The sequence below is a fragment of the Streptomyces sp. NPDC087215 genome (assembly GCF_044744885.1).
Classification (GTDB): Bacteria; Actinomycetota; Actinomycetes; order Streptomycetales; family Streptomycetaceae; genus Streptomyces.
The window spans coordinates 173,014-229,677 of sequence record NZ_JBIUZD010000006.1 but is presented as its reverse complement, the minus strand read 5'-3'; the positions used below and the strand labels follow the sequence as shown (position 1 = coordinate 229,677).

The following is a 56,664-nucleotide window of genomic DNA, read 5'->3' as shown; positions in this document are numbered from 1 at the left end:
GGCGTCCTCCGGGACCGGTTCAGCGGTAGTAGACGGCGGTCCGCCTGCCCTCGACCTCGTGGATCTGAACCGGGGTGTCGAAGACCTCGCTGAGGATCTCGGCCCGCATCATGCCGTCGACGGTGTCGGACGCCGCGATCTTCCCGTCGCGCAGGGCGATGATCTGGTCCGAGTAGGTGGCGGCGAAGTTGATGTCGTGCACGATCAGGACGACGGTCTTGCCCAGTTCGTCGGCGGCCCTGCGGAGCTGGCTCATCATCCGGACGGAGTGCTTCATGTCCAGGTTGTTGAGCGGCTCGTCGAGCAGGACGTAGCGGGTGTCCTGGGCGAGCACCATCGCGACGTAGGCGCGCTGGCGCTGGCCGCCGGAGAGCTGGTCGAGATAGCGGTGCTGGAGGTCGCCGAGGTGCAGGAAGTCGAGGGCTTCCTCCACCTTGACGATGTCGTCCTTGGTGAGTCGGCCCCGGCTGTGCGGGAAGCGGCCGAAGGAGACCAGCTCCCGGACGGTGACGCGGGCGGTGAAGTGGTTCTCCTGACGGAGGATGGACAGGATCTGGGCCACGTCGCGGGACTTGGCCCGGTGGACGTCGACGCCGTCGACGGTGACGGTGCCCGAGGTCGGTTCGTCGAGCCTGCCGATGATGGTCAGCAGGGTGGACTTCCCGGCGCCGTTCGGGCCGACGAGGGACGTCACGCCGCCCGCCGGGATCGTCCCGGAGACCGGTCCGAGCACGGTGTGGTCGCCGTACGACTTGCTGATGCCGGTGAACTCGATCACAGGGTGCCCTTCCGCAGGAGATGGAGGAGGAAGACCGCCCCGCCGAGGAACTCGATGACGACGGTGAGCATGCCGGAGGCGTAGAAGACGTGTTCCATCACGAACTGGCCGCCGGCCAGGGTGAGTATGCCGATGAGGAACGCCAGGGGGAGGACGACGGCGTGCCGGTGGGTGCCCGCCATCTGGTGGGCCAGGATCGCGGTGACGAAGCCGAAGAAGGTCATCGGGCCGGCGAGCGCCGTGGCCATCGCGATCAGCAGGGAGACCATCAGCAGCATCACCGTCAGCTCGCGCCTGTGGGAGATGCCCAGGTTGGTGGCGGTGTCCCGGCCGAGGAGCAGGGCGTCGAGCCGGTAGCAGCGCCGGAGGACGACGATGCCGACGGCCACGCAGACCACGGTCGCCACCGGCAGATACCCCGGCTCGGCGCTGGTGAGCCGGCCGAAGAGCCGGGCCGACAGCACATCGAACTCGGCGGGCGACAGCAGCCGCTGGAGGAAGTCCGACAGGCCGCGGAAGGCGAGGCCGAGGACCACACCCACCAGCAGCAGCACATGGAGGCTGCCGTTGCGGCCGGAGAAGAGCCAGCGGAAGAGCAGCATGGTGAAGCCGACCATCAGCAGGGTCTGGGTGACCAGCTTCGGCATACCGTCGGTGACGGCGAGCACACCACCGCCGAAGAAGGCCACCATCAAGGTCTGCATCAGGATGTAGACCGCGTCGAATCCCATGATCGACGGGGTCAGGATCCGGTTGTGGGTGATGGTCTGGAAGACCACGGTGCCCACGGCGTGGCAGAACGCCACCACGGCCATGGTCCAGAAGATCGTGAGCCGTCGTTCGAAGGCGAAGTCGAACGAGCCCTCGATGAAGAGGAAGAGATAGCCGAGCGCGGCGACGGCGGCGAGGACGGTCGCGAGGGCGATCCGCGCGACCGGCGGAAGCTTCCGGCGGCCCGGGGCAGCGGGATCCGCCACGCGCGCCGGGGCGGCGGCGGACGCTGAAGTCTCAGACATGGGCCTTCTCCCGCTGACGCAGAATCATCGCGACGAACACGAGCGCACCGACGGCGCCGAGCACCACCGTCGCCGGGATCTCCAGCGGGAAGACGACGGTCCGCCCGACGAGATCGCAGGCGATCATCAGCGCCACACTGGACAGCACCACCCACGGCAGATTGGCGCGGACGTCGTCGCCGCGCGCCATCGAGACCAGGTTGGGGACGATCAGCCCGAGGAACGGGATGAAGCCGATCACGACGGTGGTCACACCGGTGGCCAGGGCGACCATCACCAGGCCGGTGAAGAGGATCCGGCGGTACGGCAGCCCCAGACTGGTGGCCGTGTCCCTGCCGAGACCGGCGATGGTGAACCGGTCGGCGAGGAAGTACAGCCCGACGACGATGGCGCCGACCACCCACAGGGGTTCGTAGTTGCCGCGGACGATGGAGCTGAATCCGCCGGAGCGCCAGGTGGCGAGCATCTGGAGCAGATTCTGCGACGAGGCGATGTAAAGGGTCACCGAGCCGACCAGCGCGCCCAGCATGATGCCGACGATCGGCACGATGACCCGGGACGTGAGTGCGATCCGGCCCAGCACGATCAGGAAGACGAGGGCTCCGGCGAAGGCGAAGGCGCTGGCGGTGGCCATCTTCACCAGGGGCGAGGCAGCCGGGGTGAACAGGGTGAGGAGCAGGATGCCGAGGGCGGCCCACTCGCTGGTGCCGGTGGTCGTCGGCTCCACGAAGCGGTTCTGGACCAGCATCTGCATGATCACACCGGAGACGGCCATCGCGGCCGCCGCCAGGACCAGGGCGATGGTTCGCGGCACCCGGGAGATGAAGAACATCTCCCGCTCGTCGGCGTCGGTGAACAGACCGCGCAGGTCGATGTCGTAGCCGCCGACGAAGAGGGACGCGGTGACCAGGGCGAGGACACCGAGCGTGGCCAGCAACAGGGGTATTCGGCGCATCGGGCTTCCGGGACGGGGGGAGGTGTACGGCCGTCCCGGCCCCGTGTCGGGGGCCGGAACGGCCGGCGTGGAAGGAATCAGGCGGCGTCGAAGGCGGTCGCCACCTGGCCGAAGGCGTCGGTGTACGCCTGGATGCCCTCGGTCAGGTAGAAGTCGTTGTCCAGGTAGATGACCTGGCCCTTGGTGCGGAAGGTGGTCTTGTCCCAGGCGTCCATGCCCTCGATGACCTTCTTCGCGGCGACGGCCTCGGTGCCCTCCTCGGCGCCCACGGCGGCGTCACGGTCGAGGACGATCATCCAGTCGGGGTTGAGCTTGGCGATCGTCTCGGGGGCGAGGCCGGAGTCGTTGTGCACGGAGGTGCTGTCCTCGCCCTCGGCGCCGAGGACGTTCTTCAGGTTCAGCGGCTGCGAGAGACGGCCGATCCGGCTGGCGCCGTTGTCGACCTTCCCGGCGCTGGCGACGGCGAGGAAGACCGTCTCGCCCTTGGTGGACGTGACCGCGTCCTGCTCGGCCTTGGTGAGGGCGCCGACGATCTCCTTGGCCTTGGCGTCCTGCCCGAAGACCTTGCCGAGGGTCTCGGTCTGGACCTTGAGGGCGTTGACGTAGCCGCCCTTGGCCTCGTCGGACGGAGCCACGTCGATCGTCTTTGCGATCTTGGCCAGCTTGGCGTGGTGGTCGGTGAAGCGGTAGCCACCGACGATCAGGTCCGGCTCGCTCGCGTTCAGGGCTTCGAACTTGGGCTCGCGGTGGGTGCCGACGTCCTTGATGGAGGAGTCGTTCTTCCAGTCCTCGAACCCCTCGTTGGGCAGCAGCCCCTTCGGCACGGCGACCGGCTTGATCCCGAACGCCTTCAGCGTGAGGAAGGAGGTGTTGTCGAGTGCGGCGACCCGGACGGGCTTCAGCGGGACCTTCATCTCGCCCTTGGCGGTCGTGATGGTGACCTCGCCCTGGGGCTTGGCCGAATCCGACTTCTCATCGGACGTGCCACAGGCGCTGAGCAGCAGACCCGCGCACAGGACCGTACTGGTCACAACGACGCTCTTGTGAAAACGGACGGTACGCACGACGGACGACTCCTCAGTCAGACAGGTGCCCCGGCGCCGGAAGGCGAGGGGACCACGAAGATCTTGCTTTGGTGAGCCTAACCTAAGTTTTAAGATCTCTTGACTATGGGTTCACGTATCGAATCGGCACATGTCGAACTCGGGCGGTCGCGTCCGGGCGGCGGGAGACCCGGGCGGCCCCTCTCCGGCCCGGCATCACCGGTGCGCGCCGGTGGTGGGTCGTGACCGCGCCCTCGGCTGCTGGGAAGACCTTGTGCGCTGACGCGTCCTCCGCGGCCTCAGGACCGGCTGCCTCCAGGTCGGCCGGGCCGGTGATCTGCTGGAACTTGACCCACTCGGCTGAGGTGCCGCCCTCGCGGGGCCGCGCCGAGCCCACTCCTGCCGTACGGCGGACTTCGGTGAGCGCCAGGTCCTGCTGCCGGGGCCGGACGGTGACCGGCGTGCGCCGAGGGCGTGCCGGTACCGCCCGAAGGGGTGTCCTGCCGCATCTTCACCGGCTCGGCGGCGCGGAGCCGTGCGGACGACGGGCGCGGGACGGGCGTGGCCCGACGGCCCTTCTCCGGTGTGGTGTCGGTGTTCCGCTGACGCGAGTGGCGTGTCGGCGGAATTCAGCGGAATGCCGACACGCATGGCGATCGACGGCGTGGAGCACTCCGAGCGGAAGTGGCGGGCGGAGGCTGCTCTGCAGGAACGGTACGGGAGTTCTGGCGGTCCGATGGGTCACAGGCCGGAGAGGGTCGACGAGGCGGCGGTGGCACTCGACGGCTTCGGGGGCTGCTGCCGCCCTGCGAGGTCCCGGCCCGGGATGTCCTTGCCGCGCTGACTCGGGTGGCCGAGGCCCGCGAGCGGTTGGACCGCGAGGAGTTGGAGCTGATCCGTGCCGCCCGTGAGCGTGGGGCGTCCTGGCGGAAGGTTGCCGACGCTCTGGGTCCGGGGGTGCGGCGGTCCGCCGAGGGGCGGGCACTTCGGCTCGGACATGCGATCGATGGCGCGGCAGGGGCCGTGACGTTGCCGGGTAGTGCGTGGAGAGGGCGAGCCAGGGGGCCGCCGACGCGTGGTGCGCGGCTCACGGGGACCGGATCCGGGACAACGCCGAGAGCCTCTTCGGCAGTGCAGCCGCCTGGCACCACGAACTGGACGCTCCGGCCCTCGCAACCGAGCTGAGCAGGCTGTGCCGCGCCTTCGACGGCCCTGTCACCGAGCCGCCGACCGCAGCGCGGCGCAGGGCGCGTGGGCAGGGGTGCCGTGTAGTCACTGGCTGGTGACCAGGATCCCGGCCGGGGTCCTGATCTGCGGTTCGCGGACGGGTCACCGGAACCCGTGTGCGGAGGCAGTGGAGCGTCGTGAGGGTGCGGCGGCCGTCCCGACCGGAACCGGCCGGGACGTCAGGAGAAGTGGCGTACGAAGACGTCCGACTTGCCGTTGGTGTCGCCGGGCACGATGCCATCGGCGGTGGAATGGAAGACGACGTCGTGGCCGCCGGAGCTGACCGCGTCGACGCCGGCCGAGGCGGGCTGGTCCGAGACGCTCTCGTCGGCGCCTGTCCGCAGGTCGCGCAGGGTGAGGGACGAGGGGCCGGTGGTGCCGGTCGGGGCGTACAGCAGGTAGCGGCCGGTGGGGTCGATGGCCACACCGCGTACGTTCGGCACCAGTTGGGCGGCGCCCGACGCCACGTCATGGACGTACGTGTCGACACCCACGCGGTAGACGATCTTGCTGGCGTCGTCGCTGAGCTGGACGAACGACGCGTTCACGGCCGGGCCCTCGATCGGGCCGGCGATGGTCTCGGCGACCCGGTCCCGCAGGTAGACGTCATGTGTTTCGGCGTCCTGGTAGGCGACGTAGCGGCCGTCACCGCTGATGGAGGGCAGGGACGGGAAGGTGTGGGGGAGGTTGAAGATCGTCTGCTTGCCGCCGCCCACCAGGTCCTGGACCTCGATGCGCTGGCGGTCGGAGAATCCCGGCCTCTTGATGAGGACGACGAGGACGACGTAGCGGCCGTCCGCGCTCAGTGACACCTGGTTGCAGCTGTCGGCCTGGCAGTCGGCGCTGATGTTGCTTCCGGTGGCCACCTGCTCCAGTCGGATCCGGACGTTCCTCATCCACTGCAACGGATAGGCGGCGTACTGACCGTCACCGCTGACCGTCGGGGGCTGTAGCGGTGTCTGGGAGCTGACCCGCTTGGTCAGCCCCGTCTGCTGGTCGCGGAGGTAGGGCGCGTCCCCCGCTGACGGGGTGTCGGAGGTGAGGTTCGTCGCCCCCGACTGGAAGACGATGTGGCGGCCATCGGGTGTGATCGAGGCGCCGGTGGAGTCGCCGTTGGCCGGGACGCTGCCGGGCGCGGCAGTGATCAGCCCGACCGTGGTGGCGCGGTCGGTCGCGACGTCCGCCCCCGCCCTGGTCTCGGCCGAGGCCGCTCCCGGCAGCACCGCCGTGACCGCGCACACCACAACCGCCGTGCTCAGGGCGACGCGCACGCGTCTGGTGGTGTTCCTGTTCGTCCTTCTCCTCATTTTCCCCCCACTCAGGGCATGATTCCTCCTCCATTTCACTGCTGGAGGACCACGGGTATGCAAGCGCGATGGCGCTGTGCGGTCAATGAGTCGTAGGGCCGGGCGACGGGGTTTCAGCCATGGGAGAGCGGTCCCGCTCCACCACCGCGCGGCGGTGCCCGCGGCCGGCCGGTGGCCCGCCCGGAAATGCCATCGCGGCCGATGGGTCATCGTGGTGCGCCGTGGGCATGTCGCCGCCCGGTGCGCGGTGCGGACCCTCCGGACGGCCGGACGGGATGTGCGGGACATGGCCGGGAACCGGGCCGGGCGCGGGTGGCTTCCGGGGTGCCGTGGCCGACGGCGTCGGGACCGCCCGGCAGTCCCTCCCGGGCGATCCGCAAGAGCCGGGTGACGCCGACGGTCAGGTCTACGCGCCCTGGTCTCCGGCGGCGAGGTGGGGGCCGAAGTGCTCGGCGAAGCCGAAGGCGTGCCCGGTGACGAACCGCTCGGTGCCGACGAGGAACCGGGGGGCAGACGGACCCGCCCCCGGGCGCGGGCATCTTAGCGATTTCTCGCCCATGTGAGAGGAAGGGGTGCGACGTCGGAAGGTTCTCGGCGCACAGAGGTCGGTCACTGCGGCGATGGGATGGTCAGTCGCTCTTCCTGCACGTCGGATGGGTCGACACGACTACGGGGGTGTCGGTGTTCGAGATCGAGATCCTTTTGAGTCAAGCCGTCCCGGCGGTCAGCGCGGCTGTGAGCGCCTACCGCGCCACGGTGCTGACCCGAGCCGAGGACGAGGCCGTCGACGCCACCGTGCGTCTCGGGCGGCGCCTGCTGGAATCGGCTGCGCCGGAACGACCCTGATCGCCCGGCGCGGGATGCGGCGGTGACGGATCTGGCGGAGACGGACGGCGACCGGGACGCAGTGGCCGCCCTGTGCCTGCGGATCCGGCAGGCGCTGCGACACTCCTCCCGAACCGCGCGGAGCCAGCGGCTCTGCTGCCCGTGCCGAGGGCGGAGACGAGCGGTGAGCGCACGATGGCCGTGGGCGGGGACATGACGGGGATCGTCTCCACCGGGGACGGCGTGACGAACATCGTGCGCCGATGAGTACCGCCGGGACCCCGCCACAGGGCCGGACCCGGAGGCCTGCTCCGGCGGACGTGGCCGCCTCCGTCCCGGGTGCCCGCGAAGCTGTGGCCGACGTCAACCATGGCATCGTCAGCCAGGATGACAACGCCGTCGATCTGGTGTCCCAGGAGGACGGCTAGGCCCAGGTTCCCCCGCGTCAGCCCGAGGTGCTGGCCGCGCCCGCCGACGTCAAGCTGTTCGGCCGTAGGGCACTTGCGGACACCGTCGTCTCCCAACCGACCGAAGGCACGAGCGTCCGACCGTACGGGGACGAAGGCGTCGGCAAGAGCGCGGTCGCGGACGCCGTGCACCAGCGCCCGCGCGCCCGCGGGGCCATGCGCTTCGCCCCCGAACCGGGGAGCCCCGGAACCTTGGCGAGCCCGTACGAGCGCCTGGCTACGGTCTTCTTCGGCCACCGCATTCTGCGCGAGGCCGACGAGACCGAACTCCGCCGGGCCGTCGCCGCCATGGACGGCGTGCGCATCACCGCCGCCGCGAAGGCGGACGACCCGGCCGGGCAGTCCGTGTTCAGGCAACGGGCCGTCACCTTCAACGAGAAAGCCGGCACCAAGGAGGCGGAGACCTTTCAGGCCGACACGCATCCCGATGTGGTGGCTGCCCCGGAGAACGGCAAGAAGCCGCGGGACGGGATCCAGAACCCGCGGGCCCTCGGTTCGGTCTGCCCCACCACCGCCTGGTCCTCTACGGCCTCGCACCTTCACCAGGGGACCTGGAGCGCGCCGACTTCGTCGCGGCTCACGCGGCCACGGCGCGGAGCGCCCTCGCGGTGCCGACCGACAGATGTCCGTCGGCACCCCGGCCTCGCTGGCGAGTCGTGGTCGGCTTCGATCACATGCTGGAGGCGGCGCGGGCAGCGAGGCCGATGCCGACCAGGAGGACGAGGGCCGAGGTGGCGGCGGGGCCGATGCGTCCGAAGGCTTTCAGCAGGGCGGAGGCCTTCCCCGCTGTTCGGGAGCTGATCCGGTCGCGCAGTCGTACCAGGAGGAGTCCGGCGAGGGTGAGGGTGACCGCCATTCCGAGGCCGTAGCCGATCACGAGAAGGACCCCGAAGGCCGTTCGGCCGAGTGCGACGGCTCCGAGGAGGACGACCAGAGCCGAAGGGCTGGGGATGAGACCGCCTGCGATGCCGATCCCGACCAAGGGCCAACGCCGTCGTGGGGCGTGGCCGTGGTGGTGGGCTTCGCCGTGGTGGGTGTGGTGGTGGTCGTGCTCAGGCGCTGTGCTGGTCCTGGTCAGTACGGCGGTGGCTCCGGCGGCCGGCACGGTGTCGGGGGCGTGCCGTGAGGACGGGAGCGTGGGCTGCGGGGCGTGACCGTGCCCGTGGCGGGTGCCGTGGGTGTGACCGCCATGGGTGTGGCCGTGTCCGGCACGGTGGTGATGGCTGTGGCGGTGGTGTCCGTGCTGGTGTTCCCGTCCTCGGAGGGCGGAGTGCAGAAGCTGGATGCCGATGGCGGTGACGAGGAGACCGCTTGCCAGGCCGAGCCAGGTCAGGACGGTTTCCCCGGCGAGGTGGGTGGCCAGTGGGAGGGCGAGGCCGAGGGCGAGGACGCCGGTGGTGTGGGTGAGGGTGACGGTGGCGCCGACGGTGAGGGCGTCTCGGGGTGTGCCGCGGCGGCCGGCGAGGTAGGCGGCCATGATGGTCTTGCCGTGACCGGGCATCGCGGCGTGGGATGCGCCGAGGACGATGGCGAGGAGCAGCGCGAGCAGGCCGACGGGGACTGTCAGTTCGCGGCTTCCGACGAGGTCGCCGAAGACCGCGGAGACCTGGTTCAGCATCGCGGTGACGGGACCTGCGCCAGGCAGTCCCGGCGGCACGATCCGGGCCGCGGGCCCTTGCCCGGGTGTGGTCCGCAGCTCGGCGGTGCGCTGGTCGAGCGGGGCGGAGAGAGGGTCCTGCGGGTAGTGGCGCAGTCGGTCGGTGGCGGAGAGCGCCGGGACGGTGGAGCGGGTGAGGGTGATGCCTTCGCCGCGGGCGGTGATCTCGTGCCAGCCGATGCGCTGGGTGTCGTAGTGCGTGGTGACACGGACACGGGACGGCGAGGTGAGGTGGGCTCCGGCGGTGAGTCGGCACGTGAGACGGCTGGTCTCGAGCCCGGCCTCGCCCGGGTGGAAGGTGAGCCTGTCGGTACCCCGGTTCCACCGGAGGCCCGCACCGTCCACATCGGCAGCCACCTGCCCGGACAGCGTGCCGCACGCCCGGTCCGCGTAGACGTCCTGTTCGTCGGCGGTGATGTTCCCGTCGTGGTCGCGGTCGATGAACAGGCGCTCCTGTGCCGTGGCGATCTCGGCGCGGTCGACCACGATCTCGGTCTCGACCGCGTCGGGACGCAGAGTCAGGCTGGTCGCGTAGTTGACGGTGAAGTTGCCCAGCGGATGCGCGGCCGCGGGCACGGTCGCGGCGAGCAGGGCGAGCGGCGTGAGCAGGGTGGCCGCGAGCGGGGCGGCGGCTGCGCGCCACCGGGTGCGGAGGTTCATGGGGTCTCGTCGATTCGCCGGATCGCTTCGCGCGCCGCGGGGGCGTGCAACGGGTGGAAGGTGGGTTCCAGGGCCAGAGCCCGCTCAAGGTCGCGGCGGGCGGCCGTGGTGTCGCCGAGCGCCCGGTGGATGGCGCCGCGGTGGTAGAGGAAGAGCGCGCTGGGCGTACCGAGCGCGAGGGCCTTGTCGGATTCGGCCAGCGCCTCTTGGTCGCGGCCCGCGCGGTGCATGGCCCAGGCACAGGCGTCGTGGACTGCGACGAACGGCCTCTCACGGACCGCTGACTCGGCCATGGTGACGGCCTGCCGGGGGTTGCCGTGGTCGGCTTCGAAGAGGATCGCGTCGACGTCGGCGGGCGTGCCCGCGGCCTGGCGGAGCGTTTCCTGGGCACGGAGGACCGCGTACTGGGCCTGGGCCAGATCCTGGTGTCCGAGGGACTGCTGGAGATCGCCGAGTCCCAGGAGGTACTGAGGCAGCGGGGCCGCCGAGACCGCCGCGGTGTAGTCGGCGACCGCCTGCTCCCGGTTGCCCGTGGCAGCGTGGGCTCTGGCTCGGGCTTCCAGGAGGCCCGCGTCACGCGGCGCGACGGCCAGCCCGGCCTGTGCCTGCCGAAGGGCGGTCGCCGCATCGCCGCTCTCCAGGGCGAGGGAGGACAGGTGGGTACGGGCGAAGGCACGTTCGTCCGGGGTACCTGCCGCCCGCAGCGCGCGCTCCATCAGGGTCGTGGCGCGGCGAGTGTCGCCGCGGAGCTCGGCCGCGTAGGAGGCACGGGCCAGGGATGAGCTGTCGGGGCGCAGGTCGGCCATCTTCTGGATGGCTTCCTCGGCTTCCTCGTACTGGCCGAGCTGGGTGTGGGCATCGGCGAGGACCCCGTACGGGGCGGGGGTGAGGGGGCTGGTCGCGACAGCTTTGCGGGCCCAGGTCAGTGCGTCGCGGAACTGGTGGCGGGCTGCGCAGAGGGCGCCCATGGCGAACTCGGCGTGCAGGTTCTCGGTCGGCCGCAGGGCCAGGGAGCGGCGCAATGCCGTCTCCGCCTGGGCGTAGGCGGCCTGGTCGGCGGTGGTGCGGGCCTGCCGGACCATGGCCATGCCGAGGTCCGCCCAGCTGACCGGATCCCTCGGCAGCCGCTTGACGCGCTCGCGCAGCGCCTCGATGCCGCGCCCCTGGCCCGTCGAGGACGGGGCAGACGAGGGAATGTCCGGTGTGCTGGAGCTTGACGGGGACAGGCCGACGGCGCCGACGGTGAACATGACCACGCCCAGGGCGATGGTGATCGCGGCGCTGCGCACGTGTCTGCGGTGCCGGATCGTGGGGGCGGGTTTGTCTGCGGGCCGGTGCACGGGATCCTCCCTGGTGGAATCGTCGAAGGGCTCCGGGCGGGCACCGGAGGACCGGCCTCGGCCCCGCCCGGAAGGGCTGGGTCAGCCGGTCTTGCGGTTGCGGCGCAGGCGGTATCCGCCGATTCCCAGGAGAATGGCGCCCAGCGCGCCGATGGAACCGGCCTGCACGTCTCCGGAGCGCTCCGTGCCGCCGGGTCCGCTGTTGACGGACTTGGTGTGCGGCAGCGCCAGGTACGGGAACGACGTCCCGAACGGCACCTCGTTGGCGTCGACCTTGTCGCCGTCGGCCAGGGCCGGGACGAGTCGGCCGGTCTGGGCCGCGCCTTCGACGGCCTGGAGGGAGATGTCGATGACGTCGTCGGTCGGACGGCGGCCGTTGGGGAAGCCCGCGAGGTCACCGGCGAGGACGCCGTAGCGGTTCGGGCTGGCCGTGGGCGCAACCGCCATGTTCAGGCGCAGTTCCTCAGCAGGCACGATGTTCTTGCTCTTCGCGTCCTTGTTGAGGCTGTGGGCGTTGAGGTCGGCCTTGATCGGTCCGCACGCCTTGCAGATCCCCGTGAGGTAGATCTCGAACAGGTCCCGCCGCGGGGTCGCCGGAGCCGGAACGTCGTAGACCTGCTGGATCAGCTTGGGCAGGATGGGGTCGAGGACCTTGTCCACGACGGGCTGGACGGTGCGGTCCTGGTCCGGGTTGAGGGTGTTGAAGGCGTCCTTGTACTTCAGCGGCACGACGACCTCGTTGACGAGGGGGTTGCCCAGGCGGGAGACCTGCTTCCATTTTTCGCCGCGGCGCGTGTCACGGGAGTCGGAGACCTGCACCCCCTGACGGTCGGTCGTGGACCACACACCGATGACCGGGTTACGGCCCGGGTCGCCCTTCAGCGCCAGCTGCGCCTTGGGGATCTGCAGGGCGACGGAGTTGACGTTGTAGCCGGCCAGGGTGTCCTGGCCCCGCTCGGACAGGTTGCCGCCGTAGAGGAGGTCGAAGACCCGGAGGTCCGCGAAGAACGGGTCCTCGGCCTGTCCCGCGAACGTCTTGCCGCCGCCGGGGACGTTGCGGACCGCCTGGGTGCGCAGGGCGGTGTAGTCGGGCATGGACGCCGGGCCGACGCGGGAGGGGGCCGCGGGCACGCCGGAGAGCAGCACCTTGCTCTCGGCGCCGCGGGAGACCACGAGGTCGTAGACCTGGCGGAAGTTGAGGTCGGGGTCGTTCAGCGAGGTGACCGGGCCGGTGTTGTACAGGAATTGGTTGGCGGCGTCCCGGTAGCTGTTGCGGAAGCGCCAGGTGTAGGTGATGTCGGAGACGCCGTCACCCGTGTTGTCGATCTTGATGTTGTAGCGGAGGTCCTCACCGAACGCGTAGAAGTTCGGGCCGCCGTTGGGCTCCTCGAACGGGATCCAGTTCGCCAGGAACGTGACGGCGTCGGGCCGGTCGAGGCTGGTGTACGCGTACACGTCGGTGTTGTCCGCACGGGGGTCGCCCGCGATCAGCGGCGCTTCGCGGTGGCTGGAGGCGGCGCTGACCCCTGGGGTGAGGGTGAGTGCGGCGATGCCGGTCGCGAGCGCGCCGGCGCCCAGGACGAGGAGGGACTGGTCGAGCGCACGCCGCGAACGAGGCCGTGCGGAGATGGACTTCAAGGGTGTTCCTCTCGACTGCGGCCCCTGCGCCACCCCGCACACCGGCGAGGTCGGACAGGAGCTCTGAGGTGGGGTGACCACTGGGTCGGACGACGCGGCCCCTGAGGTATCGGCAGAAGCAAGGCCCGCCGACCCTGCGCCGTGCTCTTGTGCTCAGACCGCGCAGTCGGAAGGAAAGCATGTGTTGCCTGCCGTGCGTGGCCGAAATTCCCGGCACCGCCAATGAATGTCATGCGCAGCTGACACAAACGGCCTGACCACAGCCGCGCGGGGGAGAGATGAAAGGGGAATTATTTTGCGGCGACACGCGATGAGAATGCTAGGCCGATCGGGTTTGCACTGTTATTGCAACCCATGTGCAATAAGGGACGGCTTCGGGGGTGGAGGCAGATGGAGGGGCCTCTGGGCTGGAAGTACGCCGTTGTGGGGCCTCGGCCTGAGGGTGCGAAGCCGGACTGGCCGGGCGTGGGGTTCTCGATGGGAAAAATGAGCCGGGCGGGAGGAGTGGATTCACGGGCGACCGCGCGGTCATTTCGGAAAGGATTCGAAGAAAGGTTTCTTTAAATGTCCGGATAGAAAGATGAATTGCCTTCTGTGGATCTTGTGCATTGCCTCGCTGGGGAAGCGTCTGCCGGTTTGTTTTTCTCTTTTTCGTTTCTTCGATTCGGGGCTTCAGCGGTTTCAGGGACTTCGGTGGCTTCAGGGGTGAGCCGCGTGCGGTCGGGGTTGCCGCTTGCCGGGGTTGAGCCCTGTGCCGATGAGGGGTGGTGACACCTCGTTGGTCACCACCCGGAGAGTTCCGCTCCGGCCGGACTTCGGGTGGGCTGGTGGCAGCGGGGGGACCCGTTCGAACCGGAGAGGAACGGGCCGGTACGCCCCAGCAGTCCGGGCCGGAGTGCGGGGGCGTACCGGGATCAGTGCCTTCAGGTGTTGACGCAGGTGTTGCCGAAGGCGGGGTTGAGCAGTCCGATCACGCTGACGCTGTTGCCGCACGCGTTGACCGGGAGGTGGATCGGGACCTGGACCAGGTTTCCCGACAGGACTCCGGGGGATCCGACTGCCGCACCGGAGGCTCCGGCGTCGGCCGACGCCGCGGACGCGCCGCCGACGACGGCCGTACCCACAGCGAGTGCGAGGCCCGCACCCTTCAGAAGACGGGACATGGGGTCTCCTTCGTGAACGAGCGGCGCCTACGCGCCGACGGCCCCGGACCGGGCCCGCACGGTCTCTTCGCGGGGCGACCGTGGGGCGGTTTGGCCTCCGCTGATTGATTCCCTCGAAGGGGTGGTCTCCTCCTCCATCTGGCCGGACGCTTCATCGCGCGCAGGATCAGGAGCAGTGGTTTCCGGCGAGCACGATGTCTTCCCCCCACCGAAGGAGGGTTGCCCGGGTGGCGCCCTGACGGCGCTCTCGCCCCGCGGCATCCGGCTCATGACGAGCCCTGCCCCTGGCCGGTTGCACTGTTCGAGACGGGCAGACCTCGCTCAACCGGAGCGGAAGACATGCGCATCTCCGAGGAAGAGACCGTTGAAGGCCCTCATGCAGCCCTCCCCGCTGCTCCGGCGTCGTCGTTTCAGGTCTGTCCGGTGCCGTCGGTGGCGCGGACGGCGAGGCTGTGGGTGCCGGGGGTGGCGTTCCAGCGGTACGACCACTGGCGCCAGGTGTCGGGGGTGTCCTGGGCGGCGAGGTCGGCCGGGTTCCAGGGGCCGTCGTCGACGCGTACCTCGACGCGCTCGACGCCTCGGTGCTGGGCCCAGGCGACGCCCGCGACCATGACGGTGCCCGTCGGGGGGTTGGCGAAGGGTTTGGGGGTGTCGATACGGGACTCGGTCTTGATCGGCCCCCTCCGGGCCCACCCCCGCTGGACCCAGCAGGGGTCGTACCTCAACAACCTGCCCTCCGAGACGTCCGGACGCTACGGCGAGCCGGGCGGCATCGCCTACCACCACATCTCCGGCACCCGCATCGTGTTGTTCACGCGCTTCATCCCGTGCGGGGTGCGGGAGGTCGTCGTACATCATCGAGGGCCTGCTGAAGAACCCTTCCGGGAGGAAGCCGACCACGGTGCACGCGGACACACGAGGCCAGCCGTTCCCGGTCTTCGCGTGCGCACGCGTCCTGGGCTTCGACCTGATGCCCAGGATCGGGGTCAGGAGCTGGAACTGGAAGGCTCTGGCCTTCTACCGGCCTGCGAAGCAGACCGAGTACGTACATGTCGACGCACTGTCCGGGGAGCCGGGCCACGACGTCATCGACTTCGACCTGATCGAGTCCCGGTTCCGTCACCGGGTGGCCGTCTCCGTGCGCGAGGGCGCCATCTCCTCCACGCCGCTGCTGCGCCCGCGCGCCGACTCGCGCAAGAACGCCACCCGCACCGTCTTCCGTGAGACCGGCCGCGCATCCGAACCGTCCGGTTGCTGCGGGTCAGGCGGTGGGGGCACCGGCAACGCGGCGTTCGCCGCCGTTGCGCTTCTGCCAGAGCTTGTAGACGTCCACCGCGGTGTCGCGCTCGTCGTGGCGCATGGGCAGGCGGCGCTCGGTGCTGTCCTTGGCGAACTCGCCGTAGAAGGAGTCGAGCTCGAAGTATTTGCGGTCGTCGACGTAGTGCGGTTCGTAGGCGTCGCGGGTGGTGAGGAAGACGACCTCGTCCGGGGAGCAGTAGTACAGCGAGCCCAGGCACATGGGGCAGGGGTGGGCGAGGACGTAGATGGTGGCGCCGGTCAGGTGCTCGGTGCCCAGCTTGGTGCAGGCGTCGCGGATCGCGAGGATCTCGGCGTGTGCGGTCGGGTCGGAGGTCTGGGCGACCAGGTTCGGGGACTCGGCGAGGATCTCGCCGTCCTTGACGATGACGGTCGCGAAGGGGCGGCCGCCTTCTTCGACGTTGCGGCGGGCGATGTCGATCGTGCGCTGTGCGAAGTCCATGAGTGTTCCTTCACAGGAGGTGGGGCGGACAGGCGGCCCGCCCGGCAGGGTGGGGCGGGCCGGTGTCGTTGCTGCGGGCCCGCCCCGGGGCTGGCGGGTTCAGAAGGGCTTGGTCGGCAGGTACTTGCCGTCCATGGTGATGACGGCGCGCTCGCCGCCCTCGGGGTCGGCGACCTTCTTCACGTCCAGCTTGAAGTTGATCGCGGAGATGATGCCGTCGCCGAGCTGTTCGTGGACCAGGGCCTTCAGGGTCGTGCCGTAGACCTGGAGCATCTCGTAGAAGCGGTAGATGGTCGGGTCGGTGGGGACGGACCCGGGGATGGAACCGCGGGTCGGGATGGTCTGCAGCGTCATCGTGTCGTCGGCGTCCAGGCCCAGGAGCTCGGCCACGGCCTCGGCCGATGTCCTGGGCAGCGGGTGCTGGCCGAGTACGGCGGCGGTGACGAAGGCGGCGGAGAGGTCCGCGGCGTCGGCGATCTGCTGCCAGGACAGGTCCTTGCGGATCTTGGCGTCGACGGCCTTGGCGGCCAGGGCCTGACGGGCGGTGTTGTCGAACTGGGCGTGCACCATGAGATGGGCTTCCTTTCGGTGATGCCGCTCGCCAGGGGGAAGGGGAACGGCGTTGCAGGGATCAGGGGGTGATCCCGTACGCGGAGGGGGGATCAGGAGTGGTCCGGTCAGGCCGCGAGGGCGGGCTGCGGGCCGCCGGTGCGGAGTTCCGCGACGGTGCCGGAGGGGATGTCGTAGACCCAGCCGCGCAGGGTGACCGAATTCGCGGCCAGGGCGCGGGCGACCGAGGGGTGGGTGGCCAGGTTGGCCAACTGGGCGAGCACGTTCTCCCGCACCAGGGCATCCACCTTCTGCGCGCCGGGCTCGGCGGCGGTGCGGGCGAGAGAGGCGTCCGCGTGCCGCAGCCAGTCGGCGATTGCCGGCGCGCCGGACAGGTCGTGCTGTTCGGCGAGGGCGGTCATGGCGCCGCAGGCCGAGTGGCCGCACACCACGATGTCGCTCACGCCCAGGACGGACACGGCGTACTCGATGCTGGCCGCGACCCCGTCCGGACCGGGGGTGTGGGCGGGGACGAGGTTCCCGGCGGTGCGGATCACGAACAGTTCGCCCGGCTCGCTCTGGGTGATCAGCTCCGGCACCACACGGGCGTCGGAACAGCTGATGAACAGCGTGGAGGGGCGGTGGGTGGTCGCCAGGTGGGCGAAGAGGCCCGCCTTGGCCGGGTAGACGTCCCGCTGGAACTGCGCGACGCCCTCGGTGAGGTCTTGCATGGTCACTCCCTTCGTGGTTGCCGGCCCCGTGGGGCTGACGAGATCCACCATGCATGACCAGCACCTATAGCGTCCAAGACCCAGTATCGATGCCAGCTATAGATGACATCTATAGCTGGGTTACGGCCCCTGGAAACTCCGCCACCCGCGCCACCTGCTCACCGTCACCGGACATGCCGACCTCACCCGTCCCGCCGAAGACCCGGGCATCTCTCCGCGGGGCCGGGCACCGGCCCGCACCCGATGCGGCGCCGGAAGCGGTCCATGTACCGCTCCAGGGGCCGCGTAGCCTTCGGCCCGCCGTTCCTGGCCCGGGAGGACACGGGAGACGTCCTTCCCCTCCCGCTCTCCCGGTCGGGGACTTGTTCGTGTTCACGGCGGTGACAGCATGATCGGCTCGGCGATCTGCCCCGGCGACATGATCACCGCCCGCGGGCTCGCACCGACCCGGGAGCTGACCATCCGGAAGGGCGCCGTCCATCTGGTCGCGGCCGTCGACGCTCGGGGCCGATCCGGTGAGCCGTGTCGGTGGCCGGGTGCGGCAGGCCGGTTCGGTCCGGGTGCGCGGGTAGCGTGCGGGCGCCGGAGGACGCCCCGGCGGAGGAGGACCACGCGATGGAACGCTCGACGGACGAGAGGTTCGGGCGGCGCCACCTGCTGGCCCGAGCTGCTGTGCTCACCGTCGGCGGGACGGCCGGTGGCGCTGCTGCCGGAGCCGCCGAGGCGCTGAGCGGTACGGGCACAGGGCGGGCCGGCGGTGAGGACGAGGGCGGAGGGACACCGTTCGGGCAGGTGGTGGTCCGTCCCGGCGATTCCCGCTACGAGAGTCTGCGGCGCGGCGACAACTTCCGGTTCGTCGGCAGGCCGGAGGAGATCCGTCCGGTCGGCTCCACCGGGCAGGTGGTGCGGGCGGTGGCCGACGCCGTCCGTTCCGGGCGCCGTATCGCGGTGCGCAGCGGCGGTCACTGCTTCGAGGACTTCACCGCCGGTCCGGACGTGCGGGTGCTGCTGGATCTCTCGCCGATGGGGGCCGTCGGCTTCGATCCCGGTATGGGTGCCTTCGTCGTACGGCCGGGGGCGACCCTCGGGCACGTGTACCGGACCCTGTTCCAGGGGTGGGGTGTGACGATCCCGGCCGGTGGCTGTCCCGAGGTGGGTGCGGGCGGGCATCTGGCCGGTGGCGGATACGGTCCGCTGTCCCGGCGATACGGCTCGGTCGTGGACTATCTACATGCCGTCGAGGTGGTCGTCGTCGACCGGGACGGTACCGTCCGCGCGGTCGTCGCCACCCGTGATCCCGGCGATCCGCACCACGACCTGTGGTGGGCCCACACCGGCGGTGGGGGAGGCAACTTCGGTGTCGTCACCCGCTACTGGCTGCGCTCCCCGCGGCCGGAGGGCGGCGGCACCCGGCCATCGGCCGACCCCGCGCGCCTTCTGCCGTCCGCCCCGAGCGGGCTGCTGGAGGGGCTGGTCGTCTGGAGCTGGGACGGGACGGACGAGCGTGCGTTCACGACCCTGCTGCGCAATTTCGGGACCTGGCACGAGCGCAACAGTGCGCCCGGTTCGCGCGCCGCGAGCCTCTACGCGGTTCTCGTCGCCAGGCACCGCGCCACCGGCGGCCTTCAGATGACCGTGCAGATCGACGCGGGCCTCCCGGACGCCGATGCCCTCCTCACCGGCTTCGTCTCCGCCATGACGGCGGGTACCGGCGTCACCCCGTCCGTGACGCTCCGGGGCGTCCTGCCGTGGCTGCATGTCATGACCTGGCCCGGCACCGGCGAAGCGGGCGATGTCGGCACCCGCCGCTACAAGGACAAGGCAGGCTACCTGCGCCGCGGGTTCACCGATACCCAACTCGCCGCCATCTACCGTCACTTGACGAACGACGCGGTCGGCACCGACAGCGGGATGCTCCTCATCGGATACGGAGGCCAGGTCAACGCCGTCGCCCCCCACGCCACCGCCGTCGCCCAGCGGGACTCGGTGATGAAGGCCATCTACTACACCGTCTGGGCCGACGAGGCGGACGACACGGCCAGGCTGGCCTGGGTGCGCGACCTCTACCGGGACGTGTACCGCGACACCGGAGGCGTCCCCGTCCCCAACGACGTCAGTGACGGCTCCTACATCAACTACGCCGACGCCGATCTCGCCGACCCTGCCTGGAACACCTCCGGCACCCCCTGGCACACCCTGTACTACAAGGCCAACTACCCCCGTCTGCAGCGGATCAAGGCCCGCTGGGACCCCCTCGACGTCTTCCGGCACGCGCTTTCGATCGAACCGCCACCCAGGTAGAGGCGATCCATTCCGTTTCGGACGGAGGAGTATGGAACGGTCACACCGGTGGCGGTTCCGACCGTCCGCACAAGGCCTTCTCGAACCGTATGCCCTCGTCCTCGGCCCGCCACGGCGACAGCGTCCAAAAGGCGGGAGACGGTGCCGACGGATATCCCGAAGTCGGCCTCGATCCGGGCGGGGTGCTACTCGGGACGGGTGCTTGTCGTCACGGAGGTTCCTTCTCCAGGCGGGCGGCGGGCGGCGGGCGGCGGGTGCGGGTAGCGCCGTGCGAGTCGGGGCCCCGGCTCCCAGGTACCTGCCCCATGGCTGCCGACAGGAAAGACTCAGTCACAGGGCCACGATCAGACCCAGGACCGGGGGAGCGGCAGTGATCACCGCGTCGCTCCAGGTCGCGTAGACGCCCCTCCTGCCTTCCCTGGTGCTCAGACCAGTCCCGCTGAGGGTGGTGCCGAGACGGTCCACTGCCGTACCTGCGTGACAGCGTTCCGCGTGGATCTTCCTCCGATCGCGCTCGGCGAGAAGGCCCAGAAGAAGACCTCACCACGGCTCATGGTCAAGGCGAGGCCGTTTCTCGAAGAGACGGCGTCCTCCTTCTTCGAGATCCGTACGGGGGCGACCGGCAGTGGTGTCACGTCCCGCACGGTGCCATCCGGACAGAGGACGATCCCAGGTCGTATCCCGGCCCGTACGAAGAACACGTTCCCGCACCCCAGGAACACCCGGATCCCCACGCCCCGGACGCCGCGTTCCCCGACGGCGGCCAGACCGGCCAGAAGCAGCACCGGATTCACCACGAGCAGCGCGCACCAGACCGCGACGACGGTGCCGGTCCTTCGCAGGTGCGGCGACCCGTCCCGCTTCCGTCCCGTGAGGATTCCGCCGTTCCGGCGCCCGCCCGACCGCGTCACGGGCAGTACTCGCCGCCGGTGTTGCGAGCACTCTCCCGGGAGTCGTGCTCAGGAGTAGCGAGCGAGTGCCGTTCCAGGCCGTCGCCTCGTACTCCCGGCGTGCGGCCCGGCAGCGCATGAACCCGCTCGGGTCCGCACACGCCGCCCATCTCGCCGTATGCCCCGCCCGCACGCCGGTCGCCTCGGAGGCATCCAGCTGATCCGGATACCCGGTCCTCGTCGGCCGTCTCGGTGACGTACGCGTCGGGCACGGTCAGAAGGGCTCTTGCCCACCCCGGCCGGCAGCGGGGCGAGATCGCCGGTCCGGGAGTCCGGGTGGGTCGCCGCGTACAGCGCGCTCACCGGCCACGGTTCCCCTCCGCGACCACCGCGGGCGGGTGCGGTACGAGCCACCGGCTCCGTACCGTACGCCCGTTCGTCACCCGTGTCTGTCTACGATCAGTGTCGTGTGTGCACATGTGATGGTCGCCGAGGATGACGACAAACAGGCCGAGCTGGTTCGCCGCTACCTCCTGCGTGAAGGGCACTCCGTCACTCTGGTGGCGGACGGCCGCACCGCTGTCGAGGCTGTCCGTCACCGGCCTCCCGACCTGATCGTCCTGGATGTGATGATGCCCAGGACGGACGGCCTGGACGTCCTGCGGATCCTGCGCGCCGAAGCGTACGAACTCCCCGTACTGATGCTCACCGCCCGCTCCACCGAGGACGATCTGCTCCTCGGGCTCGACCTCGGCGCCGACGACTACATGACCAAGCCGTACAGCCCGCGCGAGCTGATGGCCCGGGTCCGCACCCTGCTGCGCCGCACCGCGCCGCGCGGCGGGACCGCCCCGCCGGCCGAGGAGCATCTGCTGACCGTCGGGGAACTGGTGGTCGACCCGGAGAAACACGAGGTCACGGTCGGAGGCGGCGGCGTCGACTGCACACCCGGAGAGTTCCGGATCCTCGCCGCGATGGCCGCCGAGCCGGGCCGGGTCTTCACCCGCCAGCGACTCGTCCAGGAACTCCACGGCTACACGCGCTACATCGGTGACCGGACCGTCGACGTCCACATCATGAACCTGCGGAAGAAGGTCGAGACCGAGCCGAAGCGGCCCGAGAAGCTGCTGACCGTCTTCGGCGTCGGCTACAAGCTGGTCGACCCCGACGCGGGCCCGGGACGTGGTGGCCGTGCGACGCCGTAGCCAGGGCAGTACGAAAGGGGCCGGTGGGATGGGAGAAGACAGCGGTACGGGAGGGACGACCGGGGCCCGGGACGCGCGCCGCGCCCGGCGCCTGCCCCTGCGCAAGAGCCTGCTGGTCCGGCTCCTCGCGGTCTCCGCCCTCGTAGCCGTGTGCTCCGTCGCCGCCACCGCCTGGCTCGCCGCGCAGACCACCACCGGCGCCATCGAACGCGAGCAGGGCCGCGATCTGGCCAAGGACGCCCGGATCTACCGCGAACTCCTGGGCCATGCCGCCACCAACCCCCAGTGGGACGGGGTCGAACGCAAGGTCAGGGAACTGGCCGCCGCCAACGACCGGCGGATCGTGCTCGTCAACCCGCGCAGCGGGCTCGTCGTCGCCGACTCCTCGACCGGGAAGAACCCGCCCGCGCTCCCCGAGACGCCCTCCGCGTCCATCGACCCCCTGAGAGTCGACCCCGCCTTCGGCGATGCCACCGAGAGCGACGCGCCCGGCGCTCTGGCCGGGGCGAGCGGCAGCAAGGGCAGCATCGACCCGCGTGCCGTGGGCCCCTTCCAACTGCCCGGCACGGAGCGGGCCGTCCTGCGCGAACTCGCCGACGGGGTGGTTTCCTGCCTGCGCGCGAGGTACTCCCTGAACGCCGAGCGCATGACCACCCCCAGCGGTCGCTCCTACATACGGACGGCAGGTCTGGAAACCGAGCAGTACCAGCACTTCTGCGGCCTGACCGAGCTGGCGCAGCCCACCGCCACCGAGAAGAAGGCGGTCGCGGCGCTCAACAAGCTCTCCAACACCTGCCTGCGGCGCAGCGAGCGCACCGCGATCCCCCTGTGGCTGATCCACGGCGCACAGGGGGAGCCCCGGATCGTCTTCGGGGACCGGAAGGGCCCCGCCGAGTCGATGTTCGTCCCCCTCGATCAGGTGATTCCGGGGCGGGCCCCGGAATCGGCCAAGGTCCGGATCGATGTGGTGAAGGCGAAGATGGTGCCCCACCGGGTGGACAGCACGGTCGAGAACTGTGTCGACAACGCCCGCCGCCAGCAGCTCGTCTCCCATGTCGCCGCCCCCGCCGAGCTCTACATCAGCGATCCCGACGGGAGCCCCACCGCGCCCGGCTTCGACCTCTCCCCGGACGACACCGCCCGCATCGCGGGGGTCGCCGCGCTGGTCCTCGCACTGACCGTCGGCGCCTCCGTGCTGGCGGCCACCCGGCTGGTGCGGCCCCTGCGGGCGCTGACCTCGGCCGCGCAGCTCATGAAGGACGGGGAGACCACCGCGCCCGTCCCCGTACGCTCCGACAACGAGATCGGCCGACTCGCCGCCGCCTTCAACGACATGGCCGCGCACCGCGCCCGGCTGGAGCACCAGCGCCGCGAGATGGTCGGCGACGTCGCCCATGAACTGCGGACCCCGCTGAGCACCATCCGGGGCTGGCTGGAGGGCGCCCAGGACGGCGTCGCCGACCTCGACCCCGCCTTCGTCTCGTCCCTGCTCGAAGAGGCGATCCAGCTCCAGCACATCATCGACGACCTCCAGGACCTGGCCCAGGCCGATGCGGGCGAACTGCGGCTGAGCCCCGCGCCGGTAGGGGTGGGGGAACTGCTCGCCCAGGTCGCCGCCGCGCAGACACCGCGCGCCGAGACGGCCGGGGTCCGCCTCGCCGTGACCTTCCCCGACGGGCTGCCGGACCTCACCGCAGACCCGGTCCGGCTGCGGCAGGCGGTCGGGAACCTGGTCTCCAACGCCGTGCGCCACACCCCGCACGGCGGCACGGTCACCCTGCGCGCCCGCGCCGCCGGATCCCGGCTCACCGTCGAGGTCGAGGACACGGGAAGCGGGATTCCGGCCGAGGATCTGCCGTATGTCTTCGACCGGTTCTGGCGGGCCGACAAATCCCGCAACCGGCGGACCGGCGGCAGCGGGCTCGGGCTGGCGATCGTACGGAAACTGGCCGAGGCGCACGGCGGTACGGCGACGGCACGCAGCACTCCGGGGGAGGGATCGGTGTTCATCCTGGAGCTGCCGGTGGTGGGGAAGGGCTGAGCGGGCGGGCCGGGCGACCTGTCGAGCCGGGAGGGTTCGGCCGGGGCGCTGTCGCCGTGCGGTACGGGCGGATGCACGGCGGTACGGACGCGGTGGGGCCGGATCCCTCTCAGGGTCCGGATGTACCGCGGCTCGGCGGGTCCGGCTGCGGCGCAGCGCTGACCCGGAGGCGACAGAACCCTGACAGGTTCTTCATACGTCTCGGCCAGCCTGGGCGCCGTACCGAATCCCAGCCTCCCGAATGGAGTCCCCCATGACAGCCGCGTCCTCGCGCCGTGCCCTGAAGGCCCTCGCCGTCACGACCGCCGCCCTCGGCGCCGTCCTGGTCTCCGGCAGCGGTGCGTCCGCCGACAGCGCCCCTTCCCCGGTGAAGATCGTCGTGGCCGACAAGGCCGAGTGCAAGCCGCCGTCGGACCAGGGCAAGGGCAACGCCAAGAGCCGTGTCGTCGGCAAGGACGGCGCCGTCGTCTGCCTCCACCAGCCCTCCGAGCGCGGGCGGTCGGCCGGGGTGATGCCGCGCGGCGGTGTCGCCGCGGGCGAGCGCCCCGTCGCCGCCCGGGGCGACGGCGGCCCCACCACGGTGATCGTCGGGGCCACGGCCGCCGCCGTCACCCTGGCCGCCGCGGGCGCAGTCGTGATCCGCCGCCGCACCGCGCACCACGACGCCCGCTGAGCCACAGCAACAGCGCCAACAGCACCAACAGCACCAACAGCACCAACAGCACCAACAGCACCAACAGTTGTACGCCGGTCCGGTCCGCTGCGGAGTCGCTCCCGTCGCGGGCCGGGTCGGCCGCCGTACCTCCCCTCAACCCGTGTCACCGGAAGGCCTCCCCATGCACCGTCGCCGCCTGCCGTCCTGGTACGCCGTCGGGCTGGCCCTCGCCCTCGCGGCGACGGGCTGCTCCACCGGGACCGGAGCCGGAGCCGGAGCCCGAGCCGGAACCGAGGCCGCGACCGGGACCGGGACCGGGACCGCGAGGGACCCCGCACCGCCGTCCGCGCCCGCCACGCCCACCACGTCCCCCGGCAAAGCCGCCGCCGAGCCCGTCCACCTCTCCATCCCCGCCATCAAGGTCAGCAGTGCCCTGATGCGCCTGGGGCTCAACAGCGATCGGACGGTCGAGGTGCCGCCGCCCGAGCAGGGGATGACCGCGGGCTGGTACACCGGCGGAGCGGCCCCGGGCGAGAAGGGCGCCGCGGTCCTCATCGGACACAACGACACCAGGTTCGGCCGCGCCGTCTTCCACGATCTGAACAAGCTCACCAAAGGCGCTGAGATCACCGTCCGCGACGCCCGTGGCAAGAACCTCACCTTCACCGTCACCGCGACCGAGACCGTGCGGAAGACCGCCTTCCCCACCCAGCGCGTCTACGGCCCCACCGCCACGCCGGAGCTGCGCCTCGTCACCTGCGACGGCGAGTTCGACGCCGAGGGGCATCCGGTGGACAACCTGATCGTGTACGCCAAGCTCTGAGCTTCCAGGCGTCGACGCCCCCGGCCGTCGCCCCCCGGTCCTCACCGTCCCCGCGTCACCCCACCGGCGCGCCCGGACCGTTCGAGGGGGTGCGTTCCTCCGCGTGGGCCCGGACCACCGTCCCCCACGCCTCGGACACCGCGCCCCAGACCGTACGCAGTGCGGGCTCCGCCCGGCGGACCGATGCCACCGCCCCCTCCGGGTCCCCGCCCTCCGCGCGCAGGCGTGCGCCGTCCGCCGCCGCCCATGCCGCGACCGTGTCCCCGCCGACCTCCGGGTGGAACTGCACCGCCCACGCCGCGTTCCCCACCCGGAACGCCTGGTGCCGACAGTCGTCACCGGTCAGCAGCGGTACGGCGCCCGGCGGCAGCCGGTCCACCTCGTCCCAGTGCCACTGTGCGGCCGGAGCGCCCTCCGGCACACCGCCGAACACCGGATCGTCCTCGGCGGCGGGCAGCCCGCGCAGCGGTACGGCGCCCACTTCGGGCCCTGGGGCCCGGGTCGTGACCGAACCGCCCAGGGCGTGCGCGACGATCTGCCCGCCCAGGCATATCCCGAGCAGCGGAGTCTCTCCGGCCACCGCCTCGCGGACCAGGGCGCGGACCCGGGGGAGCCACGGGGCGGCCCCGTCGTCCTCGCAGTTGACCGAGCCGCCGAGCACCAGGAGACCGGCGTGGTCGCGCAGATCGTCCGGGAGGGCCTCGCCGCGCCAGGCGCGCACCACGTCGAGCCGCAGCCCGGTGGCCGCGAGCCGCTCGCCGACCAGACCGGCCCCGGCGTCCTCCTCGTGCTGCACCACGAGGACGGCGGCGCCGTCTCCCGCCGCGCGGTTCCCTGTCGTCACGGTCGTCCGCTCCCGCCCTGTTCCCGGGACGCGCCGTCGCGTCCGCCGTCCGAGGATCTCCCGTGCCCCGCCCGCGCGGAAGCCCCGCAGGGGGACGGGAAGATCACATCTGGGTACGCCGCCGCGCCCCGCCGAGTACGTCGGCCGATACGGGGAACGGGCCGCGCCGCTGGACCGGGGCCATGACCCCCGAAGCCCGGTGCACCCGCCCGTTCCGGCACGTCACCATCACCGGCGCCGCCCTCGCGGTGGCCGTCGGACCCCTGGTCCTGGGTGCTCTGCCGCCCCGGCCGGTAGGCGATGGCCCGATGGTCTCCGTCAACGCGCTGATTGCGGGCGGAGGTCAGCGCCCCGCCTCTCCCGCGCCCGCCTCTCCCGCGCCCAGCTTTCCCGGGTACGCGCGTCCGGGGCGCGCCTGGCCCGGGTCCCTCTCTCGCGGATCGGTGACCGGGGCGTGCGGCTCACCGATCCGAGCTCCTCACGGGTCCGGGTTCCCGACGCGTGGCTCACCGGGGCCCGCCCCTCCCGGGTCCGGCTGCCCGGGGGGCCGCGAGTCCGGCGCGGGTCCGTCCCCTCCGTGCCCGGTTCCGCCCGTCGGCCCGTGGGCGTACCCCGTGAGGCGCCGTCGCCGCGAACGTCCGACGATGGCGTGGCCCGGTCTCGTACATCTCCAGCAGCCGGTCCCCGCGCCCGCGCGCGTCCCGACCCCGTTCCGTACGCCGTGCTCCCGCCGTGGCGTGACGCGACCGGTCCTGTACGTCGAGCCCGCGCCGTGATGTGTCCCGGCCCGGTCCCGTACGTCAGACCTCCGCGCCGTGGTGTGACGCGACCGGGTTGCCTACGTCTGCTCCCGCCGTGGTGCCTCCCGGCCCGGTCCCGTACGGTCCGCCCCCGCCTGGCGCGACCCGGCGGGAGCACCACGTACGCTCCGGCCCGCCGCCGCTCGCTCCGCCCGGTCCCGTACCGCCCCGAGCGTCACCGTGCAAGCCGGTCCGCGTGTTGACGGGCCGTCGGGTCGAACGGTCCGTCGGGGCCGTCCGGATGCGCGATGATCAAGCCTTTCGAGGCGGCCCGGCGCGCAGTGCGCCGGGCCATGGCGAAGGGCACACCGAATGGCGAGGCGGCACCGCGTGCGGGACGAACACCCCACGGACGGTACGGGCGACGGAGCCCCGCGCCAGTGCGGCGCGGAACCCGGCCGGGCGCCCGGGATCGACCGGCGCCGCTTCCTCGGGTACGTGCTCGCCGCCCCCACCCTCACCGTCGCCGCCCAGCTCGGCGCGGAGGTCCTCGCGCCCCGCGAGGCCGCCGCGCTCATCCCCTCGCTGCCCGGCCCGGCCGAACTCATCGACCTGAACGAGCTGTTGACCCTCGCGGCCCTGCCCACGAGCAATCTGATCACGATCCGGATCGACACCGGGGGCACGGCCCACTTCGCGCTGCCGCGCGCCGAGGTCGGCCAGGGCGTCACCACCTCCAGCGCCATGATCGTCGCCGAGGAACTCGACCTGCCGCTCGACAAGGTGAAGGTCACCCTCGCCGACGCCCGTCCCGAACTGCTCTTCAACCAGCTCACCGGCGGCTCCAACACGACCTGTTCCACGTACACCCCGATCCGGGTCGCCGCAGCGGTCGCCCGGGGCCGACTGCTGCGCGCCGCCGGGCTCCTCCTCGGCGAGGCCGTGGAGACCCTCACCACCAAGGCGGGCACGGTCGTCTCCACGGCGGGCGGGGCGCTCGGCTACGGCGAACTCGCCGTGCGGGCCGCCGCCCTCTCCGACACCGCCGTCGCCGTCACCCTCAAGGACCCGGCCCGCTTCCGGGTCATCGGCACCGGACAGCGCCGGGTGGACGCCCTCGACGCGGTCACCGGCCGCAAGAAGTTCGCCATGGACCTCCAGGTCCCGGACGCCCTGCCCACCATGGTCTGCCGCCCGCCCACCATCAACGGCACCGTCCGCTCCGTCGCCAACCTCGCCGAGGTCCGGGCCATGCCGGGCGTCACGGACGTCGTCACCGTCTCCACCGGCGTCGCGGTCCGGGGCCGCACCTTCGGCCAGTGCGTGGACGCCGTGCGCGCCCTCCGGGTCGACTGGGGCCCCGGCACCGCCGAGGGCGCCTCCGACGCCACCGTCCTCGCGAAGCTGCGCCGCGCCGAACTCCCCCTCGTCGTGCCGCCGTTGCCGCTCCTCACCAAGGCGGTCGACGCCCGCTTCACCTTCCACTTCGCCAGCAACGGCGCCCTGGAGACCAACTGCGCCATCGCCGACGTCCGGCCGGGTTCGGCGGAGATCTGGGGCTCGCTCAAGGCCCCGATCGTCGCCCAGGAGGAGATCGCCCTCACGCTCGGCCTGCCGGTCTCCGCCGTGCGCGTCCACGTCACGGAGGGCGGCGGCTCCTTCGGCCGCAAGCTCTTCCACGACGCGGCCCACGAGGCGGTCGAGATCTCCCGGGCCGTCGGCAAGCCGGTGAAGCTGATGTGGCACCGCACCGACGACTTCCGTCAGGGCCGTACGCACCCGATGTCCACGTCCCGGGTGCGGGCCACGTACACGCTCGGCGAGGTCCTCACGTACGAGCAGCGGCACACCAGCGTGGCCACCGACTTCGGGCACGGCTTCGGGGAGGTCCTCACGGCGCAGGCGGCCCGGCTGCCCGTCGCCGACCTGACGTTCTCCGAGGCGATGTTCCAGCTCACCCAGATCAGCCCCTACCACCTCGGCGTCACCACCCAGCTCCTCGCGGAGACGGACAAGGGCTTCAACACCGGCTCGATGCGCAACATCTACTCGCCCAACGTGCGCTGCGCCCAGGAACTCGTCATGGACGAGCTGGCGAAGAGGACGGGACAGGACGGGTACGCGATGCGCCGGCGGCTGGTGAAGGACGCCCGTGCCCGCGCGGTCCTCGACAAGGTCGCCGAGGTGGGGGAGTGGGGCCGGACCATGCCGTCCGGGACCGCCCAGGGCATCGCCGTCCACACCGAGTACCACTCGGCGGTCGCGGTCCTCGCCGAGATCGACTGCCGTCCTCGGACCACCGGGCGCGAGATCCCCGGCGCGTACACGGGGCCGCGCGTGACCCGGGTGGTCTGCGCCGTCGACGTCGGTCTCGCGGTCAACCCGCGCGGTCTGGAGGCCCAGATGATGGGCGGCATCTCCGACGGCATCGCCCTCACCCTGACGTCGGGGCTGCACCTGCGCGACGGGCACTTCCTCGAAGGCAGCTGGGACCAGTACTTCTACACCCGGCAGTGGAACACCCCGCCCGAGCTGGAGATCATCGTCATGCCCCCGAGCGGCGACCGGCCGGGCGGCGCGGGCGAGCTGGCGGTCGCCGGGGCCATGGCCGCCGTCGCCTGCGCCTACGGCCGGGCCACCGGCACGATGCCGACGCTCTTCCCCGTCAACCACGCCGAGCCGCTCGCCTTCACCCCGCTGCCGACCGTCCCGCCCGTCCCCGCCTCGCCGGTCGACGGCCGCGCCCGCGCCCTGTAGAGACCTGGAGTCCCCGTGCCGCAGCACACCTTCATCCTGAACGGCAAGGCCGTCACCGCCGACGTCGAGGGCGACGTCCGGCTCCTGTGGGTCCTCCGGGACGTCCTCGGCGTCACCGGCCCCAAGTACGGCTGCGGGGTCGGCGTCTGCCGGGCCTGTACCAGCCATCTCAACGGCAAGGCGTTCACGCCCTGCGCCGTGCCCGTCCAGGACCTCGCCCCGGAGGACGAGGTCACCACCATCGAGGGCCTGCCCGACACGGTGGGCCGTGAGCTCCACCCGATGCAGGAGGCGTGGCTCGACCTCGACGTCGCCCAGTGCGGCTACTGCCAGCCGGGCCAGATCATGACGGCGGTCGCGGAGGTGCGACGGGCCCGTGAGAAGGGCCGGGAGATCACCCAGGCCGATCTCGACACCATCCGCAACATCTGCCGCTGCGGTACCTATGACCGCATCCGCAAGGCCGTCCTGGAGGGCGCCCGTCGTATGCCCTGACCGGCCGGGCGGGTGGGGGCCCTGGCGGAGGGCCTGCCCGGGTGACCTGATCCTCTGGCGTGATTCGCCGACCTGATCCGCTGACCTGATCCTCCGGCGTGATCCTCTGACGTGATCCGGGTTTCCGATCCGATGATCCGGCTCATGCGGCGATACCCGAACAGGGGCCCGGCCGGGCGGGTCAGTCCGCCGGGGGGTGCGTGCCGTGGGTCTTGAGCAGGGCGAGGGTCTCCGCGAGCTCGGCCCTTGCCACCCGCGCGGCCTCGTCCGCGTCCCCCGCCGCCACGGCCTCCACGAGGGCCGCGTGGGCGGCGTCCCCGTGCTGCGGGTCGGCGCCGCGCAGCGCGAGCAGGTCGAGCAGGTCGACCAGCCCCTGCCGCAGTACCGGGGTGAACTCCGCGAACAGATCGGTCAGTACGGGATTCCGGGCCGCCGCCACGACCGCCGTGTGCAGGGTGATGTCGGCGTCGACGAAGGCAGTGTCGTCGTCGCCCCCGCCCGCCGCCCGTCGGCCCGCGAGGGCCGCCCGCATCGCCGTGACGTCCTCGTCGGTCCTGCGCAGCGCGGCCAGCCGGGCCGCCTCCACCTCCACCAGCGTCCGCACCTCGTACACATCGGACACCTCCGCCGCGCGCAGCCGGGCGGGCCAGTCCTCCACCGGTCGGGTGGCGATCACGAAGACGCCCGCGCCCTGCCGGGGCCGCACGAGTCCGGCGCCCGCGAGCGCGCGCAGCGCCTCGCGGACCGTGGAGCGCCCCACGCCCAGTTCCCCGGCGAGCGTCGTCTCACCGGGGAGCTTCGTGCCGACGGGCCAGTGGCCCCGGACGATCTGGTCGCGCAGCCGCTCGGCGGCCTGTTCGACGAGGGGGCTGGGACGCAGGACGCCGAGCGGCACGGGGGTCACCTGATTCTCCGGATCGCGGGAAACGCGGGAACGCTACCCGCGAATCTAGCCCGGAACTTGTCTGAGGAGCACTTGTCTGAGGAGCTGAGGGGTGGATACCGTACCGGCCATGATCCGCGATCGCCAGCGTTCCGGCACCATGCCGTACCACTGCCACCGCCCCCATCGGGACCACGCCCGCGTCTTCGACCGGCGACGGCTCTCCGCCCGCGTCGAGCGCGCCCCGCTCGGGTCCTCGTGGATCTGCGCGACGGCGACCGGGCCCCTCGTCGAGCCCATGGGCAGCACCGGCGGCAAGCGACACTTCTTCGGCCTGCGGGTCCGCACCGGCTCCGAGGAGATCGAGGTCGGCCACCCCGTCAGCCACTCCTCCGTCGGCCGCCCCGTCGGCCACCCTTCCGTCGGCCGCCCCTTCGCCAGCCGCGCCGACTCCGGCGTCGTCCGGCGGCTCGCCGGGCCCGCCGCCACCGGTGCCACCGGCGCCTTCCCCGGAGACATCACCCCGGTCGTCTTCACCGCCCGTCCCGAGCTGATCGAGCGGACCTTGCCCTCCCCCGACGGGCCGCTCCGCGCGGTCGTCCACCTCTCCACCGCCACCGCGCCCGTCCGGCGGGAGAACGGCCTCGTGCGGGACCGCGACAAGGTCTTCCGGGCCGTCCGGGAGGCCGCCGCCCCGATGGTCCGACCCGCCGACGTCCGCCCCGGCACCGACCTCCGCTCCACGCGCGCGGAGGGCCACGGCGACGGCCCCCTCTCCGCCCTCACCGACGCCCTCGCCGACGCCCTCACCGACGCTCTTGCCGGGGCGGGGATCGCCGTGGACGTCCTGGACCTCACCGAGCACGCCCTCACCGCCGTCACCACCGGCAGCGCGGGTGAGGCCGCCGCATACGCCCGCTGCCGGGGCGGCGACCGCACCGCCCGGGACGCCGGTCCGGACATCTCCGTCCGCACCGCCTTCGTGCGGGCGGTCTTCTCCGCCGTGGACCCGGGGTCCGCCCGATGACCGGCACCGTACGGGGGAGCCGCCCCGAGGCCGGGTCCCGAGCCGGGCGGGGAGTCGTGCCCGAAGCCGCACGCGAAGCCGCCGTCGAGGCCCCGCCGGAAGCCGTGCCGCCCGCCTCACCCATGACATCCGTACAGCCCCCACGGCCCGTGCTCCGTGTCGAGGCCGCCACCGTCGTCCGCGAGGGCGACGTCCTCCTCGACGAGGTCACGCTCACGGTCCGGCCGGGAGAGCACTGGGCGCTCCTCGGCGCCAACGGCGCGGGCAAGACCACCCTCCTCGGCCTCCTCGGAGCCCTGACCCACCCCACCCGAGGCCGGGTCGAGGTCCTCGGCCGCAGGCTCGGCCGGGTGGACCTCCGCGAACTGCGCACCCTCATCGGCCACGTCACGCCCCGGCACCCGCTGCGCTCCGCCCTCACGGTCCGGGACGTCGTCCTCACGGGGGCCACCAACTCGGTGGAACGCCCCCCGCGCTGGACGCCCGCCCCCGAGCAGGAGGAGCGCGCGGACCGGCTGATCGGGACCCTCGGGCTCGACGCCAGACGGGCCGCCCGCTGGCCGACCCTCTCCCAGGGGGAACGCGGCCGGGCCCTCATCGCCCGCGCCCTGATGCCCGAGCCCCGGCTGCTCCTCCTCGACGAACCCGCCACCGGGCTCGACCTCCCCGGCCGCGAGCGGCTGCTCGACGCCCTCGACGCGCTCGGCGCCGGACACCCCACCCTCGCCACCGTCCTGGTGACCCATCACCTGGAGGAACTGCCCTCCGGCACCACGCACGCCCTGCTCCTGCGAGGGGGCCGGGTCCTCGCCTCGGGCCCCGTCGACCGGGTGCTCACCGGCGAGCGGGTCGGCGCCTGCTTCGGGCTGCCCCTCGCCCTCGAACGGCACGGCGGCCGGTGGAGCGTGCGGACCTCGCGGCCCGCCGGGCTCAGGCCGGTGACGTCAGCTTCTCCCGTACCGCGTCCAGATACTCCGCCACCGCGTCCCGGTTCCGGGTGAGGCAGCGGATGCGCTCGGTCATCCGGTCCCGCTCCTCCTCCAGGGTGGCCAGCATCTCCGGGGTCGCGTCCGGGAAGTGGATGATCCGGGGCTTGTTCAGACAGGGCAGGATCTGCTTGATCAGCCGGGTCGGCAGCCCCGCGTCGAGCAGGCCCCGGATCTGGAGGACCCGGTCCACGTTCGACGGGTCGTAGACCCGGTAGCCGTTCGGCAGCCGGTCCGTGACGATCAGCCCCTGCTCCTCGTAGTAGCGCAGCAGCCGACGCGGTGTGCCGGTGCGCTCCGACAGCTCCCCGATCCGCATGGGACGCCCCCTTCCGGGACTCGCTTGACCCTCACATCAATGTGAGGGTCTGAGCATAGATCCATGGCCAACCACCCAGGGGCGTCGGCCCGTTCCGACACGTCCCCCACATCCCGTACCCCTGTCCCCACCGAACCCACCGAACCCACCGAACCCACCGAACCCACCGCCCCGGCGGACCCTTCCGGCACCAGCGCACTCCCTGTCTCAAGCGCACCTCCCGTCTCCTCCGGCGGGCTGCCGTTCGCCGCGCTGCTCGCCCTCGCCACCGCCGTCTTCGTCACCAGCCTCACCGAGACCCTCCCCGCCGGGCTCCTGCCCTCGATGAGCGCGGGGCTCGGCGTCGGCGAGGCGGCGGCGGGCCAGACCGTCACCGTCTATGCCCTCGGTACGGCCCTCACCGCCGTGCCGCTGGCCGCCCGCACCGCGGGACTGCGCCGCAAGCCGCTGCTCCTCGCCTCGGTCGCCGGGTTCGCCGCCGCCAACACGGTCACCGCCGTCTCCTCGTCGTACGCCCTGACCCTGGGCGCCCGGTTCCTCGCCGGGGTCGCGGCGGGCGTCGCCTGGGCGCTGCTCGCCGGATACGCCCGCCGGATCGCGCCCCCGCACCTCCAGGGACGGGCCGTCGCCGTGGCGATGACCGGCATCCCGCTGGCGCTCTCGCTCGGCGTCCCGGCGGGCACCTTCCTCGGCGAGGCGGTCGGGTGGCGCGCCGCGTTCACCGCCATGACCGTGATCGCCGCCGGACTCCTCGGCTGGATCGCGCTCGCCGTCCCCGACCTGCCCGGCGGAGCCCGGGGCGGACGCGCCCCGGTGGCCCGCACCCTCCGGGTGCCCGGTGTGCTCCCCGTCCTGGCCGTGACCTTCACCCTGGTCCTCGCCCACACCGTGCTCTACACCTACGTCGCCGCCTATCTGGCCCACCTCGGTCTGGGCGGCTCCACCGGGCTCGTCCTGCTGGTCTTCGGCGCCGCCTCCCTCGCCGGGATCTGGTTCACCGGCCGTCACATCGACCGCAGACCACGGGCGCTGACCCTCGCCGGAACCTTCCTCTTCGCGGCCGGGGCAGCCGGGCTCGCCGCACCCGCCGCCGGTACCGCCCTCGTCCTGACCGCCGCCGCGCTCTGGGGCCTCGGCTGGGGCGGAGCCCCGGCCCTCCTCCAGACCGCCGTCGCGGAGGCGGGCGGCGAGCACGCCGACACCGCCCAGACGATGCTGGTCAGCCTCTGGAACGCGGCGATGGCGGCGGGCGGCGTCGCCGGAGGCGTCCTGCTCGACGGCCTCGGCGCGGGCACCCTGCCCTGGAGCGTGCTCCTGCTCCTCGTACCGGTGGCCGCGCTCGTCACCGGCGCCCGCGTCCACGGCTTCCCCGCCCGTCGATGAACCGCCCGCCGGTGAACCGCCCGTCGATGAACCCGCCCGCCGGTGACCCCGCTCCGGGCGCGCGAAGGCCCCCGTCGCCCGGAGCGACGGGGGCCCTTCCCGGTACGGCCCGGCAGGGCCGGTCAGACGGCCGGGGGCACGCGGGAGGGTCGTCCGGCGCCGCGCGTCAGCACGTATCCGCCGATGCCCGCGAGTGCGGCGAGCACCGCGCCCGCGCCGGTCCAGAGCCAGCGGTCGGACCACCAGCCGGAGGACCAGCCGTCCTCGGGGGCCGCCGCCTCGACGGCCGTGGTCCGGCCGGCCGAGGTCTCCGCCTCCGCCAGGTCCGCGGTGGTCGCACCGGGCACCAGCGGCGCGGCGAGCGAGCCGTCCGTCGCGTAGGCACCGCTCTTGTCGAGCGTGGTCACCCCGATCCGGGCGGTGAACGGCTGGCCCAGGTCCTCATCGGGCAGCGCGCTCACCGTCAGCCGTACGTAGTAGCTGCCCGGCAGCGGATCGTTCGCCCAGGTGTCGGCCGAGGCGCGGACCGGCCGCAGCACACAGGCCAGCCCCACCGTCGCCGTCTCCTTCGCGGCGGTGCGGGACTGGACGCCGTACATGCACGGCTGACGCCGCCGCAGACCGTCGTACACATCGATCCGCCAGGTGGCGGGGCCGCGCCGCAGGGCCGCGTCGGGCAGCGTGACGGTGGCGTTCACCGTCGGCCGCTGACCGGTGTCCGCCGGGAACACCCAGTACAGGTAGTCGCCCGAGGAACCCTGGGCGGTCGCCTGCTGGCCGGGCAGGAACCGGGCGGCCGTGCGGAACGTGGTGCCCGCCTCGGTCGGCCCCGCCGCGTCCCCGCCCGGGGTCGCCGACGCGGACGGGGAGTCGGCGAGGGCCGTCGGGGAGACGGGGCCGAGCAGTGCCGCGCCCGCGAGCGCGGCCGTGACGAGGGTGCGGACGGTACGCATCAGTGGGTCCTCCAGACAGCGACGCGCCAGCGGGACAGCCAGCCCCAGATCAGACCGGCCAGGAAGCCGACGACGACCAGCGTGCCGAGGAGCCACCAACCGCGTCCGAGACCGTACGCGGCCACGTCCGACGCGGCCGAGGGGCCGTCGACGACGTCCACGGTCAGCTCGACCGGCATTCCGGGGGTGGTCTTCACCGAGGGGGGAGCGGAGAAGGAGTTGCTGACCTGGAGACAGACCGTCTCGGCGGCGGGCTTCGCGTCACCGGGACCGTCGTCCAGGTCCGGCTTCGGGTAGCGCAGCCCCGTCGAGATCACGTCGGTGCGCCCGTCGCCCGCCTCCGAGCCGCGCACGATCTCCCGGCCGCGCAGGGTCACGGCGCGCAGCAGCACCCCGTAGTCGTTGTCGACCGCGCGGTCGGCGGAGATGCTGACGGAGGCGCGCAGTTCCTGGCCGGGCAGCAGGTCCACCCGGTACCAGCGGTGCTGGCCGAAGGACTCGCGGTCGGTGTACAGACCGGGCTTGAGCGGAGGGGCGTCGGCGCACCGCGCGGTGCCCTCGGTGGCCACCGGGACGACCACCGGGTCAGCGGCGCGGTCGACGAGCTGCCGTACCCGGCGGGACAGGTCCTCGGTGCGGTGGACGGAGGTGTACGTGCCTCCGGTCGCCTCCGCGATGCAGGTCAGCTGCGCCCGGGTCTTGGCGTCCGGCACCAGGCCCAGGGTGTCGATGACGAGGTGGATGCCCTTGGCCGCGATCTCCCGGGCCACCTGGCAGGGGTCGAGCGGGGCGCAGGTGTCCTCGCCGTCCGTGATGAGCACGATCCGGCGGGTCGCGTCACCGCCCTCCAGGTCCCGTGCCGCGCCGAGCAGCGCGGGACCGATCGGGGTCCAGCCGGTCGGGGCGAGGGTGGCGACGGCCGCCTTGGCCTCGGTCCGGTCGAGCGGTCCCACCGGGTACAACTGCCGGGTGTCCTTGCAACCACGCTTGCGGTCCTGGCCCGGGTAGTCCGCGCCCAGGGTGCGGATGCCGAGTCTGACCTCCTCGGGCACCGCGTCGAGGACCTCGTTGAAGGCCTGCTTGGCCGCCGCCATGCGGGACTTGCCGTCGATGTCGCGGGCCCGCATGGAGCCGCTGACGTCGAGGACCAGCTCGACCTTGGGGGATTCCTTCGCCACCGGCTCGTCGGCGGACGCGCTCGTGGGCGTGAGCGCGACGCTCAGGGCGGCGAGCAGCGCGCAGGCCCCGGTCGCCAGCCGTTTTCTCGTGATCATCGCCGGATCGTATTGATGATCCTCGGACAATCCAAAACCGGGGTGGCCGCGAGACCCTGAAAGAGGGTCAGCGGTGCTCGGGGTTGGCGAACTCCGGGCGACACCCGGCGTCCCACTCCGCCCGTACGTTCCCGTACGCCGGGATGCCGCCGGTCCGTTTGAGCAGCCCGGCCAGATGCATCAGGTTCCAGGCCATGAACGTGGTGTTGCGGTTGGTGAAGTCGTTCTCCGGGCCGCCCGAGCCGGGGTCCAGGTAGGAGGGCCCGGGGCCCGCCTCCCCGATCCAGCCCGCGTCCGCGCCCGGCGGCACCGCGTACCCCAGGTGCTGGAGGCTGTACAGGACGTTCATCGCGCAGTGCTTCACCCCGTCCTCGTTGCCGGTGATGAGACAGCCCCCGACCCGCCCGTAGTACGCGTACTGCCCGGCGTCGTCGAGGAGCCCCGAGCAGGAGTACAGCCGCTCGATGACGCGCTTCGTCACGGAACTGTTGTCGCCCAGCCAGATCGGCCCGCACAGCACCAGGATGTCGGCGGCCATCACCCGTTCGTACAGCTCGGGCCAGGCGTCCGCCGCCCAGCCGTGCTCCGTCATGTCCGGCCACACGCCCGGCGCGAGGTCCAGGTCCACCGCCCGCACGACGGAGGTCGTCACGCCCTGCGCCTCCATGACGGACCGGCTGCGTTCGACGAGCCCGTCGGTGTTGCTGACCTCGGGGGAGCGCTTCAGGGTGCAGTTGACGTAGAGCGCGCTGAGATCGTCGTACCGGTACGGGGGCGATGCGGGCACGGTCATCTGCGCTCTCCTCGGGGGACGGGATCCGGGACGGGACCGCCCCCAGCCTGTCCGGCACCCCGCCACCGGGCCACTCCGGCACACCCGAACGCATGAGAGCGGGACCCGGGGTCCGGCGGGGCGCCGGGGCGGGGCGGGGAGCGGGTCTGACGGGGCGCCGGGTGTCGGGCCCAGAGGTCCGGCCGGGGCGGGCACGGCGGCGGGTGCCGGGCGTCGGGTCCGGGGCGGCGGCGCGTCCGGGCGACGGCGGTTTCCGGCCCGTCCCGCCCCTCTACGCCGAGCCCCGGAGGGAGGGGTGACTCCCTCCGGGGCGGACCCCGTCCGCCGGGGGCGAGCCGGGTCCGGTGCCACGGCCGTGCGGCCGTGCGCCCTTCCCCGCGCTGGTGAGCGGGCGCCCGGGTCCGGTGCGCCCCCGCGCGCCGCACTCCCGGGCGCCGTCCTCGTGGGTGATCGGGTCAAGTTCCGCGCGGTTCCGGCCGCAGGGCCCGGTGGCGTGTACCGGCCACGGAGCCCCGCCCCGGGACCGTACTACCGTGCACGGGCCATGTCCCGCCCCCGCCCGGCGCGGTGAAACCGCCCTCGCCCGGTGCAGTGACAGGGGAGAGAACCGTATGCCGTCCTCCATGCCCCATCTCCGGCACGACTTCGCGGCGTCCCTCGTCGTCTTCCTGGTGGCCCTGCCCCTCTGCATAGGCGTGGCCGTCGCCTCCGGTGTCCCCGCCGAACTCGGTCTGATCACCGGCATCGTCGGCGGTCTCGTCACCGGCCTGATGCGCGGCAGCAGCCTTCAGGTGTCCGGCCCGGCCGCCGGGCTCACCGTGCTCGTCCTCGAAGCGGTCCGGACCCTCGGGGTCGCCGTGCTGGGCCTCGCCGTGCTCCTCGCGGGCCTCCTCCAGATATTCATGGGCCTGCTGCGGTGGGGCCGTTGGTTCCGGGCCATCTCCCTCTCCGTGGTCGAGGGGATGCTGGCGGGGATCGGGCTCGTCATCGTCGCCGGCCAGTTGTACGCCGCTGCCGGTGCCGTCGCCCCGGCCACCGGCCTGGACCGCGTCGCCGGTCTTCCGGGCGCCCTGGCGCGGGTGCTGACCGACACCGACGCCCTGGCGCCGCTCGCCGTCGCCACCGGCACGGTCCTGGTGATCGTCGGCTGGCGGTACGCGCCGCGCCGGGTCCGGGCGGTGCCGGGGGCGCTGGTCGCGATCGTGCTCGCGGCCCTCGTGACCGCCCTGTTCGGGCTGCCGGTGGTGACCGTACGGATCGACGGGGTGCTGGCCGCCGTCCGTCCGCCGGGGGAGGAGGCCTTCGCCGCGTTCGGCGACCTCGCGCTGTTCGGCACGGCCCTGGCCTTCGCGCTGATCGCCTCCGCCGAGTCGCTGTTCGGCGCGGCGGCGGTGGACCGGCTCCACGACGGGCCCCGCACCGACTACGACAAGGAACTGGTCGCGCAGGGCGTCGGCAACACGATCTGCGGTCTGCTCGGCGCCCTGCCCATGACGGCGGTGGTCGTGCGCAGCGCGGCCAACGTGCGGGCGGGGGCCAGGACGAGGGCGGCCCGGGTGCTGCACGGGCTGTGGCTGCTGCTGTTCGCGGCCCTGCTGCCCGCGACCCTGCGGTTCGTGCCGCTCGCGGCGCTCGCCGGGGTCCTGGTCCACGCGGGCTGGAAGCTGATCCCGTTCGGGCGGGTGGCCGCGCTGTGGCGGGGCCACCGGGGAGAGGCGTTCATCCTGGTGGTGACGGCGCTGGCGATCGTCTCCGTCAGTATGCTCGAAGGGGTCCTGGTGGGGCTCGCGCTCTCCGTGGGCAAGGCCGCGTGGGACGCCTCCCACCTGCGGACGGTCCGCACCGACGACGGCTTCGGCCCGGTCAGGGTGTCCCTGTCGGGGAACGCGAACTTCCTGCGGCTGCCGAAGATGCTCGACGCCCTGGAGTCGCTGCCGAAGGACCGGCCGGTCGAGCTGGACCTCTCCGGGCTCCATCAACTGGACCACGCCTGCCGGGCGGCCCTGGAGTCCTGGGCCGCCCGGCACTGCGCCGCCGGGCCCGGGGCCGTCAGCCTCCACGCGCTGCCGGAGCACCGCCCCGCCGCCGACGGCGAACAGGTCGGGGCGGTGCCGTGAGCCGCTACCAGATCGCCTCGACCCACTCGGGGTGGTCGATGAACGGGTTCCGGTTGCCCTGGTAGGTGGTGAAGACCAGGTCGTTGCGGCGCTCCTCGAAGGCGCTCGGCGGGTCCTGCTCGTTCCACTGCTTCAGGACCGAGAGACGGCCGTGCAGCGGGACGCTGCCGTTGCCGGTCGACTCGTTGGGCTCCAGGTCGGCCCAGCCGTCGCCGCCCTCGTAGCGGACGGTCATGTAGAGGATCATCCGGGCGACGTCGCCCTTGTCGGCGTCGCGCGGCTCGAAGGAGTCGCCGTCGGTGTAGCTCCCGGGCGCGCCGCCGACCGGGCTGCCGCCCTTGTCGAAGTCCTTGTTGCCCCGGGTGCTGTTGACCTGGACGTCGGCCGCGCGCAGGTGGTGGAGGTCGGTGCCGGGCCCGGCGGAGGTGCCGAAGTCGCCGTGGGACTGGGCCCAGGTGTGCTCGCGGTTCCAGTTGCCGACGTTGCCGCCGTTGAGGCTCTTGCTCCGCGAGGTGCCGCTGTAGAGCAGGATGACGTTGCTGGTGTTGGCGGGGTCCTGGTCGGTGGCCTTGAGGGCGTTCCAGACGGCGTCGTACGAGATCTTCGTGGTGCCGGTGCTGATGATGGTGTGCAGCGAGGACTTGAGGCTGGTACCGGTCTTGCCGACGGCGTTCTTGTAGTACGTGGTGTCGTACGCGGTGGTGGTGGCGTTCGCGGGAGTCGCGGTGACCGCGGGGAGCGTGACGCCGACGAGGGCGGCGGCGACGGCCGTCGCCCACACCTTCACTCTGCCGATCCGCACAACGGACATGGGGGGCCCTTTCCCGGGGACGGCACGCGCGGGACGGCGGGACGGGCTCGACGCCACCGCTGTCTACGCGTGTTGACTTCGTGTCACCGGGAGAGTGGCACACGTCAGGTACCTGACATGTAACGGGGAGGAGGCTGTTCCGTGACGTTCCGGCATCGGGCGGAACCTGTCACCCGTAGCCGCGAAAGGCCCCGTTCCCGCGGCGCCGGCCGGTCCGCCCGTCCGCCCCGCGACGACCGGGAACCTCCCGCTCCGCGCCGCGGCCCCGCCGCGTCCGCTCAGCCGCCCCGGACGTCCACCGGCATCCCCTTCGGCTCCTTGATCCGCTTCATGATGATCTGCGAGTTGACCTCCGTGACCCCCGCCAGGGTCGTCAGCCGCTCGATCCACAGCCGCTCGTACGCCGCGAGGTCCGCCACCGCGATCCGCAGCAGACAGCCGGGGCTTCCGAACAGCCGGTACGCCTCGATCACGTCCGGCACGTCCTGCAGCGCCGCCTCGAACGCCTCCACCGTCTCGCGGTCCCGGCGCACCTCCACCGAGACCAGGACCTCGAAGCCCCGCCCCACCGCCGCCGGGTCGATGACCGCCCGGTACCCCCGGATCACCCCGTCCTGCTCCAGCTGGCGCACCCGCCGCAGGCAGGGCGAGGGGCTGAGGCCCACCCGCTGGGCCAGCTCCTGGTTGCTCAGCCGCCCGTCGTCCTGAAGCTCACGCAAGATGTGGAGATCGATTCGGTCCATGACGCAATCATCTACCACGATGAAACAATTCAGCGGGCAATTTAGCAATCGTCTAGCGCGTGCTCTCGCCTATCGTTGCGGGACCAGGTGATTTCAGGACGGAAAGCGGAAAGAGGACAGCGGGCATGGAGCGGACGGACGACGGGGGAGCGCGCCGGATCGTCGTCATCAGCACCGGCGGCACCATCGCCAGCCGCTGGCAGGGCACCGGCTACGCCGCCGACGCCTCGGGCGACGCCGTCCTCGCCACCGCGCCCCTCCCCGAGGGCGTCACCGTCGAGGTCGTCGACCTGTTCAACGTCAACAGCTCCCGCATGACGGCGGCCCACCAGCTCGCCCTGCTGCGCACCGTCCACGAGACCCTCGCCGACCCCGGCGTCGACGGTGTCGTCGTCACCCACGGCACCGACACCCTGGAGGAGACCGCCTTCCTCCTGGACCTGCACCACACCGACCCCCGCCCGGTCGTCCTCACCGGCGCCCAGCGCCCCTTCGGCACCGGCGACGGGGACGGCCCCGGCAATCTGTACGACGCGCTCCAGGTCGCCTCCACCGTCAGGGACCTCGGTGTCCTCGTCGTCTTCGACGGGCGCGTCCACGCGGCCCGGGGCACGGTCAAGACCCGGACCCTGGACGCCGACGCCTTCTCCGACCCCTCCGCCGCGCGTCTCGGCCGCGTCGGCTTCTCCCGGGTGGACATCGCCCGGCGGCCCCGGCGCCCGGAGCCGCTGCCGCTGCCCGCCGCCGCGCGCACCGCGAGCCCCGACGACCCCGGCGCCACCCCGCTGCCGCGCGTGGACGTCGTGACCCACCACTCCGGCGGCGACACGGTGCTCTTCGAGGCGGCCCTCGCCGCGGGCGCCCGTGGGATCGTCCTGGAGGCCACCGGGGCGGGCAACGCCACCCCGGAGGTCGTCGAGGCGGTCGCCGCCGCCGTCGCCCGGGGCGTCCTCGTCGCCGTGACCACCCGGGTCCCGGCCGGACCCCTCGCCGAGATCTACACCGGCGGCGGAGCCGTCGACCTCGTCGCCGCCGGGGCGCTCCTCACCGGAACCCTGCGGGCCGCGCAGGCCAGGATCGCCGTCCTCGCCGCGCTCCTCGCCGGAGACGAGCGCTCCGGGACGGATTCCGCCGCGACCGGCTCCGCCGTGACCGGAGCCGACCCCGCCGAGGCCGGGCGCCCCGGAGCCGGGCCCTCCGTGACCGGCTCCGCCCGGAGTACGGCCCTGCTGCGCCGCCTCCTCGACGGACCGGTGCGCGACGAACCGGCCTGGGCCGCCGACACCGCCCACCCCGTCGCCGACGCCTCCGTCGCCGCCCGCGCCTGACGCGGTACGGCACCCCCCCGAATCCCGGCTCGCGGACGGCGCCCCCCAGCCCGCCCGCGAGCCGGACCCATTTCCCGGACCGGCCACCGCCCGGTCCGTACCTTCCCGACGGGCGTAAGTTACCCGTCGGTTTCTCGTGACTTCCCCGACCGGCGACAGTAGAACGTGTTCCCATTCGCTCACGAGTGAGGGGCAGCACATGAGTGAAAATCCTCTGTCGGACAGGGGGAACAGCGGTGTCAGCCGCCGCCGCTTCCTCGCCGGAACAGGTTCTCTTCTCGGGGCCGCCGCCCTGGCCGGCACCATCACCTCCGCGCAGGCCGACACCGGCCCCACCGCGATCCCCACCTCACCCCTCCCCACCGGCACACACGTTCCCGCACTCGTGATCGGCACCGGCTACGGCGGCTCCGTCGCCGCGCTCCGGCTCGCCCGCGCGGGCGTGGACGTGCACATGGTCGAGATGGGCATGGCCTGGGACACCCCGGGACCGGACGGCAAGATCTTCGCCAACACCACCCGCCCCGACTACCGCTCCTTCTGGCTGCGCACCCGCACCAAGCAGCCGCTCAGCAACTTCCTCGGCTTCCCCCTCGACAAGGACGTGCCCCGCCACACCGGCATCCTCGACGCCGAGGACTTCTCCGGCATCACCGTCTACCAGGGCCGGGGCGTCGGCGGCGGCTCCCTCGTCAACGGCGGCATGGCCGTCACCCCGCGCCGGGAGAACTTCGCCGCCATCCTCCCGACCGTCGACACCGCCGAGATGTACGCCACCTACTACCCGCGCGCCAACGCCGGACTCGGCGTCACCTCCGTCGACCGGACCTGGTGGGAGAACGCCTCCTGCTACCAGTACGCCCGCGTCGGCCGCAAGCACGCCGAACGCTCCGGCTTCCCCTTCGTCTTCGTGCCCAACGTCTACGACTGGGACTACATGAAGCAGGAGGCCGCCGGAGCCGTACCCAGGTCGGCCCTCGACGGCGAGGTCATCTACGGCAACAACGCGGGCAAGAAGAACCTCCAGAAGACCTACCTCGCCCAGGCCGCGGCCACCGGCCGCGTCGCCGTCACGGCGCTCCACAAGGTCACCTCCGTCACCCCGGCGCCCGGCGGCGGCTACACCGTCGCCGTCGACCAGATCGACACCACCGGCGCCACCCTCACGAGCAAGACCGTCACCGCCGACAAGGTCTTCTTCGCCGCCGGGAGCGTCGGCACGAGCAAGCTCCTCACCCGGCTGAAGGCCACCGGAGCGCTCCCCGCCCTCAACGACCAGATCGGCAAGGGCTGGGGCGACAACGGCAACGTCATGTGCGGCCGCGCCAACCACATGTGGGACGCGACCGGCAAACTCCAGTCGGCCATGCCCACCGCGGGCATCGACAACTGGGACGCGGGCGGAGCCTTCGCCGAGGTCGCCCCGCTGCCCACCGGCATCGAGACCTACGCCTCCTTCTACCTCTCCATCACCAAGACGCCGCACCGGGCCGAGTTCACCTGGAACCCGGCCACCGGCACGGTGGACCTCAGCTGGGACCGGGCCTGGAAGCAGACCTCCATCGACGCGGCGAAGACCATCTTCGACAAGATCAACGCCAAGGAGGGCACGATCTACCGCACCGACCTCTTCGGCCTCTACAAGATCTGGGGCGACCACCTCACCTACCACCCGCTCGGCGGCGCCGTCCTCGACCGCGCGACCGACAACCACGGACGCCTCCACGGCTACAACGGGCTGTACGTCATCGACGGCGCACTGATCCCCGGCAACACCAGCGTCAACCCGTTCGTCACCATCACGGCCCTCGCCGAACGCAACATCGAACGGATCGTCGCCGAGGACTTCTGAACCGCGCCCACCACCCGTACGCCGGAGGGGCCGGCCGGACACCCGGCCGGCCCCTCCGGCGCGTCCCTCAGTGCGTCGGCAGCACACACACCTCGTCCAGGCCCAGCACCCGGTTGAGCCGCCCGAACGCCAGCCACGACCCCAGGCTCATCGTCAGCTCCACGATCTCCGCCTGGCTGTAGCACCCCGTCATCCGCGCCCAGAACTCCTCGTCCAGACCGTGGTGGTCCAGCGCGTACCGCTCCGCGTACTCGGCGGCGAGCCGGGTCCGCTCGTCGAAGGACTCCGAGACCTCCGTCTCCCGCCAGGCGGCCACGACCGTGTCGAACCCCTCCTCGACCTTCACCCCGTCCCGGTCCGTACGCCAGTCCAGACAGAAACCGCAGCCGTTGATCTGCGCGATCCGCAGCCGCGCCGCCTCGAACTCGCGCAGCCCCAGCGTCGTATGGGCGTACACGGACAGCGAGAAGTTCGCCGCCGCCGTCCCGATCTCCGGCACCATGTCGCCCCACACGTACCCGATCGGCTCCTGGCCCCCGGGAATGTCGATGATCACCGTGCGCTCCTTCCCAGCTTGCCCACCGCGGGACGCAGCGGCACGTCCAGCGCGTCGTACAGACCCGGCTCCGCCGCCACCAGCCAGTCGATCGCCCCGACGAGCCGTCCCACCGCCGTCGCGTTCCCGCCCGCCGACCGGTTCTCGCCCTCGGCCGTCGCCGCCACCGTCACCTCGATCCGGGGACTCCCCTCGACGATCACGCGGTGCGCCCCCGCCCCGTCCGGCGGCACCGGCCAGTCCGGCGCGCAGGAGGGATGGATGCGGGTCACGTGCTCGATCACGATCCGGGGCTCCCCGCCGACGATCCCCTGCACCTCGAACCGGATCGCCCCCTGCGTCCCCGCCTCGAACACGCCCATCGTGCGGGTCTCCACGGTCGACTCCAGCGGGCGCCGGTCCACCGTCTCGCGGATCTCCTCGACCTCGGCGCCCAGCGCGCGGGCCATCAGCCGCACCTGCCCGCCCCACACCATCGTCGGCACCGAGGGGAGCAGCATCGGCGGCTCGTACGCCAGCGGGCGGCCCATCCCGATCAGGTCCCGGACCGAATCCTCCTGCTCGTACGTCGAGTAGTCGAAGATCTCCTGGCAGCGGATCGCGTCCACCGTGCTCCCCAGACCGCTCACCAGCAGCGGCAGCACATCGTTGCCCCAGCCCGGGTCCACCCCCGACACGAAGAGCGAGCCGCCGCCCTCGGCGACCGCCGCGAGGACCGGCTCGCGGAACTCGGGCGGCGCGTTGCGCTGGTCGTACAACGGGTACAGCGCGGGGGTGACGACCACCGCCCCGGTGCGCACCGCCCGCGCCACGTCCTCCAGCGCCCCGTCCGGCCGGGTGTCGCCGGACGCCGCGTACACCACCGCCCCCGGGCGCCCGCCGAGGACGGCGCCGACGTCGTCGACGGCCGTCACCCCGAGGTCGTGGCCGAGCCCCGCGAGACGGCCCGCGTCCCGTCCGACCTTCGCCGGATCGCAGACCAGCACGGCCGCGAGCTCCAGCCCTGGATGGGCGTCCACGGCACGGATCGCCGCGCGCCCGACATTCCCGGTACCCCACACCACCGTCCGAATCATGCGCGGAGGGTAGCGCCGGGCCGCGGAGGTTCCCAGGCCTGTGCCGAACAGATCTGACGAATCGTCAGAATAGCTTTCCATGAACGGAGTTCGTCATCCCAGGCGCAGCGTCACGAACGGCACGGTGTCGCCCGGCAGGACGTACCGCTCCACCTCGGTGAAGCCCCGCGCCCGCGCGGACCGCAGCCCCTCCGCGCCGGTCGCGAGCACCACGGTCTCCACCCCGTCACCGCCCGGCGTCCGGGCGGGCGCCAGCCCCCGCTCGTACAGCGCCGTCCCGATTCCCCGCCGCCGGAAACCGGGCGGCGTCCGGGCGATCACGGGCCGCCGCCGGGCTCTCCGTGTCCGGCGGGCGCACCGTCCAACAGCCCACCACCACGTCCCCGAGGTACGCCGCGTCCAGCCGGTCGCGGCCCGCCCGCTCCCGCACCTCCGCCGCCGAGAGCGGCGCCGTGGGGACGATCGCGTGGTGGACGGCCCGCCGGTCCGCGAGCCGCGCCCCGTCCACCACCCGCTCCCTATGAAGATCGTTCATGGCGGCAGGAAACCGCGCCCGCCTCGGACGGGTCAGCCGCTTCCGGGCCCCCTCGGAGAGGCCCGGAGCGCTCCTCCCCGAACGGATGCGCCCGGACGGGTGAGGGCGTCGGCGCTCCCGTAGCGCCCCACGGCGAGCGGGTACGGATCGCTGCACCGCCCCCGGCCAGGAGGAACCGTCATGCCCGTCCGCGAGGGCGTCCCCGCCCTGCTGAGCACCGGCGCGCTGTGCGCGGCCCTGCTGCTCACCGGCTGTGCGGTCACCGCGCCGTCCGCCCCCGTCGTTCCCGCCGCCATCACCGGGGACGCCCGTCCGGAACCCGCGCCGGGCGCGCCGGGACGGCGGGCCGCCCTCCCCGCGCCCCGGCTGCCGGGCATCGGCCCGGTGACCCAGGCGCTCGTCCCCGACGGCACCACCCAGGTGCTCGTCGTCACCGGCGCCACCGCCGACTCGTCCACCTCCACGGCGGTCCTCTACGAGCGGGGGCCCCAGGGCCGCTGGACCCTCACGGGGGGCCCGTGGTCCGCCCACAACGCGCTGCGCGGCTGGACCTCCGACCACAGCGCGGGGGACCTGCGCACCCCGATCGGGGTCTTCCGGCTCGGTGACGCGGGCGGCCGTCTTCCCGACCCCGGCGCCCGTCTCCCGTACGACCAGGACGAGCAGTTCGCGATCAGCGGCACCGGATTCGGCGGCGAACCCCTCGAAGGCTCCTTCGACCACGTGATCGCCATCGACTACAACCGCGTCCCCGGCCGCACCCCGCTCGACAAGGAACGCCCGCTCGGCGACGGGAAGGGCGGCGGCGTGTGGATCCACGTCGACCACGGCGGCCCCACCCAGGCGTGCGTCGCCCTGGACCGCGAGTCGCTCCGCGGCCTGCTCCGCGCCCTCGACCCGGTGCGGGAACCCGTCGTGGTCATGGGCCCGGCGCCCGAACTCGCCCTCTGAGGAGGGCACCACCGAGGCGCGCACCACCGAGGCGCACGCCGCCGGGGGCGCTACCGGAAGGGTCGTCCCGGTCCGCCGGGCGGCCCCGCCCGCCCGTGGTCCCGGCCCCGCCCGGCCGTGGTCCCGGCCCCGTGGGGTCACTCGCCCCGGTGGACCCGACCGCCCGTGGGTCACTTCCCCCCGGTGGATCCGACCGCCCCGTGGAACGCGCCCGTGTGGACGCGGACCTGCTCCGGCGTCAGATACGCGTCGGTGTACTCGAAGTCCTTCAGCGTCCCCGACCGCGTCGACAGGAACCCGGTCCGCACGTAGTCGTCCCCGGCGACCGCGTTCAGCAGCCAGTTCGTCATCACCCGGGTCTTCGCCACGTTCGTCCGCAGCGCCGCCCAGTGGTAGGCGCGGGCCACGGCCTGCGCGGGCATCCCGTGCAGCTCCACGCCGAGCGGCTTGGACACCCCGTCCATCCCGCCGAGGTCGACCACGAGCCCCAGGTCCTTGTGCCGGTAGGGGTGCGTCGGCTCCCCGCGCAGCGTCGACACCAGGTTGTCCGCGACGGCCTTCCCCTGCCGCATCGCGTGCTGCGCGGTCGGCGGGCAGATCGCCCCCTCGTCGTCCTTCGTGAGGTCGGGCACGGCCGCCGCGTCACCGAGCCCCCACACCCCGTCCAGACCGGGCACCGCCATCTCCGCGGAGACGACGAGCCGCCCCCGGAAGGTCTCCGCGTCGAGCGTCCCGATCAGCGGGCTCGCCGCCACCCCGGCCGTCCAGATCAGGGTCCGGCTCGGCAGCACCCGCCCGTCGGTGAGCGTCACCGCCTCGTCGTCGACCGAAGCCACCGACACCCCGAGCGACACCTCGATGCCCCGCCGGGTCAGGATGTCCGTCGCGGCGGCGCCCAGCTTGTCGCCCAGCTCCGGCATGAGCTTCGGCGCGATGTCCACCAGATGCCACTTGATCAGCTTCGGGTCGAGCCTCGGGTACCGCTTGACCGCGTTGGTGGTGAGCAACTGGAGGCAGGCGGCCGTCTCCGTGCCCGCGTAGCCGCCGCCGACCACCACGAACCGCAGCCGGGACGCCCGCTCCTCCTCGTCGTTGCTCGCGTCCGCCAGGTCCAGTTGGGCGATGACGTGGTCACGGACGTACGTGGCCTCCGCCAGCGTCTTCATCCCGCGCGCGTGCTCGGCGAGCCCGGGGATGTCGAAGCTGCGGGTGACGCTGCCGGGCGAGAGCACCAGATGGTCGTACGGCTCCGTCACGTACTCCCCGGCGATGGTCCGCACCACACAGACCTTCGCCGCCGTGTCCACCCCCACCACGCCGCCCGGCACGATCCTGGTCCGGTGCCGCTCGCTGCGCCGCAGCGACAGCGCCACCGACTGGGGGGTCAGCACCCCGGCCGCCACCTGGGGGAGCAGGGGCAGATACAGCTGGTACGAGAACGGCGAGAGCAGGGTCAGCTGCGCCTCCCGCTCCGTGAGCCGCCGTTCGAGCCGCCGTACACAGGCCACTCCGGCGAAACCGGCGCCCACCACGAGAATCCTCGGTCGCGTCACGCTGTCCGCCTTCCGTCTGCCGTATGAGCGTGCAAGACGCCGTGAAATATGGCTGAGTATCGCTATGTGGCAATTTTTCGCTGACTATCCGTGGTTCACCCTTTTTATCGTCATTGCGGCGGGATCGCTCTTCGGCATGGTCCGCTTCGGGCCGGTGAAGCTCGGTGCCGCGGGGGTGCTCTTCGTCGGGCTGCTCCTCGGGGCGCTCGACCCGGACATCGGCGCGGCCGTGCCCGCGGGACTCCCGGTGCTCGGCCTCGCCCTGTACGTGTACACCGTCGGGCTGGAGGCCGGACCGGCCTTCTTCCGGGAACTGCGGCCCCAGCTCGCGGTGATGATCGGAGCCGTCGCCGCCCTCGTCGTCACCGCGCTCGTCGTCGGTGTCCTCGGCAACAAGGTCTTCGGCATCTCGGGTCCCTTCCTCGCGGGCGGCTACGCGGGCATCGGCACCACCACACCCGGCCTCGCCGCCGCCCAGGCGTCCTCGGCGGACCCCGCCCAGGCCGCCACCGGTTACGCGATCGGCTACCCCCTCGCCGTCGTCCTCACCATCCTCTTCGTCGCCGCCGTCGCCGCCGTCCGCAACTGGCCCGGCCGCCGCGACCCGGGCACCGGCCTCCCGAAGGAACTCGTCACCCGGACCGTGGACGTGACCCGTCCGGTCGACTGGGCCGACGTCCCCGGTTCCGCCGACGGGCGCCTCCTCGTCAGCGTCCTGCGGACCGGCGGCGGCGCGCCCCGGGTCGCCCTCGCCCCCGGCACGTTCGCCCCCGGCGAGCAGGTCGTCCTGGTCGGCGGACCCGAAGCGGTCGCCGCCGGGACCGCCGCGCTCGGCAGCGAGTCCCCGGCCCATCTCCTCGACCGGCGCGACACCGTCGACTACCGGCGCATCCTGCTCACCAACCCCGACCTCGCGGGCCGCACCGTCGCCGAACTCGACCTCGGGAAGCACTACGGGGCCAAGGCCACCCGCGTCCGGCGGGGCGACCAGGACCTGCTGGCCGCCGAGGACCTGCTGCTCCAGCTCGACGACCGCGTCCGGGTCGTCATGCCCCGGGAGCGGACCTCCGAGGTGACCGCCTTCCTCGGCGACACCGAGGCCAAGGTCAGCGAGGTCAGCGCCGTCAGCATGGGCCTCGGTCTCGCCGCCGGGTTCCTCATCGGCATCCCCAAGCTCACCCTCGGCTCCACGGTCCTCTCCCTCGGCACCGCCGCCGGACCCCTCGTCATGGCCATGATCCTCGGCCGGGTGCGGCGCACCGGCCCCCTGGTGTGGGTCCTGCCGACCCGCGCCAACCTCACGCTCCGCCAGATCGGCCTGCTGGTCTTCCTCGCCTGCGTCGGACTCACCTCGGGCTACGCCTTCCGCCGTGACGCCTTCTCCCTCTTCGGCCTCAAACTGCTCGTCGTGCTCCTCGTCAGCGCGGTCCTGAGCTACGCCCTGATGCTCCTGGTCGCCCGGCTGCTCGGCCAGAGCAGGCCCCGCACGATGGGCCTCCTCGCCGGGTACGTGGGCAACCCGGCCATCACCGCGTACGCCAACAGCCGGGTCTCGGACAGCCGGGTCAACACCGGGTACGCGACCCTGTTCGCCCTCGCGATCCTGGTCAAGATCGTCTGCATCCAGCTGATCGTGGGCCTCTGAGCCCCCGGTGGGGCACCCGCGAGCCCGGGGTCCGGCACGTCGGGGGCCGGAAAGCCCCCGTGCGGCCGGGTGTGCCCGTGTCCTCGGCCCTCGGGGCAGGAGACCGCGTCCCCGGGGCCGCGCGGGTCAGAGGACCACGACGCCCAGCGGCCGGGAGCCGGCGGGCAGCCGGCGCGTGTCGCCCGAGGCGAGGTCGACGACGCTGAGACCGTCCCAGTAGCCGTCCCGGGTGAACCCGCCCGTCACATAGGCGGTCCGCCCGTCGGCGGAGACGGCCACGTCCTCGTGGGGCCCCTCCAGCGGGTAGACCCGCTCGGTCCCGTCGGGCTTCCGCACCGTCAGGGACGGCCCCCGGTCCTCGGCCGGGTCGATGGGACCCGTACCCACCGCGAACAGCGTTCCGTCGGCGGTCACGACCGCGCCGTGCTGATGCGTGTCCGCCGTCATCTGCTCGATCGCGGTCCGCCCGGTCCGGGGGTCCATCACGGCGAGCCGCTCGCCCTCGAAGGGCAGCAGCAGCTTCCCGTCGGACGGGCGCACGGCCGCGTAGTGCGGCTTCAGCCAGGAACCGAGCCCGCCCCCGGTGCCGTACGGTGCGACCTCCACGCGCCGGGACTCCAGCGTCCCCGCCGTGACCACGGTGACGTCGAAGGAGTCGTGGTTCGTCGCGTACACCTCCCGGCCGTCCCGCGACACGTCCACGTCGAAGGGACGGCGGCCCACCGGCACGGTGCCCGTGACCCGCAGCGCCGTCGTGTCCACGACCTCCAACACGCCGTTCCCGCCGGGCACGTTGACCCCCACGTAGACCCGGCGCCCGTCCGGCGAGAGCGCGATGCCCATGCCCCCGCCCCGGTACTCGCCGGTCGTCACGGGCCCGGAGTCCGTCTCGTACGGGACGAGCGCGAGCCGCTGCCGGGTCCGGGTGTCCACCACCGCCACCCCCTCGGCCGTCGCCACCCAGGCCCGCCCGTCCCCGCCCACCACGAGGCCGTAGGGCGCGGTGCCGACCCGCACGGAACCCGTGGCGCCCTTCGCCGGATCGACGAACGTCACCGTGTCGGCGCCGAAGTCGGCGACGAGCAGCGAGCCGGACACGGGCCGGGCGGGCGCCCCCGGCACCGTCGCGGGCCCGCCGGAGGAGGGAGCGGCCGGGGACGGCACGGCGGCGGAGCCCCTCGGCGACGCGGCCCCCGTCCCTCCGGAGGCCCCGGCGCACCCGGCGAGCAGGACGACGGAGACCGCCGCCGGGACGAGCACCTGGGCGGCGCGGGACGCGCGGCGGAACTTCGGCATGACGGACTCCTCGGTCGGACGGACACGGACGGACACGGACGGACACGGGCGGACACGGGCGGACACGTCCCGGACGGGCCCGCACCCTGCCCCGATCCTCCGCCCCCGCCGGGACCGGCACGGTCCGACGCCCGGCCCCCGTCGAGGAGCCGTCCGGACGACACCGGGGTCGGCCGAACGGCTGACCCGCACCGCCCACCGGGCGGGGGACCATGCCCGGCCGGGGACGTCACGGCGTTCCGGAAGCGTCCGATCCCAGCCGCCCGCGCGCCCGGACAGAGCGCGGGCGGACAGAGCGCGCCCGGACAGAGCGCGGTCGGCCGCCCGCGCGCCCCCGGAGCCGTCCCCGGCCCCGGGGCCCGTACGCTCCCGGCAGCGCCCGGTCAGCCGCCCGCGTGCCCCAGGAAGCACAGCATCCGCTCGACACAGAGCGCCGCCGCCTCCGGTACGTGCGAGGCGGTGCCCGGCTCCGTGAACAGGTGCGCGCTCCCCGGGTACAGGAACAGCTCCCGGTCCGCCGCCCCGGCCGTCAGCGCGCGGGCCGCGTCGAGATCGCCCTCACCGGCGAAGAACGGATCGGCGTCCATGCCGTGCACCTGCGCGGGCACCCCCTCGGGCCAGACGGCCCCGAACTCCCCGACCGGCGCGCAGGCGCCGATCAGCAGGGCCCCGCGCGCCCCGGGCCGGGTCTGCGCCAGCTTCTGCGCGGGCAGCACACCGAGCGAGATCCCCGCGTACACCACGGGCCCGGACAGTTCGTCGGCCGCGCGCTCACCGCGCGCCAGGACCGTGTCGAAACCGGTCTCCCGGGCGTACCCCACTCCGGCCTCCAGCGTGGTGAACGTACGCCCCTCGTACAGATCGGGCACCCGCACCGTGTGTCCCGCCCGCCGCAGCTCCCCGGCGAAGGCGCGCACGCCCTCCGTCAGTCCCAGCGCGTGGTGGAAGAGCAGAACCTCGGCCATGTCGCCATCCCCTGATCGTCGGTGACGGCCGTGCCACCCCGGGACATGGCCGTTCGCCGAGCAGCATGACGCACCCCACCGACAACGCCCCGGGCCCGGCGAGGGCCCGGCGGGGAGTCCGGCTCAGCGCAACGGCCGGTGCGGCACCACGGCCGCCGCCTGGCCCACCACGCCCACCGGACCACCGACGCCCATCGGCCCGCCCGCGGCCTGGTGCGGCACGACACCGTGCGGCGCGATCCCGCCCTGCGGGCCCGGAGCACCCTGCGGCGGCAGCTGGAAGTACCGGCTCAGGTCCCGCAGGACCGCCTCCGCGACCTGACGGACGTCACCCGGAACATCCCCCCGCTCCCGTATGAGCTGGGCGTAGATCGGTGCCGTGCCGTCCGCGTGGTTCATGGGGCTCGCTTCCTCCTCCTGTGCCGGTGACATCACCGACAGGCCGACGGGGAGTCTACGGGGCGCCACCGACACGCCCCCCTGCGGCGCCCGCGCGCGAACCCCCGCACCGCCGCCCGCCAGGGAAAACGGTTGGGCTCCCGCGCTCCGCCGACGGAGAATGGACCATCGAACCCACGGGAGGGACCCCATGAGCCAGGCGACCCTGACTCTCCACGACCTGATGCCGCCCGACGAGCTCTCCGCCGCGCTGGCCGAAGGCCACGTCACGCGCAAGCGCCACCCCGAGCTGCCGCTGTCGATCTACACGTACACCCGCGCGTGCCAGTACGCCCAGCACTGGAACCGGGTCACCACCCGGTGCCGGGGCCTGGTCGCCGACGACAGCGGCCGGATCGTCGCGCTCCCCCTCCCCAAGTTCTTCAACCTCTCCGAGCACACCGGCGGACGCCCCTACGCGCCGCCGCTGCCCGACGAGCCCTTCGAGGTGTACGACAAGGTCGACGGCAGCCTCGCCGTGGTCTTCCACTACGCCGACCGCTGGCACGCTGCCTCCAAGGCGTCCTTCACCAGCGCCCAGGCGACCTGGGCGCAGCACCGGCTGAACACCGCCGACACCACACGGCTGACCCCCGGCGTCACCTACCTCGCGGAGATCCTCCACCCCGGCAACCGCATCGTCGTGAACTACGGCGACCGCCGCGACCTCGTGCTGCTCGCCGCCTTCGCCGCCGACGGCACCGAGACGCCCCTCGCGGAAGCCGCGGACGGCTGGGACCCGATCGGTTCCGTCGTCCGCACCTGGCCCGCCACCAGCGTCGACGACCTCAGGGCCCTGACCGAGTCCGACACCCTCCCCGACGGACGCCGGGCCACCGGAACCGACGCCGAGGGCTTCGTCCTGCGCTTCGCCTCCGGTCTGCGCGCCAAGGCCAAGCTCGCCGAGTACGTACGCCTCCACAAGGTGCTCACCGGCGTCACCGAACGGGACATCTGGCGCGGCCACGGCATCCAGCGCTTCGCCGCCCTGCCCGCCCCCGTGACGGCCAAGGGCCTCGGCTGCTCCGTCGCCGAGGCCGAGGCCCACGGAGGCAAGCCCCTCGACGCCCTCCTCGAACAGGTGCCGGACGAGTTCGACGCCTGGGTCCGCGAGGTGATCGCCCGCCTGGAGACCGCCGCCGCCGACCGCGAACGGGCCGTCGACGAGGCGTACGCCCTCCTCGCGCCGCTCGCCGGGGACCGTGCCGCGTTCGCCCGCGCCGCCGCCCGGGAACCCGACCGGGGCCTGCGCGCCGCCCTCTTCCTCCGGCTCGACGGCCGCCCCACCGACCTCCTCGTCTGGCGGCAGCTGCGCCCCGAGGCCTCGGACCCCTTCGCCCACGACCAGGAGAACTGAACCCGTGCCCGTCGTCCACGTCATGACCGGTCTCCCCGCCTCGGGGAAGACCACGGCCGCCCGCGCCCTCCAGGCCGCCGCCGAGGGACGCCTGCGCCGCGTCAACCTCGACGACCTCCGGACCATGCTCGACCTGCCCACGGCGGACGGAGGGCGCTCCCACGGACACGAGCAGACCGTGCTCGCCGTCCAGGACGCGGCCGTCCGCGCCGCCGTCGACGGCGGCTTCGACGTCGTCGTCGACAACACCCACCTCACCCCCCACATCCCCAAGCGGCTCAAGGCCGCCGTCGCGGGGCTGGCCACCTTCGTCGTCCACGACTTCACGTCCGTCCCCGTCGAGGAGTGCGTCCGGCGTGACGCGGCCCGCGAGCGGCCCGTCGGCGAGGCCATCGTCCGGATCCTCGCCGACAAGCACGCCAAGGCCACCAGGGGCGGCTGGCGGCTCACCGCGGACTGGCTCAACGACCGGCCCGCCGTCGAGCCGTACGTCCCCGATCCCGCGCTGCCCTCGGCCGTCATGTGCGACATCGACGGCACCCTCGCGCTGCGCGTCGACCGGGGCCCGTACGACTTCACGCGCTGCGACCGCGACCTGCTCAACCCGCCCGTGCGCGACGCCCTGCTGGCCTTCCGGCACACCCAGCGGGACCGGATCGTGCTGCTCTCCGGCCGGAGCGAGGACCACCGCGCCCTCACCGAGGGCTGGCTCGCCCACCACGAGGTGCCCTACGACGAGCTGTGGATGCGCCCCTCCGGCGACGGGCGCGCCGACGACCTGGTGAAGGCCGAGCTCTTCGACGCCCACGTCCGCCACCGGTACGCCGTCCGCGTCTCGCTCGACGACCGCGACCGGGTCGTCGAGCTGTGGCGCCGGATGGGCCTGCCCACCTGGCAGGTCGACTACGGCGCCTTCTGACCCCGCGCCGCCCGGCGGCGGGAGTGGCCGATCCACCCCCGCCGCCGTGTCAGGATCGTGGGATGGTGGAAAAGATCATTGCGGCGTGCGACGGCGCGTCGAAGGGAAACCCCGGCCCCGCGGCCTGGGCGTGGGTCATCGGCGGCGCCGACGGTACGGTCGACCGCTGGGAGGCGGGACCGCTCGGCCGGGCGACCAACAACGTGGCCGAACTCACGGCCCTGGAACGACTGCTCGAAACGCTCGACCCGGCCGTGCCCGCCGAGGTCCGGATGGACTCCCAGTACGCCATGAAGGCGGTCACGACCTGGCTCCCCGGCTGGCGCCGCAAGGGCTGGAAGACCTCCTCGGGCAGCCCCGTCGCCAACAAGGAACTGGTCGTCCGCATCGACGCCCTGCTCACCGGCCGGGACGTCGACTTCGTCTACACCCCGGCCCACCAGGTGGACGGCGATCCGCTCAACGACGCCGCCGACCGGGCGGCCAGCCACACGGCCCGCACCCAGGAGCCCACGAGCTCCGCCGCCGGAGCCCCGCTGCCGCCCCCGGAGGCGCCGACACGCGCCTCCGCGCCCCGCAAGCGCTCCTCCGCGCCGTCCGCCTCACGGAGCACCTCCGAAGGCGCCACGGCGACCCGCGCGACCCGCCCCGGAGGCGCCACCCTGAAGGCCCGGTTCGCGGGCCGCTGCCGCTGCGGCAAGGCCTACGACAAGGGCGAGACCATCACGAAGAACCCCGAGGGCTGGGGCCACCCCGCCTGCGTCTGACCCCTCCGCCCGTCCGACTGGCGGGCGGCACCGTCCGTTGTCTGAGACCGGCCGATCCGGGTGCGCGCCACCCTTCACCCAGGCGTGTACCCGGGTTCGCCCGGGGTTCTGTTCTCCGAGGGCTCGGGACTGCATACTGTCCTCCTCGCCACCGGTGACGAACCGTTTTACCTGCTCATCCGTCGTTCTCACGACATGATCGGGACCCGGCGAGAACCTCCCCCGAGCCACCGCCGCGGTCTCCCCACGGCGGGAGCTCTCCCTGCCCGTG

At 72.7% G+C, this 56,664-nt stretch carries 49 protein-coding genes and 2 pseudogenes; 21 read left to right on the top strand and 30 right to left on the bottom strand.

Annotated elements, in window-relative coordinates; genetic code table 11:
* Positions 1–19: 19 nt before the first annotated feature.
* The 6 genes from ACIO92_RS18555 to ACIO92_RS18530 form a co-directional block, all read right to left on the bottom strand.
* Complete coding sequence (locus ACIO92_RS18555) at positions 20–778, bottom strand: ATP-binding cassette domain-containing protein (RefSeq protein ID WP_366441846.1); 759 nt, start codon at positions 776–778, stop codon at positions 20–22.
* Positions 775–1,794 (bottom strand): iron chelate uptake ABC transporter family permease subunit, encoded by a 1,020-nt coding sequence (locus ACIO92_RS18550; protein WP_366441845.1) that lies wholly within the window; start codon positions 1,792–1,794, stop codon positions 775–777. The genes ACIO92_RS18555 and ACIO92_RS18550 overlap by 4 nt, the downstream gene beginning before the upstream one ends.
* Positions 1,787–2,749: an iron chelate uptake ABC transporter family permease subunit gene (locus ACIO92_RS18545; RefSeq protein WP_366441844.1), complete on the bottom strand. Its 963-nt coding sequence runs from the start codon at positions 2,747–2,749 to the stop codon at positions 1,787–1,789. The genes ACIO92_RS18550 and ACIO92_RS18545 overlap by 8 nt, the downstream gene beginning before the upstream one ends.
* A gap of 77 nt (positions 2,750–2,826) precedes the next feature.
* On the bottom strand, positions 2,827–3,780 hold the full coding sequence (locus ACIO92_RS18540; RefSeq protein WP_401237177.1) for an ABC transporter substrate-binding protein: 954 nt from the start codon (positions 3,778–3,780) through the stop codon (positions 2,827–2,829).
* Between the two features lie 753 nt (positions 3,781–4,533).
* Positions 4,534–4,791: a hypothetical protein gene (locus ACIO92_RS18535; RefSeq protein WP_402057274.1), complete on the bottom strand. Its 258-nt coding sequence runs from the start codon at positions 4,789–4,791 to the stop codon at positions 4,534–4,536.
* Positions 4,792–5,198: 407 nt separating this feature from the next.
* A complete protein-coding gene (locus ACIO92_RS18530; RefSeq protein WP_402057277.1) occupies positions 5,199–6,290 on the bottom strand; it encodes a hypothetical protein in 1,092 nt (363 codons plus the stop codon).
* Positions 6,291–7,007: 717 nt separating this feature from the next.
* Between ACIO92_RS18530 and ACIO92_RS18525 the strand changes: the two genes are divergently transcribed.
* Complete coding sequence (locus tag ACIO92_RS18525; RefSeq protein ID WP_402057280.1) at positions 7,008–7,172, top strand: hypothetical protein; 165 nt, start codon at positions 7,008–7,010, stop codon at positions 7,170–7,172.
* Between the two features lie 242 nt (positions 7,173–7,414).
* Complete coding sequence (locus ACIO92_RS18520) at positions 7,415–7,579, top strand: hypothetical protein (RefSeq protein WP_402282049.1); 165 nt, start codon at positions 7,415–7,417, stop codon at positions 7,577–7,579.
* A 709-nt stretch (positions 7,580–8,288) separates the two neighbouring features.
* On the opposite strand, the gene ACIO92_RS18515 is transcribed toward ACIO92_RS18520, so the two are convergent.
* The 5 genes and pseudogenes from ACIO92_RS18515 to ACIO92_RS18495 form a co-directional block, all read right to left on the bottom strand.
* Complete coding sequence (locus ACIO92_RS18515) at positions 8,289–9,935, bottom strand: nickel/cobalt transporter (protein WP_402282051.1); 1,647 nt, start codon at positions 9,933–9,935, stop codon at positions 8,289–8,291.
* Entirely contained in the window at positions 9,932–11,275 is a 1,344-nt protein-coding gene (locus tag ACIO92_RS18510) for a tetratricopeptide repeat protein (RefSeq protein WP_402057288.1), read from the bottom strand. Before ACIO92_RS18510 ends, ACIO92_RS18515 begins: the two co-directional genes overlap by 4 nt.
* 81 nt (positions 11,276–11,356) lie before the next feature.
* Entirely contained in the window at positions 11,357–12,913 is a 1,557-nt protein-coding gene (locus ACIO92_RS18505; RefSeq protein ID WP_366441837.1) for a DUF4331 domain-containing protein, read from the bottom strand.
* Between the two features lie 923 nt (positions 12,914–13,836).
* Positions 13,837–14,076 (bottom strand): chaplin, encoded by a 240-nt coding sequence (locus ACIO92_RS18500; RefSeq protein ID WP_402282055.1) that lies wholly within the window; start codon positions 14,074–14,076, stop codon positions 13,837–13,839.
* Between the two features lie 416 nt (positions 14,077–14,492).
* Positions 14,493–14,795 (bottom strand): annotated as a pseudogene (locus tag ACIO92_RS18495) (Ig-like domain-containing protein); the annotation flags it as partial.
* A 134-nt stretch (positions 14,796–14,929) separates the two neighbouring features.
* Between ACIO92_RS18495 and ACIO92_RS18490 the strand changes: the two are divergent.
* Positions 14,930–15,301, top strand: a pseudogene (locus ACIO92_RS18490) (Tn3 family transposase); the annotation flags it as partial.
* Between the two features lie 36 nt (positions 15,302–15,337).
* On the opposite strand, the gene ACIO92_RS18485 reads toward ACIO92_RS18490, so the two are convergent.
* The 3 genes from ACIO92_RS18485 to ACIO92_RS18475 all read right to left on the bottom strand — a co-directional run bounded on the left by ACIO92_RS18485 (position 15,338) and on the right by ACIO92_RS18475 (position 17,115).
* The gene (locus ACIO92_RS18485) at positions 15,338–15,835 is read right to left on the bottom strand and encodes a nucleoside deaminase (protein WP_401237185.1); all 498 of its coding nucleotides are present in this window, start codon (positions 15,833–15,835) and stop codon (positions 15,338–15,340) included.
* A gap of 99 nt (positions 15,836–15,934) precedes the next feature.
* Positions 15,935–16,405 (bottom strand): cyanase, encoded by a 471-nt coding sequence (gene cynS / locus ACIO92_RS18480; RefSeq protein ID WP_366441834.1) that lies wholly within the window; start codon positions 16,403–16,405, stop codon positions 15,935–15,937.
* 107 nt (positions 16,406–16,512) lie between these two features.
* The gene (locus ACIO92_RS18475; RefSeq protein WP_402282058.1) at positions 16,513–17,115 is read right to left on the bottom strand and encodes a carbonic anhydrase; all 603 of its coding nucleotides are present in this window, start codon (positions 17,113–17,115) and stop codon (positions 16,513–16,515) included.
* Positions 17,116–17,730: 615 nt separating this feature from the next.
* Between ACIO92_RS18475 and ACIO92_RS18470 the strand changes: the two genes are divergently transcribed.
* Entirely contained in the window at positions 17,731–19,416 is a 1,686-nt protein-coding gene (locus ACIO92_RS18470; protein WP_402282060.1) for an FAD-binding oxidoreductase, read from the top strand.
* A 330-nt stretch (positions 19,417–19,746) separates the two neighbouring features.
* Here ACIO92_RS18470 and ACIO92_RS18465 read toward each other — a convergent pair whose 3' ends face one another.
* Positions 19,747–19,881: a hypothetical protein gene (locus ACIO92_RS18465; protein WP_401237188.1), complete on the bottom strand. Its 135-nt coding sequence runs from the start codon at positions 19,879–19,881 to the stop codon at positions 19,747–19,749.
* A gap of 907 nt (positions 19,882–20,788) precedes the next feature.
* Between ACIO92_RS18465 and ACIO92_RS18460 the strand changes: the two genes are divergently transcribed.
* From ACIO92_RS18460 to ACIO92_RS18445, 4 genes are all read left to right on the top strand, one after another.
* Positions 20,789–21,511 (top strand): response regulator transcription factor, encoded by a 723-nt coding sequence (locus ACIO92_RS18460; RefSeq protein WP_402282191.1) that lies wholly within the window; start codon positions 20,789–20,791, stop codon positions 21,509–21,511.
* A gap of 28 nt (positions 21,512–21,539) precedes the next feature.
* Entirely contained in the window at positions 21,540–23,552 is a 2,013-nt protein-coding gene (locus tag ACIO92_RS18455) for a HAMP domain-containing sensor histidine kinase (protein WP_366441830.1), read from the top strand.
* Positions 23,553–23,805: 253 nt separating this feature from the next.
* Positions 23,806–24,225 (top strand): hypothetical protein, encoded by a 420-nt coding sequence (locus ACIO92_RS18450; RefSeq protein WP_366441829.1) that lies wholly within the window; start codon positions 23,806–23,808, stop codon positions 24,223–24,225.
* Between the two features lie 163 nt (positions 24,226–24,388).
* Positions 24,389–25,030: a class F sortase gene (locus ACIO92_RS18445; protein WP_402282063.1), complete on the top strand. Its 642-nt coding sequence runs from the start codon at positions 24,389–24,391 to the stop codon at positions 25,028–25,030.
* Between the two features lie 55 nt (positions 25,031–25,085).
* Here the strand turns inward: ACIO92_RS18445 and ACIO92_RS18440 are convergent, their stop codons facing one another.
* Positions 25,086–25,874: a type 1 glutamine amidotransferase gene (locus tag ACIO92_RS18440; protein ID WP_366441827.1), complete on the bottom strand. Its 789-nt coding sequence runs from the start codon at positions 25,872–25,874 to the stop codon at positions 25,086–25,088.
* Positions 25,875–26,986: 1,112 nt separating this feature from the next.
* Here ACIO92_RS18440 and ACIO92_RS18435 point away from each other — a divergent pair.
* The gene (locus ACIO92_RS18435) at positions 26,987–29,371 is read left to right on the top strand and encodes a molybdopterin cofactor-binding domain-containing protein (protein ID WP_402282065.1); all 2,385 of its coding nucleotides are present in this window, start codon (positions 26,987–26,989) and stop codon (positions 29,369–29,371) included.
* Between the two features lie 15 nt (positions 29,372–29,386).
* Positions 29,387–29,866, top strand: a complete 480-nt coding sequence (locus ACIO92_RS18430; RefSeq protein WP_402282066.1) for a (2Fe-2S)-binding protein — start codon at positions 29,387–29,389, stop codon at positions 29,864–29,866.
* 181 nt (positions 29,867–30,047) lie between these two features.
* On the opposite strand, the gene ACIO92_RS18425 is transcribed toward ACIO92_RS18430, so the two are convergent.
* Positions 30,048–30,761, bottom strand: coding sequence for a FadR/GntR family transcriptional regulator (locus tag ACIO92_RS18425; RefSeq protein WP_402282193.1), 714 nt, complete (start codon positions 30,759–30,761; stop codon positions 30,048–30,050).
* Positions 30,762–30,879: 118 nt separating this feature from the next.
* On the opposite strand from ACIO92_RS18425, the gene ACIO92_RS18420 reads away from it, so the two are divergent.
* Both ACIO92_RS18420 and ACIO92_RS18415 read left to right on the top strand, forming a co-directional pair.
* Positions 30,880–31,776 (top strand): alpha-isopropylmalate synthase regulatory domain-containing protein, encoded by an 897-nt coding sequence (locus ACIO92_RS18420; RefSeq protein ID WP_402282068.1) that lies wholly within the window; start codon positions 30,880–30,882, stop codon positions 31,774–31,776.
* A 122-nt stretch (positions 31,777–31,898) separates the two neighbouring features.
* A complete protein-coding gene (locus ACIO92_RS18415) occupies positions 31,899–32,777 on the top strand; it encodes an ABC transporter ATP-binding protein (protein ID WP_402057532.1) in 879 nt (292 codons plus the stop codon).
* On the opposite strand, the gene ACIO92_RS18410 is transcribed toward ACIO92_RS18415, so the two are convergent.
* Positions 32,707–33,081, bottom strand: a complete 375-nt coding sequence (locus tag ACIO92_RS18410) for a MerR family transcriptional regulator (protein WP_351785077.1) — start codon at positions 33,079–33,081, stop codon at positions 32,707–32,709. The genes ACIO92_RS18415 and ACIO92_RS18410 overlap by 71 nt on opposite strands.
* A 63-nt stretch (positions 33,082–33,144) precedes the next feature.
* On the opposite strand from ACIO92_RS18410, the gene ACIO92_RS18405 reads away from it, so the two are divergent.
* Positions 33,145–34,464 carry an MFS transporter gene (locus tag ACIO92_RS18405; RefSeq protein ID WP_402282070.1) on the top strand — a complete coding sequence of 440 codons (1,320 nt, stop codon included), beginning with the start codon at positions 33,145–33,147 and terminating at the stop codon, positions 34,462–34,464.
* A 122-nt stretch (positions 34,465–34,586) separates the two neighbouring features.
* Here ACIO92_RS18405 and ACIO92_RS18400 read toward each other — a convergent pair whose 3' ends face one another.
* The 3 genes from ACIO92_RS18400 to ACIO92_RS18390 all read right to left on the bottom strand — a co-directional run bounded on the left by ACIO92_RS18400 (position 34,587) and on the right by ACIO92_RS18390 (position 37,484).
* Complete coding sequence (locus ACIO92_RS18400) at positions 34,587–35,417, bottom strand: hypothetical protein (RefSeq protein ID WP_366441822.1); 831 nt, start codon at positions 35,415–35,417, stop codon at positions 34,587–34,589.
* Positions 35,417–36,691 (bottom strand): VWA domain-containing protein, encoded by a 1,275-nt coding sequence (locus ACIO92_RS18395; protein WP_366441821.1) that lies wholly within the window; start codon positions 36,689–36,691, stop codon positions 35,417–35,419. The genes ACIO92_RS18400 and ACIO92_RS18395 overlap by 1 nt, the downstream gene beginning before the upstream one ends.
* A 67-nt stretch (positions 36,692–36,758) precedes the next feature.
* Positions 36,759–37,484, bottom strand: coding sequence for a flavodoxin family protein (locus ACIO92_RS18390; RefSeq protein WP_401237195.1), 726 nt, complete (start codon positions 37,482–37,484; stop codon positions 36,759–36,761).
* Between the two features lie 611 nt (positions 37,485–38,095).
* Here ACIO92_RS18390 and ACIO92_RS18385 point away from each other — a divergent pair.
* On the top strand, positions 38,096–39,601 hold the full coding sequence (locus tag ACIO92_RS18385) for a SulP family inorganic anion transporter (RefSeq protein ID WP_402057313.1): 1,506 nt from the start codon (positions 38,096–38,098) through the stop codon (positions 39,599–39,601).
* 4 nt (positions 39,602–39,605) lie between these two features.
* On the opposite strand, the gene ACIO92_RS18380 is transcribed toward ACIO92_RS18385, so the two are convergent.
* Positions 39,606–40,412 carry an endonuclease gene (locus tag ACIO92_RS18380; RefSeq protein ID WP_366441818.1) on the bottom strand — a complete coding sequence of 269 codons (807 nt, stop codon included), beginning with the start codon at positions 40,410–40,412 and terminating at the stop codon, positions 39,606–39,608.
* A gap of 278 nt (positions 40,413–40,690) precedes the next feature.
* On the bottom strand, positions 40,691–41,155 hold the full coding sequence (locus ACIO92_RS18375; RefSeq protein ID WP_351785059.1) for an Lrp/AsnC family transcriptional regulator: 465 nt from the start codon (positions 41,153–41,155) through the stop codon (positions 40,691–40,693).
* 125 nt (positions 41,156–41,280) lie between these two features.
* On the opposite strand from ACIO92_RS18375, the gene ACIO92_RS18370 reads away from it, so the two are divergent.
* Both ACIO92_RS18370 and ACIO92_RS18365 read left to right on the top strand, forming a co-directional pair.
* The gene (locus tag ACIO92_RS18370) at positions 41,281–42,483 is read left to right on the top strand and encodes an asparaginase (protein ID WP_402282074.1); all 1,203 of its coding nucleotides are present in this window, start codon (positions 41,281–41,283) and stop codon (positions 42,481–42,483) included.
* Positions 42,484–42,682: 199 nt separating this feature from the next.
* Positions 42,683–44,335 (top strand): GMC oxidoreductase, encoded by a 1,653-nt coding sequence (locus ACIO92_RS18365; protein ID WP_402057319.1) that lies wholly within the window; start codon positions 42,683–42,685, stop codon positions 44,333–44,335.
* A 67-nt stretch (positions 44,336–44,402) separates the two neighbouring features.
* Here ACIO92_RS18365 and ACIO92_RS18360 read toward each other — a convergent pair whose 3' ends face one another.
* The 3 genes from ACIO92_RS18360 to ACIO92_RS18350 all read right to left on the bottom strand — a co-directional run bounded on the left by ACIO92_RS18360 (position 44,403) and on the right by ACIO92_RS18350 (position 46,502).
* Positions 44,403–44,891 (bottom strand): carboxymuconolactone decarboxylase family protein, encoded by a 489-nt coding sequence (locus tag ACIO92_RS18360; RefSeq protein ID WP_366441815.1) that lies wholly within the window; start codon positions 44,889–44,891, stop codon positions 44,403–44,405.
* On the bottom strand, positions 44,888–45,967 hold the full coding sequence (locus ACIO92_RS18355) for a dihydrodipicolinate reductase (RefSeq protein ID WP_366441814.1): 1,080 nt from the start codon (positions 45,965–45,967) through the stop codon (positions 44,888–44,890). The genes ACIO92_RS18360 and ACIO92_RS18355 overlap by 4 nt, the downstream gene beginning before the upstream one ends.
* Positions 45,968–46,193: 226 nt before the next feature.
* Positions 46,194–46,502, bottom strand: coding sequence for a hypothetical protein (locus tag ACIO92_RS18350; RefSeq protein ID WP_402282077.1), 309 nt, complete (start codon positions 46,500–46,502; stop codon positions 46,194–46,196).
* A 180-nt stretch (positions 46,503–46,682) separates the two neighbouring features.
* Between ACIO92_RS18350 and ACIO92_RS18345 the strand changes: the two genes are divergently transcribed.
* The gene (locus ACIO92_RS18345) at positions 46,683–47,453 is read left to right on the top strand and encodes a hypothetical protein (RefSeq protein WP_366441812.1); all 771 of its coding nucleotides are present in this window, start codon (positions 46,683–46,685) and stop codon (positions 47,451–47,453) included.
* Between the two features lie 170 nt (positions 47,454–47,623).
* Here ACIO92_RS18345 and ACIO92_RS18340 read toward each other — a convergent pair whose 3' ends face one another.
* A complete protein-coding gene (locus tag ACIO92_RS18340; RefSeq protein ID WP_366441811.1) occupies positions 47,624–49,006 on the bottom strand; it encodes an FAD-dependent oxidoreductase in 1,383 nt (460 codons plus the stop codon).
* Positions 49,007–49,070: 64 nt separating this feature from the next.
* Between ACIO92_RS18340 and ACIO92_RS18335 the strand changes: the two genes are divergently transcribed.
* A complete protein-coding gene (locus ACIO92_RS18335) occupies positions 49,071–50,651 on the top strand; it encodes a TrkA C-terminal domain-containing protein (protein ID WP_366441810.1) in 1,581 nt (526 codons plus the stop codon).
* A gap of 126 nt (positions 50,652–50,777) precedes the next feature.
* Here the strand turns inward: ACIO92_RS18335 and ACIO92_RS18330 are convergent, their stop codons facing one another.
* From ACIO92_RS18330 to ACIO92_RS18320, 3 genes are all read right to left on the bottom strand, one after another.
* Entirely contained in the window at positions 50,778–51,947 is a 1,170-nt protein-coding gene (locus ACIO92_RS18330) for a hypothetical protein (RefSeq protein ID WP_402282080.1), read from the bottom strand.
* 383 nt (positions 51,948–52,330) lie between these two features.
* A complete protein-coding gene (locus ACIO92_RS18325) occupies positions 52,331–52,912 on the bottom strand; it encodes a dienelactone hydrolase family protein (protein ID WP_366441808.1) in 582 nt (193 codons plus the stop codon).
* A 123-nt stretch (positions 52,913–53,035) separates the two neighbouring features.
* Positions 53,036–53,311, bottom strand: coding sequence for a hypothetical protein (locus ACIO92_RS18320; protein WP_366441807.1), 276 nt, complete (start codon positions 53,309–53,311; stop codon positions 53,036–53,038).
* Positions 53,312–53,501: 190 nt separating this feature from the next.
* Between ACIO92_RS18320 and ACIO92_RS18315 the strand changes: the two genes are divergently transcribed.
* The 3 genes from ACIO92_RS18315 (at position 53,502) to ACIO92_RS18305 (ending at position 56,393) form a co-directional block, all read left to right on the top strand.
* Positions 53,502–54,707 carry an RNA ligase gene (locus ACIO92_RS18315; RefSeq protein ID WP_366441806.1) on the top strand — a complete coding sequence of 402 codons (1,206 nt, stop codon included), beginning with the start codon at positions 53,502–53,504 and terminating at the stop codon, positions 54,705–54,707.
* Between the two features lie 4 nt (positions 54,708–54,711).
* Entirely contained in the window at positions 54,712–55,626 is a 915-nt protein-coding gene (locus ACIO92_RS18310; protein WP_366441805.1) for an AAA family ATPase, read from the top strand.
* 62 nt (positions 55,627–55,688) lie between these two features.
* Complete coding sequence (locus ACIO92_RS18305) at positions 55,689–56,393, top strand: ribonuclease H (protein ID WP_366441804.1); 705 nt, start codon at positions 55,689–55,691, stop codon at positions 56,391–56,393.
* The last annotated feature ends 271 nt before the right edge of the window (positions 56,394–56,664 follow it).

Bases quoted from the DNA above. Each gene is read 5' to 3' on its own strand.
- ACIO92_RS18550 (WP_366441845.1), bottom strand. From the start codon at position 1,794: ATGTCTGAGACTTCAGCGTCCGCCGCCGCCCCGGCGCGCGTGGCGGAT.
- ACIO92_RS18545 (WP_366441844.1), bottom strand. From the start codon at position 2,749: ATGCGCCGAATACCCCTGTTGCTGGCCACGCTCGGTGTCCTCGCCCTG.
- ACIO92_RS18535 (WP_402057274.1), bottom strand. From the start codon at position 4,791: ATGTCCGAGCCGAAGTGCCCGCCCCTCGGCGGACCGCCGCACCCCCGG.
- ACIO92_RS18520 (WP_402282049.1), top strand. From the start codon at position 7,415: ATGAGTACCGCCGGGACCCCGCCACAGGGCCGGACCCGGAGGCCTGCT.
- ACIO92_RS18515 (WP_402282051.1), bottom strand. From the start codon at position 9,935: ATGAACCTCCGCACCCGGTGGCGCGCAGCCGCCGCCCCGCTCGCGGCC.
- ACIO92_RS18500 (WP_402282055.1), bottom strand. From the start codon at position 14,076: ATGTCCCGTCTTCTGAAGGGTGCGGGCCTCGCACTCGCTGTGGGTACG.
- ACIO92_RS18485 (WP_401237185.1), bottom strand. From the start codon at position 15,835: ATGGACTTCGCACAGCGCACGATCGACATCGCCCGCCGCAACGTCGAA.
- cynS (WP_366441834.1), bottom strand. From the start codon at position 16,405: ATGGTGCACGCCCAGTTCGACAACACCGCCCGTCAGGCCCTGGCCGCC.
- ACIO92_RS18475 (WP_402282058.1), bottom strand. From the start codon at position 17,115: ATGCAAGACCTCACCGAGGGCGTCGCGCAGTTCCAGCGGGACGTCTAC.
- ACIO92_RS18470 (WP_402282060.1), top strand. From the start codon at position 17,731: ATGGAACGCTCGACGGACGAGAGGTTCGGGCGGCGCCACCTGCTGGCC.
- ACIO92_RS18460 (WP_402282191.1), top strand. From the start codon at position 20,789: ATGGTCGCCGAGGATGACGACAAACAGGCCGAGCTGGTTCGCCGCTAC.
- ACIO92_RS18455 (WP_366441830.1), top strand. From the start codon at position 21,540: ATGGGAGAAGACAGCGGTACGGGAGGGACGACCGGGGCCCGGGACGCG.
- ACIO92_RS18450 (WP_366441829.1), top strand. From the start codon at position 23,806: ATGACAGCCGCGTCCTCGCGCCGTGCCCTGAAGGCCCTCGCCGTCACG.
- ACIO92_RS18445 (WP_402282063.1), top strand. From the start codon at position 24,389: ATGCACCGTCGCCGCCTGCCGTCCTGGTACGCCGTCGGGCTGGCCCTC.
- ACIO92_RS18435 (WP_402282065.1), top strand. From the start codon at position 26,987: ATGGCGAGGCGGCACCGCGTGCGGGACGAACACCCCACGGACGGTACG.
- ACIO92_RS18420 (WP_402282068.1), top strand. From the start codon at position 30,880: ATGATCCGCGATCGCCAGCGTTCCGGCACCATGCCGTACCACTGCCAC.
- ACIO92_RS18415 (WP_402057532.1), top strand. From the start codon at position 31,899: ATGACATCCGTACAGCCCCCACGGCCCGTGCTCCGTGTCGAGGCCGCC.
- ACIO92_RS18410 (WP_351785077.1), bottom strand. From the start codon at position 33,081: ATGCGGATCGGGGAGCTGTCGGAGCGCACCGGCACACCGCGTCGGCTG.
- ACIO92_RS18405 (WP_402282070.1), top strand. From the start codon at position 33,145: ATGGCCAACCACCCAGGGGCGTCGGCCCGTTCCGACACGTCCCCCACA.
- ACIO92_RS18400 (WP_366441822.1), bottom strand. From the start codon at position 35,417: ATGCGTACCGTCCGCACCCTCGTCACGGCCGCGCTCGCGGGCGCGGCA.
- ACIO92_RS18395 (WP_366441821.1), bottom strand. From the start codon at position 36,691: ATGATCACGAGAAAACGGCTGGCGACCGGGGCCTGCGCGCTGCTCGCC.
- ACIO92_RS18390 (WP_401237195.1), bottom strand. From the start codon at position 37,484: ATGACCGTGCCCGCATCGCCCCCGTACCGGTACGACGATCTCAGCGCG.
- ACIO92_RS18385 (WP_402057313.1), top strand. From the start codon at position 38,096: ATGCCGTCCTCCATGCCCCATCTCCGGCACGACTTCGCGGCGTCCCTC.
- ACIO92_RS18380 (WP_366441818.1), bottom strand. From the start codon at position 40,412: ATGTCCGTTGTGCGGATCGGCAGAGTGAAGGTGTGGGCGACGGCCGTC.
- ACIO92_RS18375 (WP_351785059.1), bottom strand. From the start codon at position 41,155: ATGGACCGAATCGATCTCCACATCTTGCGTGAGCTTCAGGACGACGGG.
- ACIO92_RS18370 (WP_402282074.1), top strand. From the start codon at position 41,281: ATGGAGCGGACGGACGACGGGGGAGCGCGCCGGATCGTCGTCATCAGC.
- ACIO92_RS18365 (WP_402057319.1), top strand. From the start codon at position 42,683: ATGAGTGAAAATCCTCTGTCGGACAGGGGGAACAGCGGTGTCAGCCGC.
- ACIO92_RS18355 (WP_366441814.1), bottom strand. From the start codon at position 45,967: ATGATTCGGACGGTGGTGTGGGGTACCGGGAATGTCGGGCGCGCGGCG.
- ACIO92_RS18350 (WP_402282077.1), bottom strand. From the start codon at position 46,502: ATGAACGATCTTCATAGGGAGCGGGTGGTGGACGGGGCGCGGCTCGCG.
- ACIO92_RS18345 (WP_366441812.1), top strand. From the start codon at position 46,683: ATGCCCGTCCGCGAGGGCGTCCCCGCCCTGCTGAGCACCGGCGCGCTG.
- ACIO92_RS18335 (WP_366441810.1), top strand. From the start codon at position 49,071: ATGTGGCAATTTTTCGCTGACTATCCGTGGTTCACCCTTTTTATCGTC.
- ACIO92_RS18330 (WP_402282080.1), bottom strand. From the start codon at position 51,947: ATGCCGAAGTTCCGCCGCGCGTCCCGCGCCGCCCAGGTGCTCGTCCCG.
- ACIO92_RS18325 (WP_366441808.1), bottom strand. From the start codon at position 52,912: ATGGCCGAGGTTCTGCTCTTCCACCACGCGCTGGGACTGACGGAGGGC.
- ACIO92_RS18320 (WP_366441807.1), bottom strand. From the start codon at position 53,311: ATGAACCACGCGGACGGCACGGCACCGATCTACGCCCAGCTCATACGG.
- ACIO92_RS18315 (WP_366441806.1), top strand. From the start codon at position 53,502: ATGAGCCAGGCGACCCTGACTCTCCACGACCTGATGCCGCCCGACGAG.
- ACIO92_RS18305 (WP_366441804.1), top strand. From the start codon at position 55,689: ATGGTGGAAAAGATCATTGCGGCGTGCGACGGCGCGTCGAAGGGAAAC.